Origin of the sequence: Fibrivirga algicola (assembly GCF_011742925.1) — a bacterium.
Lineage (GTDB): Bacteria > Bacteroidota > Bacteroidia > Cytophagales > Spirosomataceae > Fibrella > Fibrella algicola.
In genome coordinates, this window is the sequence record NZ_WAEL01000003.1 from 634,386 (window position 1) to 692,056 (window position 57,671).

Annotated in this window: 42 protein-coding genes; 20 read left to right on the plus strand and 22 right to left on the minus strand. The window is 54.2% G+C overall.

Annotated features, from left to right (window positions below; all coding sequences use genetic code 11):
• Positions 1 to 333 precede the first annotated feature (333 nt).
• Positions 334 to 2,568, minus strand: coding sequence for a PAS domain-containing sensor histidine kinase (locus F7231_RS11070; RefSeq protein ID WP_310589307.1), 2,235 nt, complete (start codon positions 2,566 to 2,568; stop codon positions 334 to 336).
• 575 nt (positions 2,569 to 3,143) lie between these two features.
• On the opposite strand from F7231_RS11070, the gene F7231_RS11075 reads away from it, so the two are divergent.
• Positions 3,144 to 4,064: a pirin family protein gene (locus tag F7231_RS11075; RefSeq protein ID WP_085411101.1), complete on the plus strand. Its 921-nt coding sequence runs from the start codon at positions 3,144 to 3,146 to the stop codon at positions 4,062 to 4,064.
• 347 nt (positions 4,065 to 4,411) lie between these two features.
• Here the strand turns inward: F7231_RS11075 and F7231_RS11080 are convergent, their stop codons facing one another.
• Positions 4,412 to 4,930, minus strand: coding sequence for a heme-degrading domain-containing protein (locus F7231_RS11080; RefSeq protein ID WP_166691929.1), 519 nt, complete (start codon positions 4,928 to 4,930; stop codon positions 4,412 to 4,414).
• Positions 4,931 to 5,056: 126 nt separating this feature from the next.
• The gene (locus tag F7231_RS11085) at positions 5,057 to 6,535 is read right to left on the minus strand and encodes a flavin-containing monooxygenase (RefSeq protein WP_166691930.1); all 1,479 of its coding nucleotides are present in this window, start codon (positions 6,533 to 6,535) and stop codon (positions 5,057 to 5,059) included.
• Positions 6,536 to 6,674: 139 nt separating this feature from the next.
• Here F7231_RS11085 and F7231_RS11090 point away from each other — a divergent pair, with 139 nt between their 5' ends.
• Both F7231_RS11090 and F7231_RS11095 read left to right on the plus strand, forming a co-directional pair.
• Positions 6,675 to 7,376, plus strand: coding sequence for a hypothetical protein (locus F7231_RS11090; RefSeq protein ID WP_166691931.1), 702 nt, complete (start codon positions 6,675 to 6,677; stop codon positions 7,374 to 7,376).
• Positions 7,377 to 7,439: 63 nt separating this feature from the next.
• Positions 7,440 to 7,961, plus strand: coding sequence for a leucine-rich repeat domain-containing protein (locus F7231_RS11095; protein WP_166691932.1), 522 nt, complete (start codon positions 7,440 to 7,442; stop codon positions 7,959 to 7,961).
• A 37-nt stretch (positions 7,962 to 7,998) separates the two neighbouring features.
• Here F7231_RS11095 and F7231_RS11100 read toward each other — a convergent pair whose 3' ends face one another.
• The 9 genes from F7231_RS11100 to F7231_RS11140 all read right to left on the minus strand — a co-directional run bounded on the left by F7231_RS11100 (position 7,999) and on the right by F7231_RS11140 (position 25,095).
• Entirely contained in the window at positions 7,999 to 9,111 is a 1,113-nt protein-coding gene (locus F7231_RS11100; RefSeq protein WP_166691933.1) for a glycoside hydrolase family 88/105 protein, read from the minus strand.
• Positions 9,112 to 9,269: 158 nt separating this feature from the next.
• Positions 9,270 to 10,262: a glycoside hydrolase family 43 protein gene (locus F7231_RS11105; protein ID WP_166691934.1), complete on the minus strand. Its 993-nt coding sequence runs from the start codon at positions 10,260 to 10,262 to the stop codon at positions 9,270 to 9,272.
• 66 nt (positions 10,263 to 10,328) lie between these two features.
• Positions 10,329 to 11,147, minus strand: a complete 819-nt coding sequence (locus F7231_RS11110; protein WP_166691935.1) for a glycoside hydrolase family 16 protein — start codon at positions 11,145 to 11,147, stop codon at positions 10,329 to 10,331.
• A 173-nt stretch (positions 11,148 to 11,320) separates the two neighbouring features.
• Positions 11,321 to 13,039: a RagB/SusD family nutrient uptake outer membrane protein gene (locus tag F7231_RS11115; protein ID WP_166691936.1), complete on the minus strand. Its 1,719-nt coding sequence runs from the start codon at positions 13,037 to 13,039 to the stop codon at positions 11,321 to 11,323.
• A gap of 14 nt (positions 13,040 to 13,053) precedes the next feature.
• Positions 13,054 to 16,170: a SusC/RagA family TonB-linked outer membrane protein gene (locus tag F7231_RS11120; RefSeq protein ID WP_166691937.1), complete on the minus strand. Its 3,117-nt coding sequence runs from the start codon at positions 16,168 to 16,170 to the stop codon at positions 13,054 to 13,056.
• A gap of 48 nt (positions 16,171 to 16,218) precedes the next feature.
• Positions 16,219 to 17,913, minus strand: coding sequence for a RagB/SusD family nutrient uptake outer membrane protein (locus tag F7231_RS11125; RefSeq protein ID WP_085411111.1), 1,695 nt, complete (start codon positions 17,911 to 17,913; stop codon positions 16,219 to 16,221).
• A 39-nt stretch (positions 17,914 to 17,952) separates the two neighbouring features.
• Positions 17,953 to 20,988, minus strand: a complete 3,036-nt coding sequence (locus F7231_RS11130; protein ID WP_085411112.1) for a SusC/RagA family TonB-linked outer membrane protein — start codon at positions 20,986 to 20,988, stop codon at positions 17,953 to 17,955.
• 445 nt (positions 20,989 to 21,433) lie between these two features.
• Positions 21,434 to 22,234, minus strand: a complete 801-nt coding sequence (locus tag F7231_RS11135; RefSeq protein ID WP_229369799.1) for a 3-keto-disaccharide hydrolase — start codon at positions 22,232 to 22,234, stop codon at positions 21,434 to 21,436.
• Between the two features lie 167 nt (positions 22,235 to 22,401).
• Positions 22,402 to 25,095 (minus strand): PQQ-dependent sugar dehydrogenase, encoded by a 2,694-nt coding sequence (locus tag F7231_RS11140; RefSeq protein WP_310589312.1) that lies wholly within the window; start codon positions 25,093 to 25,095, stop codon positions 22,402 to 22,404.
• Between the two features lie 329 nt (positions 25,096 to 25,424).
• On the opposite strand from F7231_RS11140, the gene F7231_RS11145 reads away from it, so the two are divergent.
• Positions 25,425 to 29,645 carry a two-component regulator propeller domain-containing protein gene (locus F7231_RS11145; RefSeq protein WP_229369831.1) on the plus strand — a complete coding sequence of 1,407 codons (4,221 nt, stop codon included), beginning with the start codon at positions 25,425 to 25,427 and terminating at the stop codon, positions 29,643 to 29,645.
• A gap of 9 nt (positions 29,646 to 29,654) precedes the next feature.
• Here the strand turns inward: F7231_RS11145 and F7231_RS11150 are convergent, their stop codons facing one another.
• Positions 29,655 to 29,990, minus strand: coding sequence for a thioredoxin domain-containing protein (locus F7231_RS11150; RefSeq protein ID WP_085411116.1), 336 nt, complete (start codon positions 29,988 to 29,990; stop codon positions 29,655 to 29,657).
• A 183-nt stretch (positions 29,991 to 30,173) separates the two neighbouring features.
• On the opposite strand from F7231_RS11150, the gene F7231_RS11155 reads away from it, so the two are divergent.
• The 3 genes from F7231_RS11155 (at position 30,174) to F7231_RS11165 (ending at position 33,427) form a co-directional block, all read left to right on the plus strand.
• Complete coding sequence (locus F7231_RS11155) at positions 30,174 to 31,790, plus strand: sensor histidine kinase (protein WP_166691941.1); 1,617 nt, start codon at positions 30,174 to 30,176, stop codon at positions 31,788 to 31,790.
• A complete protein-coding gene (locus tag F7231_RS11160; protein ID WP_166691942.1) occupies positions 31,768 to 32,847 on the plus strand; it encodes a response regulator in 1,080 nt (359 codons plus the stop codon). The genes F7231_RS11155 and F7231_RS11160 overlap by 23 nt, the downstream gene beginning before the upstream one ends.
• Positions 32,848 to 33,010: 163 nt before the next feature.
• Positions 33,011 to 33,427 carry a hypothetical protein gene (locus F7231_RS11165; protein WP_166691943.1) on the plus strand — a complete coding sequence of 139 codons (417 nt, stop codon included), beginning with the start codon at positions 33,011 to 33,013 and terminating at the stop codon, positions 33,425 to 33,427.
• A gap of 43 nt (positions 33,428 to 33,470) precedes the next feature.
• Here the strand turns inward: F7231_RS11165 and F7231_RS11170 are convergent, their stop codons facing one another.
• Entirely contained in the window at positions 33,471 to 35,909 is a 2,439-nt protein-coding gene (locus F7231_RS11170) for a TonB-dependent receptor (protein ID WP_166691944.1), read from the minus strand.
• Between the two features lie 17 nt (positions 35,910 to 35,926).
• Here F7231_RS11170 and F7231_RS27615 point away from each other — a divergent pair, with 17 nt between their 5' ends.
• From F7231_RS27615 to F7231_RS11190, 5 genes are all read left to right on the plus strand, one after another.
• The gene (locus F7231_RS27615; RefSeq protein WP_257788959.1) at positions 35,927 to 36,061 is read left to right on the plus strand and encodes a hypothetical protein; all 135 of its coding nucleotides are present in this window, start codon (positions 35,927 to 35,929) and stop codon (positions 36,059 to 36,061) included.
• A gap of 48 nt (positions 36,062 to 36,109) precedes the next feature.
• Positions 36,110 to 37,186 carry a sensor histidine kinase gene (locus F7231_RS11175; RefSeq protein WP_166691945.1) on the plus strand — a complete coding sequence of 359 codons (1,077 nt, stop codon included), beginning with the start codon at positions 36,110 to 36,112 and terminating at the stop codon, positions 37,184 to 37,186.
• Positions 37,187 to 37,273: 87 nt separating this feature from the next.
• Positions 37,274 to 38,005, plus strand: a complete 732-nt coding sequence (locus F7231_RS11180) for a LytR/AlgR family response regulator transcription factor (protein ID WP_085411122.1) — start codon at positions 37,274 to 37,276, stop codon at positions 38,003 to 38,005.
• Positions 38,006 to 38,148: 143 nt separating this feature from the next.
• Positions 38,149 to 39,141 carry a 2-hydroxyacid dehydrogenase gene (locus F7231_RS11185; RefSeq protein WP_166691946.1) on the plus strand — a complete coding sequence of 331 codons (993 nt, stop codon included), beginning with the start codon at positions 38,149 to 38,151 and terminating at the stop codon, positions 39,139 to 39,141.
• Positions 39,142 to 39,202: 61 nt separating this feature from the next.
• On the plus strand, positions 39,203 to 39,571 hold the full coding sequence (locus F7231_RS11190) for a hypothetical protein (RefSeq protein WP_166691947.1): 369 nt from the start codon (positions 39,203 to 39,205) through the stop codon (positions 39,569 to 39,571).
• A 106-nt stretch (positions 39,572 to 39,677) separates the two neighbouring features.
• Here the strand turns inward: F7231_RS11190 and F7231_RS11195 are convergent, their stop codons facing one another.
• On the minus strand, positions 39,678 to 40,505 hold the full coding sequence (locus tag F7231_RS11195; RefSeq protein WP_166691948.1) for a universal stress protein: 828 nt from the start codon (positions 40,503 to 40,505) through the stop codon (positions 39,678 to 39,680).
• A 186-nt stretch (positions 40,506 to 40,691) separates the two neighbouring features.
• On the opposite strand from F7231_RS11195, the gene F7231_RS11200 reads away from it, so the two are divergent.
• The 4 genes from F7231_RS11200 (at position 40,692) to F7231_RS11210 (ending at position 42,823) form a co-directional block, all read left to right on the plus strand.
• Entirely contained in the window at positions 40,692 to 41,120 is a 429-nt protein-coding gene (locus F7231_RS11200; RefSeq protein ID WP_166691949.1) for a pyridoxamine 5'-phosphate oxidase family protein, read from the plus strand.
• 13 nt (positions 41,121 to 41,133) lie between these two features.
• Complete coding sequence (locus F7231_RS11205; RefSeq protein ID WP_166691950.1) at positions 41,134 to 41,646, plus strand: hypothetical protein; 513 nt, start codon at positions 41,134 to 41,136, stop codon at positions 41,644 to 41,646.
• A 289-nt stretch (positions 41,647 to 41,935) separates the two neighbouring features.
• Positions 41,936 to 42,070 (plus strand): hypothetical protein, encoded by a 135-nt coding sequence (locus F7231_RS27620; protein ID WP_262889655.1) that lies wholly within the window; start codon positions 41,936 to 41,938, stop codon positions 42,068 to 42,070.
• A 369-nt stretch (positions 42,071 to 42,439) separates the two neighbouring features.
• A complete protein-coding gene (locus F7231_RS11210; protein ID WP_166691951.1) occupies positions 42,440 to 42,823 on the plus strand; it encodes a DoxX family protein in 384 nt (127 codons plus the stop codon).
• A gap of 4 nt (positions 42,824 to 42,827) precedes the next feature.
• Here F7231_RS11210 and F7231_RS11215 read toward each other — a convergent pair whose 3' ends face one another.
• The gene (locus tag F7231_RS11215) at positions 42,828 to 43,946 is read right to left on the minus strand and encodes a L,D-transpeptidase family protein (protein ID WP_166691952.1); all 1,119 of its coding nucleotides are present in this window, start codon (positions 43,944 to 43,946) and stop codon (positions 42,828 to 42,830) included.
• A gap of 184 nt (positions 43,947 to 44,130) precedes the next feature.
• On the opposite strand from F7231_RS11215, the gene F7231_RS11220 reads away from it, so the two are divergent.
• From F7231_RS11220 to F7231_RS11235, 4 genes are read left to right on the plus strand one after another with little or no spacing between them, the layout of a single operon-like run.
• Positions 44,131 to 44,373 carry a hypothetical protein gene (locus F7231_RS11220; protein ID WP_085411129.1) on the plus strand — a complete coding sequence of 81 codons (243 nt, stop codon included), beginning with the start codon at positions 44,131 to 44,133 and terminating at the stop codon, positions 44,371 to 44,373.
• Between the two features lie 4 nt (positions 44,374 to 44,377).
• Positions 44,378 to 45,247 (plus strand): universal stress protein, encoded by an 870-nt coding sequence (locus tag F7231_RS11225; RefSeq protein ID WP_166691953.1) that lies wholly within the window; start codon positions 44,378 to 44,380, stop codon positions 45,245 to 45,247.
• Positions 45,248 to 45,287: 40 nt separating this feature from the next.
• A complete protein-coding gene (locus F7231_RS11230) occupies positions 45,288 to 46,160 on the plus strand; it encodes a universal stress protein (RefSeq protein ID WP_166691954.1) in 873 nt (290 codons plus the stop codon).
• A gap of 12 nt (positions 46,161 to 46,172) precedes the next feature.
• Positions 46,173 to 46,667: a hypothetical protein gene (locus F7231_RS11235; protein ID WP_208295576.1), complete on the plus strand. Its 495-nt coding sequence runs from the start codon at positions 46,173 to 46,175 to the stop codon at positions 46,665 to 46,667.
• Here the strand turns inward: F7231_RS11235 and F7231_RS11240 are convergent.
• The 6 genes from F7231_RS11240 to F7231_RS11265 form a co-directional block, all read right to left on the minus strand.
• The gene (locus F7231_RS11240) at positions 46,642 to 47,508 is read right to left on the minus strand and encodes a universal stress protein (RefSeq protein WP_166691955.1); all 867 of its coding nucleotides are present in this window, start codon (positions 47,506 to 47,508) and stop codon (positions 46,642 to 46,644) included. The genes F7231_RS11235 and F7231_RS11240 overlap by 26 nt on opposite strands.
• Positions 47,509 to 47,529: 21 nt before the next feature.
• Positions 47,530 to 48,477 carry a 1-phosphofructokinase family hexose kinase gene (locus tag F7231_RS11245; protein ID WP_166691956.1) on the minus strand — a complete coding sequence of 316 codons (948 nt, stop codon included), beginning with the start codon at positions 48,475 to 48,477 and terminating at the stop codon, positions 47,530 to 47,532.
• A 100-nt stretch (positions 48,478 to 48,577) separates the two neighbouring features.
• Positions 48,578 to 49,843 (minus strand): hypothetical protein, encoded by a 1,266-nt coding sequence (locus tag F7231_RS11250; RefSeq protein WP_166691957.1) that lies wholly within the window; start codon positions 49,841 to 49,843, stop codon positions 48,578 to 48,580.
• A 3-nt stretch (positions 49,844 to 49,846) separates the two neighbouring features.
• A complete protein-coding gene (locus F7231_RS11255) occupies positions 49,847 to 50,881 on the minus strand; it encodes a zinc-binding dehydrogenase (RefSeq protein WP_166691958.1) in 1,035 nt (344 codons plus the stop codon).
• Between the two features lie 93 nt (positions 50,882 to 50,974).
• Entirely contained in the window at positions 50,975 to 51,772 is a 798-nt protein-coding gene (murQ, locus tag F7231_RS11260) for an N-acetylmuramic acid 6-phosphate etherase (RefSeq protein ID WP_166691959.1), read from the minus strand.
• 58 nt (positions 51,773 to 51,830) lie between these two features.
• Positions 51,831 to 57,521 (minus strand): fibronectin type III domain-containing protein, encoded by a 5,691-nt coding sequence (locus F7231_RS11265; RefSeq protein WP_166691960.1) that lies wholly within the window; start codon positions 57,519 to 57,521, stop codon positions 51,831 to 51,833.
• Positions 57,522 to 57,671: the final 150 nt, after the last annotated feature.

Sequence of the window (57,671 nt, forward strand, 5' to 3'; positions counted from 1 at the left end):
CTAGGATAGATAGCTATTCGCGATGGTGAGTTTCCGGATCGAAACTACCTGGCCGCTGTCGCCCAGAATCAGGCCCGATATGTTCACCGCCGACCGTTGACAACCGCGCCACGGTAAGCTTCTAGTTCGATGTGGGTTCATTTGATCTCCGCCTAACGCGAGAGGCCATTCTGAAACGGCCGAAACTGATAGCCGGCCGCTTCGGCTGGATTCTGTTTGAAGGCAAAGTCGTGGAAATCGATTACGATAAATGACGTGCAGCACCGTATTCCATTTGCGACGTACCCAATCGATGCTGTCGGGCGTGGTGCCGGGCATGGCGTCAGGAACGAATCAGTAGTCCATGGGCAGATACACGGTAAATGCAGCACCCGCCCCCGGCTGGCTCTGCACCGTAATCTGACCATGATGGTTCTCAACTACTTTCTTCACTACCGCCAGCCCAATGCCCGTACCCATGTACTGACTGCGGCCATGTAACCGGTGGAAGAGCTCGAAAATACGCTCCTGGTAGACCTCGTCGAACCCAATACCCTGGTCGGCAATGCGCAGGCTTATCCAGCGGCGCATGAGTTTGTTCTGAACCGGCTGCGGCAGCCGATCGGCCGTCAGCAGTTCGGCGGTGATACGTACCTGCGGCAACTGGTTAGGCGCGGTAAACTTGATGGCGTTGGCTACCAGATTTTGCACCAGCTGCCTGAGTTGGGTCTTATCGCCGGGAACAGTCGGCAAGGAATGGCAGTCCACCGCAACAGTCGCCTGTTTATCCCGAATCGTTGTCTCCAGATCGGCCAGTACATCCTGAATAACACCTTGCATCGATACCGACTGAAAAGGAGACTGCTGGGTGGTCAGGCGGGAGTAGTCGAGCAGGTCCTTCACCAGCGTCTGCATGCGCAGGGCAGCGTTCTGCATACGCTGTAGCAAGTCCTGCCCGGTAGTGTCGAGGGAGTTGGCGTGGTGTTTCAATAACAGGTCACCAAACGAATAAATCTTGCGTAACGGCTCCTGCAAATCATGCGAGGCTACGTACGCGAACTGCTGCAAATACTCGTTTGACCGGCTCAGCGCGGCATTATTCGCTTCCAGTTTTTGCTGATACGCACGCAAGGGTGTGATGTCCGTGGTAATCATCAGCACCCCCGTCTGAAACGGCGTAAGGGCATAATCATAGGCCACAGCCAACGTCGAGTAGTCAACCGAATGGTAGATGGGCTTTTTGGTGGTAATAACTGCTTTCAGGGCCGTAAACACATCCCGGTTCCGGCTGGCTGGAAAAAGCGTGAGCAACGTTTGATTCTGAATCAGCTCATGATCGAACGTATGCCCAACAAAAGGAGTGAATAACGTTTGCGTAGCCGGGTTAGCCAGGCTAATTCGAAAGTCATGGATTTCGGCGGCATCATTGTACATGGGCTCAAGCACCACAATACTACTCGCCGAACTGTTGAGGACTCCGGTCAGCAAAGCAGCCTGGCGCTCCTGCGCCAATTGGGCCTGTTTCGTCGGAGTAATATCCAGTACAGTAATCACAAAGCCCTTTCCATGGGGTACCGCCGTACAGTCGAACCAGGTAAACTGTGTTTCCAGTTGGTAAAACATCTCAAAATGAGCGCTCTCCCCCGTTTCCACTACGGTCACATAGCGATCAAAGGTACCGTCACCTTTCAGATGCGGGTATATATCCAGTAGAGTCCGGCCCACAGCCGATGGATGTGGCCGGTACGACTCGTATATCGACAGTTCATTGCCCGTACTGGTCATGAAGTCAACGATCTGGCCTGTTGAATCACGAATGGTTTCATAATACCGAACCGCCGCCGGTGAACTTCGCATGACGCTGGCCAGCATGGAAGCTGTTTGCTGGCCAGCGGTAACATCCTGGAACGAGACCAGCAACCCATCCCCGTAGGTCGATACCGACACGTCGAGCCAACTATCACGCGTGGGCAAATGCATCAACTGGTGTAGCCCTACGCCGGACACAGCAACAGCTATATACTGATGAAAAAACACATTATCGTGGACCTTTTCGTATCGCTCGCTGACAGGCTTACTCAAAATAAGCTCCCGCGACTGCCCCAAAATATGGGCAGCCAACTCATTACAAAGTGTAGCTTGAAAATCGATGATTGCCCCACTTCCATCACATATCGGCTGGAGTATGATCAGACCGGTGGCCATCTTTTCCAATACATCGTCGAGCAACACGGCCTTTTCCTGCTCAAGACGTTCCAGCGAAAGCACCAGCACTGCTTCGTCGATTCGCATAGCCTGACAGGTGTAGGTATCATCCGAGATAGGGTACGCAAGCCGGAACGAAGCAGGTTCACCGTGCGCAAGCACCTGATGGAGCTGCCCGGCTAATTCGGCCGAACTGAAGGGTAGCGGTAGTTGATCCAGCACAGCGCCCGTCAGTGAATGCGGTATCCCCTCAACCAGTTCCGAGCCGGTCACATTCGCCTGCCTGACTCGAAAATGAGCCGCGGGCGCCTGCTTAAATTCCAGCACCAGCATGGCTTTACCAGGGCTCAGCTGGAGGGTATCAGTCGAGGAAAGGTTATTCACAATAGTTGAGGCTGGTCGGAGAAGGTCGACCAAAACGAATTAACGAAGTTAAATATAAGGGTAAATTCAACTACTGCCTAGTCAGGAAATGCTCACAGCGCGTAAGCTAGTTTCCGTCTTTTTATATTCAAGTAGTTATTACCGCTGGAATAAGTCGGCTACTAATCGGCCAACAGACCGCTAATTCAGACAAACAAGCCTTAACCAAGGTCACCAAAATCGAACGACAAAGTTACAAGGCTTTGAAAAACACATTATTAACTTCCAATTAAGTTACCACGTGCCTAGCAATCAGCCTTGTTCTGACCGTGGGTGGTATCAACCTTAAATCAGCTATGCAGAGCGAAATGGCAGCCTACATCGGCTCACACTAACGTTTGCGCATCTGGATTATTCCGGCTCGTAGTTGCCCGTTCATTCATTCCTGAGCGGCGACGGAAAGCTTTCGAACCGAGGCAATCGGTAACCAGCAACAGTGGTGAACGTACCCAGCTGCCAGACTGTTCCGGCCATGAGGCCGTACGCTTCGCTGACGTGCTTCAGGTAATTCGACACGACCAACTACTTGTCTCCTTATGCTCGATCTTGTTATCACGGCCCGGTCTGCGTCTATCGGTAATGGTTTCAATGTGAACCGGATTCTACCGTACCGACTTCGGCGGATGCTGGGGCCCTTTATTTTCATGGATCACGCCGGCCCCGTCAGCAAAACACCCGCCGAACTGGTGCAGATGGATGTGTTGCCGCACCCGCACATTGGCCTCTCTACGGTGAGCTATCTCTTCGACGGCCAGGTAACACACCGCGATAGCCTGGGCGTGCAGCAGATCATTCGACCGGGCGAGGTGAACTGGATGACGGCAGGGCGCGGGATTGCCCACTCCGAACGGTTCGAAGACCCGACCCTGCTGGCGGCGACGGCCTTCGAAATGGTACAAACCTGGGTAGCCCTGCCCGAATCGGCCGAAGAAAACGCACCGACATTTACCAACTACCAACCCGACGCGCTGCCCATTTTCACGGACACGGGTGTCTGGATGCGGCTGATTGCGGGTGATGCTTACGGTCTGACCAACAGCGTGGCTACCCATTCACCGCTATTCTACGCCCATGTGGTACTGGAAGCCGGCGCCCGCTTTGGCCCGCCAACGGGTTTCCCCGAGCGGGGGGCGTACATTGCCAAAGGCAGCGTGGAGGTGAACGGGCACACCTATGGCGCGGGCCAGTTGCTGGTGTTCAGCAACGGCATCGACCCGGTGCTGATCGCCAAAGAGCCCAGCACGCTCATGTTGCTGGGCGGTGAACCGCTGGGCGAACGCTTCATCTGGTGGAACTTCGTATCGTCGAGCCGCGAGCGCATCGAGCAGGCTAAAGCCGACTGGCAGGCGGGTCGTATTCCCTTGCCGCCCAACGACAACGCCGAATTTGTCCCCCTCCCGCCCGACGACAATTCCCGCCCCGCCAGCTCGAATCCCCAGCCACAGGCGTTGTCGTAGGTAATTACCTATCATCCATATCGTATCGTGGATGAACGGACACGTTGTGTCTTATCCGCAGTGAGTGGCAATGCGGTTAAGACACAACGCATCCCAATTGAATTGCCATCCTGACAACATCAGGCAACTTGATGCAGGAACGTTGCTCTGATCTTTCGTAGAAAGCAATCTGGCCCGGGTGTAGCCAATACTTAATAGAAGGTATGATTTAGGCCAGAGCAGTGCGCCGGTGCGGCCCTATCAACAGGTATCACTCGCCATGAGCGAGCGACCGACAGACTGGTCATTATGCAGTGCAGTCACTACTTGACGAGCTAAAAACGACGCAGAGCCTGCTAATCACAAGCTTAATCATCCATGTCCTCGGCGGGGGGCAGTGCCAGTTCGTGTAGCGGCTGGTTGAGCCAACTGGCCAGCACCTCCACAATGATGCCGTGGTCTTCGCGCATGGGTACGCCCGAAATGGTGATGGCACCGATACAGGCTGAGCCGCGAAGCCGGATTGGAAAACCACCGCCAGCGGCTGCATGGTCGCGCAAGGCTAGTCCCGCCTGGTCGGTCAATGTCGTCTGCTTTTTCTTCAGTCGCAGTCGAACGGCATATGAGCTTTGCTGGAACCGCTCCACCACATTTCGTTTCCGTCGAATCCAGTCGATGTTGTCGGGTGTGGTGCCGGGCATGGCGTAGAAAAACAGCGGATGGCCAAACAGCTGAATCTCAATGGCCACGGCTTTATCCCGTGCCTCTACGGCTTCTTTCAGCAACGTACCCAGCTGCCAGGCGGTATCGGCGTTGAAGGAATCAAACTGAAGCTGTTCTTCCTGAAGCGCCAGCAGCGCCAGATCGGTATCGATTGTTTCGTTCATAGAGCAACCCTATATAAGAGCGGGAGTTAACGTTCCCGGATGGCAAAGCCGACAAAAGTTCCTTTTTACCATGTTGTATGAGAAGGGGCATAGCGATTGCTTTCGCTTGATGCTTCGCTTACCTCATCAGGAAACTTTGCGCTGGAACGTCAGTACGCCATCGGCGATGCGGCCGAAGCGGGTAGCCAGCATGTCGGCGAGGTAGTTCTGGTATACGCGCCAGGGTCGTTTAGCCCCTTGCTTGGGTAGCACGCTGGCGGCCCGTTGTATGTAGCTGGAGTTCAGGTTCAGAAACGGCTCTTCCGACACCATAGCCTGTTTGGCCGGTTTCACCACGTCATACTGATGACGATCCATGTAATTCAGCAGCTTGCAGATGTAATTGGCAGTCAGGTCTACTTTCAAGGTCCACGACGCGTTGGTATAGCCGAAGGCATAGGCCAGGTTAGGTACGTCGCTGACCATCATGCCTTTGTAGATCATGGCATCCTGCGGCTGCATGAGTTGTTCGTTCACCTTGATTTGGGTTCCGCCCATGAGCCGGATCGTCAGGCCGGTCGCCAGCACGATGATGTCTGCTTCCAGCACCTCTCCCGATGCAAGGACAATGCCTGTTTCGGTAAACTGCCTGATCTCATCGGTCACCACCGATGCTTTTCCATTGCTGATACTCGTGAACAGGTCGCCGTCGGGCACCACACAGAGCCGTTGATCCCAGGGGTTATAAGTCGGGTTGAAGTGTTTGTCGACCGGGAAGCCGGGGGGTAGCTGTCGGGCAGCGGCTTTCATGATGAGCGACTTGGCCTGGCGGGGAAACTGCTTCGCCAGCGCAAACGAGGCCATGCTCATGGTCAGATTCATCCAGCGCGTGAAGCGGTAGGCCCATTGGTTAGGTAGTATTTTCTTCAGGGCCGCGAACACGCCGTTGCGGTTAGGCAGATTCATCACGTAGGTGGGCGACCGTTGCAGCATGGTCACGTGGGCAGCGCCACGGTCGGCCATAGCTGGCACCAGCGTAACAGCCGTGGCTCCACTGCCAACCACAACTACTTTTTTACCCCGATAATCGAGGTCGTCGGGCCAAAACTGCGGAATAACCAGCGGACCATTGAAGCGTTCTTCGCCGGGAAAATGCGGCCGATGAGCCTGCTCATAACTGTAGTAGCCGCTACAAACGCTCAGAAACCGGCATTGAATTTCAGCGTTTTCGCCTTTATGCTGCACTAATACTGTCCAGAGCCGGTCCTTGTCCGACCAATTGGCTTCAAGCACGTGATGACCGAACCGGATATGCTTGTCGATCCCGTTTTCAGTCACGGTTTCGGTCAGGTACGTTAGAATGGTCGCTCCATCCGACAGCGACTGTGGATTCTGCCAGGGTTTGAACCGGTATCCAAATGTAAACATGTCGGAGTCGGAGCGGATACCGGGGTAGCGAAACAGCGACCAGGTACCCCCTATCGTTTCCCGGCCTTCAAGAATGGCAAACTGCTTAGTCGGACATTTCTTCTGCAACCAGTAAGCTACGCCAATACCAGAAATGCCCGCCCCAATAATGAGCACATCGAGCGGAGAGTGATCGGGGAGTGATGATACAGCGGCCATGAAACGGAGGGTTTATCAATGGGCACAAAGCTAGGCCATGTACCACTCTGATGCGTCACCAAACCGCCGTTGATTTAGCAAAAGCGCATAAGGCGATTTGTCTAGTTAAGGCGTATATTCAGCCTTGCAAAACAGACCGATGAGCAGCCGCGTAGCTTACAATACAGACTTTGTAGAATTCACAAAGAGCGTAGCCTGGTTTACCAAATCTTCTGACAAACCAGAGTTTCTACGTGCTGAAGTCGAATTTCCGCTAACCGAGCGGTTTAAACATACGTTTCCGGTACTTTCTTCACTCATCAAGAAAGCCAGATTAGTAAACCTGACCATAAATAGCCAACCATACAGATTATTTTCCTGGACAAACAAGTACGAAGTGAGTTGTGGCTGGCTAACTAAAATTGAGGCATTATCTGACCACCCCTACGACCTTATCGATGAACACAAACTTCTGTTAAGCGAAATTGGCGGAATTCAGGAATCATACAATCAACCAGAGCCTAGCCTATGTAACAATCAGAATTTCCTGTTTATCGAATCTCAATGTACTAAAGGCCTTAGTGGATGGGAAGCCTATTATAGAGAGATGTGTGCAGAATCTGGCTATCCAGAAATTAATTATAGCGAACTCATATGTTTTGTTCAGGAAGTTAATGGCAACCTTACACTATACGATCCTGACACAAAGAAGGTGACGCTATTTGCCCCCGACCATTGTTTCGACAATGTTGAATTTATGAAAAATCAACCGGAGTACACGTTTCATACAATAAACGGCATAACCACTTTCACAGACTACGTAGAGGCGTTAGCCGAAGAGTGGATAAACGAGATAAACTAATCTATTTAAAATCCACATACGCATTAGGTCGTCTATAACCCGTATCAAATACTCACAGCTCAAATGAAATCAATCGCTTTTCTGGTATTATTTTTCACTGCCACAGCAGCTTTAGGTCAGCACTCAATGGTCGATACATTAATCAACCTTCAGGCATTGAAACTTAAGACAATTCCAGATTCCGTATTCAGTAAGTTAGAAACGCGTAGTTTGAATCTCGGCCCTGGAAACGTAGTTATCTACCCACCATTAAGTGCAGTTGCCGACAGCGCAAATGAGTTAAAAGAGCTTCCAGAAAAGATAGCTAAGCTAACAAAATTAAGAAGCCTTTATCTTTCGTTTAACCAGCTAAAATCGTTACCTGTTTCCATTACCCGACTTAACGATCTAGCCATCTTAGATATATCATTCAATGAAGAACTGGATATAGCAAAAGAAATAGACAAATTAAAGCGACTACCAAGTCTTAGAGCCCTTTATATGATTGGCACTAAAAACGTATTGACTAATATCGATTTTATAAAGAAGTCGCTCAGACCTGAAGTAGAGGTGATTGCGTCACTCGATGAGTTAATGCAAAAGTGATGGTTAGCACTGAGTCCAACACCCACCAACAGCAGGTCTACTTCAAAAATCGGTGCAACTCGCTACCAGCCAGCAGGAACGCGCCGACGCCGAAATTGGTGGTAGAGTTGGCATTCACGACCTGACCGGGAATGGCTTTTTCGCCGATGGGCTGCACGTAGCCGATTTTTCCACTGGGTTGTAAGGCTACTGTCGACAGGTACGTCCAGCCTTTCAGGGCGGCGGGCAGGTACGTTCGCTTCTTCAGATAACCGTTGTTAATGCCCCACAGCAGGCCGTAGGTGAAGAACGCGGTGCCGCTGGTTTCGGGGCCGGGCGCAAATGCCGGGTCAAGGAGGCTGCGGGTCCAGTAGCCATCGGGTTGTTGCGCGATGATGATGGCGTCGGCCATGCGTTTGTATTTTTCGATGTACTCAGCCCGGTGCGGGTCGTTTTTCGGCAGATCGTTCAGCACTTTCGCCAGTCCGGCGAATACCCAGCCATCGCCGCGTGACCAGAAATCTTTACCCCCGTTGCCGCTTTTGTGCTTCGGGTAAACATATTTGGCGTCGCGATAATACAGCCCGGTTTCCTGGTCGTACATGATGCTGTTGGCGTAGGTAAAGTACTCGTGCAACTTGTCGAGGTACTGTTTGTTGCCGGTCAGTTTGTAGAGCTTGGTCATCACCGGCATCACCATGTACAGCCCGTCGGCCCACCACCAATAGTCGTTTTTTGGCGTGCTCATCTGATATTCCATCACCTCGCGGGCGCGGGCAATTTTTATCGGGTCAGGACTGAGATTATACAGGTCGATGTAAGTCTGGAAGCAGATCTGATAATCGCCGAAGAGAACGTACTCATTGGTTTCGCCGTAGCTGTATTTCCATTTCGTTTTATCGGTCTCTTTGGCCCCCATCCACTGGTTATGCTCGGCCCAGGCTTCGGAATAGCGGCGGTAGGCGTCGTTTTTGGTCAGGAAATATAACTCCATGTTGCCGGTATGGTAAGCGGCATTGTCCCAAAACGCGCGGCCGTGGGTTGGGTACGTTGCCTGCCAGTAGTCGTTGGCTTTCTGAACGGCGCTGAGCACGTCGGCTGCCGCCGGTTTCTTCTGTGCAACAAGCGCGGTGCTGATCAGGAGGAAGAGAAGGGTAGTATGTAGTTTCATGGGTTAGAGGCGGGTTACTGCGTTGTAGGTGGCTTTTTTGCTCTAGGCCCTTCGACTAGGCGTCCCCGACAGGCTCAGGGTGAGATTGTCGGGGACGCCTAGTCGAAGGGCACGTAGCGCGAAGCAATACAGTATTGCGCGAAAGCAACGCATAACTTCTACTTTTTCCAGAAGGCCAGATTCCACTCGTCCACCCAGTCAACAACGGGCTGGTTGTTTTCGAATTTGATCGGGAGCCATAAGTAGCGGCTGTCTTTCAGGTCTTTCGGATTCCAGCGGTCGGCCATGAAAATGAAAGCGTCTTTCTTGCCCGGCACCGGTAAAATATAGGTCGACTGCCCGTCGAAGGTTTTGTCGGCCATCGGCCCGCGCATGGGGTCACCCACCAGTTTCCAGGGTCCGAATAGCGACGTGGCTACGTGCAGACTGGCCTGATTGGGCGCCCAGCCCGTGCAGCCGCTTGTGATGAGGTAGTATTGCTTGTCTTTCTTAAATATGGCCGGTGCCTCGCGGTGATTGCTGAACAGGAGCGTATCCTCCGTGGTAGCGCCGAGGTAATCGTCGGTTAGTTTAGTGATGCGCAGGTCGTAGTTTTCACGGGCCGAGTAAATGTGGTAGGCAGAACCGTCGTCATCGACGTACAAGGTCATGTCGCGCGACATGTGGCCGTTGGGCCGGAAACTGTTCAGGTACGTGTATGGACCGGTCACCTTGTCGCTGACGGCCACGCCGGCACGAGCCGCCTTATAGCCCTGACGGGGTAGTTCGAGGTGAAACCACATGACGTACTTTTTCGTCTTCGGATTGTAGATCACCTTGGGCCGCTCCATCAGACCACCCACGGCAATCTCGCTCTGCGGATCGGTCGATTTGGCGAGCGCCATGCCCTCGGCTTTCCAGTTGTGTAGGTCTTTCGATGAATACACCGAAATGCCCTGCGAGGCCGACTGGCCCCGGTTTTCGCCAAACCAGTAATACGTGCCTTTGTCGAACAGTAGCCCGCCACCGTGGGCGTTGATGAGTTCGCCTTTATCATCGTACCAGCGTTCGCCGGGTCTGAATGAAGTCGTCGGTTTCATTTCCGGCGCTTGTGCCACACAGACATTCGCCCAGATGACCAGTGCCGCCAGGATGCATTGAATACGTTTCATAAACGTGGATGTTTGATGGTTTTCAGGTTGATGACGCGTGGCAAGCAATAACGCAACGTACCCAGCTTACTTCTGATACACGCGGACGTAGTCTACTTCGAAGCGATTGGGGAATTTAGTGGTTGATACGTCGCCACCATTCTGCCCCCCCATAGCCAGATTCAGCAGTATATAATGCGGTTGCCGGAATGGGTTTTTCCCCGATCCGTCTCCGTTTATAGTTTCGGTGAGCAGTACTTCATTTAGCAACTGATCGTCTACGTATAAACGGATGGCCGTTTGGTCCCAATCCATGCGCCAAACGTGAAATTTGGTCGACCAGGCCGGGTCGTTGAACGACGCCATTGGCTTTTTAGTAGTGCTCCACTTCGCCGTGTACTTTTTCGACGTACCCCAGGCGACGTTTGCCAGCAGCATGCTCCTGTAATATTCCATGATATCGATCTCGCCGTTGGAAGGCCACTCACCCGCTACGCCGAGCGTCCAGAAGGCGGGCCACAGGCCGGGTCTGGTATCAATGCGGGCCCGCATCTCGAAGCGGCCATACTGCCAACTGTGCAGCCCATTCGTTTGCAGGCTCGACGCTGAATACTCGATGGTCGGGCGGTTGGTTTTCCAGTTTCGGCTATCGGGCTGGTAGTTCGGATTGGGGCGATTCTCTTTTCGGCCTTCAATGATCAACAAGCCGTTTTCGCAGCGAGCGTTGTCGGGCTGATACCATTGCAGTTCATTGTTCCGGACAAACCCCCGCTCGAACGTCCAGTTCTTCGGATCGGGCGGCCCGTCCGTATTGAACTCATCGGACCAGACCAGTTTCCAGTCGGTTGCCTGACTGTAGCCGATCTGGCTCAACAGCAAGAAAGTGAATAAGAATAGCCGTTTCACGAGGATTCAGTAATGGGGTTTCAGGGATGTAAGCTGTTTGTTGCTTGGGTTTACCCCCAACCCGCAACGGCGGACCGCCCTGAAGGGGGCTAAAGCTCCGCGACTTAGCAAGCAGCGCAGTAGCCCCCTTCAGGGCGGTCCGCCGTTGCGGGTTGGGGGCAAGGGGGCAACAACTACCAGCCTGGATTCTGGCGCATAGCTGGTGCCTTGCGTACTTCTGAATCGGGGATCGGCAACAGATACATTTCAGGGCGGAAATTGTGCTGACGAATCGAGTTGACTACTTCGTAGGTGTAGGTCGTACCTGATCTTACAATCCGGATCCGCTTGTTGAAGCCGTTGTTGACCACCATCGCCGTTTTCCAGCGACGAATATCGTTCCAGCGGTGATCTTCAAACGCCAGTTCAATACGGCGCTCCGTACGAACCACCTCACGCATTTCCTCTTTGGTCATGTTGGCTTTCAGACCGTAGAGGTTGTCAGCACCCGGCAGAATACCCGCCCGGCTCCGCAATTCGATCAGCTTGGGGTAGGCCAATGCTGTTTGGCCAGCTTCGTTGATCGCCTCGGCGTAGTTCAGCAAGATTTCTGCGTAGCGAAGCAGCGGCCAGCCCCGGTTGGTGTTGAAGCTGCTGTTGGCCGAAATATTCACGTCACACATTTTCCGGCTGTAATACCCCGTTGTCTGACCAGCCGACGTAAACCCGTCGGTCGGGGCATTTTCGTAGGTAAACACGGGCGACAGCGCGTTGGCCGAAGGCAGGTAGTACGGCGACTCATTGTAAATGATGCTGTAGCCAAACCGTGGGTCACGGTTCAGGTACGGATTCTTCGGGTCGTAGCCCGAAGTGGGGTCGGTAATGGGTTTACCGTTGCGCATCGGGAAGGCCTCGGCCAGGTTATGCGTCGGCATGGCGTTGTTGGCTCCCCCACGCGACGCCGGATTGTAAAACCCTTCCATGTCACGGTTAGCACCCCTGTTCTGGAAAATGATATACTCGGAGTTGACCCGCTTCAGAAATACTTGCGAAAAGCCATAACCCGGTGCCGTAGTGTTATCCACGTTTAGCGAATACGTACCTGTGTTGATCACCGCTTGCGCGGCATCAGCTGCCTTTTGCCAGAGCGAGGCATCATAGGTCGGCGTGCTTACGATCTTGGCCAGTTCAGCATCGGTCGTTTCAGCGCCCCCGTTGAAGAGCGGGCTGGCCGCCTGTAACAGAATCCGCGATTTCAGGGCCAGACAGGCACCTTTCGTAACGCGGCCGTAGTTTTGCTCCGAATAGTCGGTCGCGGCTGGCAGTTGCGCGGCTGCGGCGTCGAGTTCAGTGGTCAGGTACGTTACACACTCCGCATACGAGTTGCGGGGCTGGTTGATAAAGTCTTCGATATCAAATACTTTATCGCCAATCAGCGGCACACCGCCGAAACTGATCAGCAGCCAGTCGTAGTACCAGGCCCGCAGGAAACGGGCCTCAGCCGCCATGCGTGCCTTAAGCGGAGCCGACAGTGGCGTAGAAGGCAGCTTTTCGAGCAGCAGATTCACGCGCCGGATGTTGTTGTAGGGCGTCGACCAGAACTCGAAAAACGGAAAGTTGGTCGGGCTAACGGTGCCGCTATACAGCACTACTGCTTTCTGGCCGGTACCCGAGAATTTGTATTCGGCATCGTCGGTCGCCTCCTCGGTGTTACCGTGCGAATCCCAGCGGCCTTTGACAAAGCTAAAGCCGATATCGCTATAGATCCGCGACAGGAACGCCATAGTACGGGTGCTGTCGGTGAAGACGAGTTCTTCGGTCAGCGCGCTCGTTTTGGGCTCCAGAAAGTCGTCAGACTGCTGGCAGGCCACCGAGGCGGTGAGGAGGAAAAGTATGATTAGTATCTTTTTCATAGTCAGGAAATGCCTTAAAACGTGGCGCTAACGCCGAAGTTGAGCAGCCGTTGGGGCGGGTAGCTGGCCCGGTCAGTAGCGGTCGTAATCTCGGGGTCAAGCTGGTAGAGCTTGCTGAGCTTAGTAATCGTAAACAGGTTTGAGCCGTTGACATACACGCGGGCATCTTTGATACCCAGACGTTTGGTGAAACCGGTCGGAATATCGAAGTTGACTTGGGCCGTCCGCAACCGCAGGTAATCGCCGGGAATCAGCCAGAACGTAGATGGAAACGCCGACGGATCGCTGATACCGCCCAGCAGCGTAAGGCGGGGATACTTGGCGTTGTCGCCCAGCTCAGGCGTCCAGGCTTGCTCGTGCACGGCGGTCAGGTTCGATGAGAATGCGCGGATCGATTCGGCCACCCCACGCACGCTGAAGTTACGGGCACCCTGAAACAGCGCACTGAAGCTGAGGCGCTTGTAACGCAGCCCCAGGTTGATGCCGTACACGGTGTTGGGCGTATTGGGGAAACCGTTCACCGACGCGTCGAAACCATCGATTTTGCCATCGTTGTTCAGATCGGCATATTTCAGGTCACCGGGCTGAACGGGAACGGCCGTCTTGGGGCTGGCGGCAATGTCGGCGGCATCTTTATAGTAGCCGATGAACGTGTAGACCCGCTGCTGCCCGATGCTGTTACCGGTGTAGGCCTGATACGGATACAACGCTGACGGTTCATCCTGGAACACGATCTTGTTTTTGGCGAACGAATAGTTGCCTTTGATCGAGAACGAAAGCGGCTTGTTGGTCGGGCTCTGATAACCCAGTTCCAGCTCGAAACCCCGGTTGTTTACTTTTCCCAGGTTCACCGGCGGCAGGCCCTGCCCGAAAATGGCCGATACAGTACCGCGGGTAGTCAGAATGTCGTAGCGGTTGTTGTCGAAGTAATCGATGCTACCGGTGATGCGGCTGTTCAGTACGCCGAATTCGAGGGCTACGTCGAGCTTGTTTTCTTTCTCCCAAGTTACGTCGTTGTTGGCGAGCGTACCTTCGACAATGCCGCCGTAGTTGTTGCTTGAGTAGCCAAAGTCGGCATTGGTGACGCCGTTACCGTTGGCGTAGTTCTGCTGGTAATAATAGCTGAACGACGAGCCCAGCGCATCATTACCCACCAGTCCGTATGAACCGCGCACTTTCAGGAAATCGACCGCTCTTACGTTGTTCTTGAAGAATGGCTCTTCCGAGATGTTCCAGCCGGCCGAGACCGCCGGGAAGAAACCGAACCGTTTGTCGCTCACGAACCGGTCAGACCCGTTGTAAGCGGCGTTGAACTGGAACAGGTACTTGTCTTTGTAGTCGTAACCAACGCGACCCGAATACCCCTGGAAGTTGCTCGGAATGAAGTTGTAGATCGCGTTACCGTTCTGTGCCGTATTTGAGTTGCGGTTGAACAGACCCAGACCATAGACGTGATGTTGCCCAAACGTGCGGTCGTAGTTGATGATAGCCTGAATGTTCAGCACCCGCGATGTAAACCGGGGGTCATAGCCGATGAAGAACCGACGTACCCGGTACACGTTCGGATCGCGGGGTTCATAGGTATCGGCGGCTGAGTTGTAGATGAACGACGGAAACTGATCGCGGGTCATGCTACGGGTGTAGGCGTAGTTGCTCGTGTACGAAGCCCGCCCCTGAATGTCGAGGCCCTTGGTGATGAAACCCAGTTTCTGCTTGGCCGACGCAATGAAGTTGATATTGCTTTCATTGCTGCGGTTGTAGCCATAATATGACAGGCGACCGATCACGTTGTTGACGTTATAGTTCGGGTTCTCATTCCGAATCCAGGTGCTGTAGCCCAGCGACCCGTCGGGGTTGTAGAGCGGGTAGGCAAATGGAGCCAGTGTCAGGAAGCTGCTGTAGTCGTAGAACAGGTCGTTATACCCGAACGGACTGCCTACCTGTGGCGTGTTTACCTGGCCGAAGTTCCCGTACAGATCGAGGCGCAGGTCGAGGGTTTTGGTCACGTTCATGTCCAGGTTCGACCGGTAGTTGTAGCGTTCGTAGGAGTAGTTGCTATTGACACCCTGGCCTTCCCCGTAGTTTTTCAGCATACCACCCTGATTCAGGTAGCCCACCGACACGAAGTATTTTACCCGTTGCGTACCACCCGACAAATCCAGGTTAGCGCGGTACTGCTGAGCGAATTTCTTGAACAGCACGTCTTTCCAGTTGATGTTGGGGTGACCGTACGGGTCGTTTCCATTGCGGAACAGCTCCAAATCTTCGGCCGTAAAACGCGGCTTGAACGTCGAGCTTGGGTTGGCCGTGTTGTCGTTGATCTGCGCCTGATTGTAGAGGCTGGCGCTTTTATAGGCGTCCAGGTACGTTGGTATGATCGTTGGCTGCGACAGCGCCGATTCCAGACGGAGGGCGATCTGCGGCGGGCCTTCTTTGCCCCGGCGGGTAGTCACCACAATCACACCGTTGGCACCACGTACCCCGTAGATCGCCGTGGTTGAGGCATCTTTCAGGATCGACAGGCTTTCGATTTCGTTCGGATCGAGGCGGGCAAACTGATCGTAGGAGAACTGAATATCATCCACAATAATTAGCGGCTGGTTGTTGCCATTATACGAGCTGAGGCCCCGAATGTAGAAGTTGGCTCCATCGGCACCGGGCCGCCCTGATGGCTGCTGCGAGAAGAAACCCGGCAGGCGACCGGCCAACGTGTTCTGCAAACTGGCGGCGGGGTTCTGGCGAATATCGGTGCCGCTCACCGAACTGATAGCGCCGGTCAGAGTCAGCTTTTTCTGCTGGCCGTAGCCAACCACAACGACTTCGTTCAGGCTGTTCTCATCGGCGTCGAGCGTCACGTTCACGTTGCTGCGGCCACCCAGTACTACTTCCTGCAATTTAAAACCGATCGAACTGAACACCAGCGTGTTGCTCTGGCCGCGCAGGGTCAGTTTGAACTGCCCGTTGGCATCGGTCGTGGTGCCGTTGGTTGGTGCACCTTTTTCGACTACCGTTACGCCGGGCAGCGCCTCTTTAGCATCGGAGACCACCCCGCTGACCACCCGCCCCTGGGCGTACACGGCCTGGCTGGTGAGCAGCGTCAGGAGTGAGAAAATAAATAGTAATTGTTTCATAGCTTCAGAAGGAAACAAAGTGAAAGGGAGTGAAACGGAGGGCTGTGCTTACCAGCCCTCGTTTTGTACCAGGTTGAGGTTCTTCGTCGTTTCGTCGTACGGTAACGGCATGTAATACAGTCGCTTCGAGAAGATCGACGTACCAATCTGCACTTTGCTGAAGGTCAGCGTACCGTCGGCGTTACGCACGATCTTCTGGCCATACAGCGGGGTATTCAGGACAGCCTCGGCAATTTTCCAGCGGCGCACATCCCAGAAGCGGTGCTCTTCAAAGGCCAGTTCAACCCGGCGCTCGTTCTGAATCAGCGTACGCAGATCAGCCTGGTTGATGCTCGCCGGAATACCATAGCGCGCCGTAGTACCAGCTTTTATGCCCGCCCGTTTCCGGATCTCGATCACCTGCTTCACGGCATCTTCCGTGCGGCCCACTTCATTCAGGGCTTCGGCGTAGTTCAGCAGCGTTTCGGCGTAACGGAACAACGGGAAGTTGTGGCTCTGGTTGGTGTAGGTCGTGTTGTTCGAGAAATCGGCCATGAACTTGCGCAGGTAATAGCCTGTGCGGGTCTGCACAATGTTGCCACCTGGCCGGTCACGGCCACCGTCAAACGTTTCCACATTCCGCTGGAGCCACCGCTGTCCGTTTACAAAGACCGTAACGGCCAAACGCGGGTCGCGGGCGGCATACGGATTTTGCGGGTTATAACCCGAAGCGGGGTCGGTAATGGGCAGGCCGGTATCAGTCGTGAAGGCCTCCACAAAGTTCTGCGTGGGGCTGGTTAATCCTTGGCTGGCGGCGGGCGTTCCGTAGCCAACCGGTGCGTTCAGGGCCTCGATCGTGGTGCTGTTGCCCGACTGCTTGGCCAGAATGATCTCGGTGTTTTTCTTCACTACAAACACGTTGTTGTATACCGGTTGCAGCGCGTAGTAGTTCAGGGCGATCAACTCAGCGGCGGCGTCAACCGCTTTCTGCCAGCGGGTGGCATCGTAGGTTGGGTAGCCGGTCAACGCCTTTTTCGTGGCGTCGGTGCTTACCCCTCCCCCGTTGAAGAGCGGACTGGCGGCATATAGCATCGTCCGGCCTTTCAGGGCAATGGCCGCGCCACGTGGCACCCGGCCCCATTCGTTGTCCGAAACGGGTTCTTTCCGCAGGTCCGCCTTCACGGCGTCGCACTCGGCCACGATGTAGTTCACGGTTTCTTCGAAGGTGTTGCGGGGCAGCGACAGGTCATCGTTGAGCGTGAAAATCTTATCGCCGATGAGGGGCACACCGCCATAGCGTTTCAGCAGCTCGAAGTACAGATACGCGCGGATAAACCGGGCCTCTGCTTTCCAGGTGACGATACTGGCGGCCGTAGCCGGCACGCGGTCAATGTTGGCCAGGAAGATGTTGACCCGACGAATACCGGCATAGCTGTTACCCCAATACGGGTCAGGGTTGTTCACCGCGCTGATAAACCCGTTGGTGTAGTACTCCACCGTCCGGGCGGTACGCGATGGAACGGCATCACCTGCGCCCGCATCCAGAAAATCACCGTTACCGGTACCGATCCGGTTAAAGCCGCCGGGAATGTAGTTGTAGATATCATTCAGAAAAAAGACCGCCAGCGTGGCGTTCCGGTCTTTTTCGTCCCAAACCAAGTCTTCCTTAATCCAGTCGCGCGGTTCGGTTTCTACACGCTCGCAGGCAGTGCCGATCATGGACAGCGCCACGATCAATAGGCTGAAATATAGTTTCTTACACATGGTATACGACAAGTTTGTTCGGTTCGCCGGAGCGTCAACCTAGAGTTTCAGGTTAAGACCGACGTTGAATAATCGCTGCACGGGATACACGCTCAGGTAGCTCTCCGGATCGATCCGCTGATCTTTGTTGGCGGTCAGCAGGTTGGTTCCGTTGGCAAATACCCGCACAGACTGTACCCGAATGCGGCTCAGCAGGCGGGCCGGAATGGTGTAGCCTACCTCCACGTTTTTCAGCCGGATGTAATCGCCCGAGCGCATCCAGTATGACGATGTGGCCTGGTTGTTTACGTTCGTACCGATCCAGAGCCGTGGGTACGTTGCACCGGTATTGGTTGGTGTCCAGCGGTCGAGGTGCTGCTCGTAAGCCTGCCCGAATCCGTTGTTCTGGAAGGCCCAGACCGATGGCCCCTGCATGTAGATCATACGGTTGACTACGCCCTGTGCCAGCACCGATACGTCGAAGCCTTTCCAGCGGAACCCAAGGCTGGCGCCAAAGGGAATCGCTGGTTTGGTGTTGCCAATCGGGGCCTGGTCGAGTTGGTCGATCACCCCATCGTTATTCAGGTCTTTGTACTTGATATCGCCCGGCTGCGGCGTGTAACCCACCACCGTAGCGCTGTTCCTGATCTCTTCGGCCGTCTGGAACAGGCCATCAGCGATGTAGCCAAACGTCTGCCCAACGCGCTGACCGGTGCGCTGCATCCAGTCGTAGGGCCGGAACACCTCATCCATAAACAGCACTTTCGAGTTTTGGAAGCCGGCGTTCACCGTGGCGTAGTAACTCAGGCCTTTTACTTCCTGCTGTAAGCTCAGTTGCAGGTCGACCCCCGAGTAGCGGTTCTGGCCGATGTTCTCGTCCGGGTACGTATTGCCCAGCAATGAGGTGCTCCGGCCGCGCTGCATCAGCAGGTCGTAGAACTTCATGTTGTAATACTCGACCGTAAAGCCCAGGTGATTGTTGAATACCGCGCCTTGCAGACCCAGATTCAGCTTGTTGGCTTTCTCCCAGGTGATGTTGTAGTTGGCAATTGGCTGTTCGGTGATCGAGGTGTTGGCCCCCGCCCCGGTGCCGAATACCGCACTTGGGCTGTCGAAATACCGCTGGATGTAGGTAAAGTAACCGGGATTATCCAGACCGGTTTTGCCATACGAACCATATAGCTTCAAGAACGACAGCCAGTTGTATGATTTCAGGAAATCCTCCTGGTTGATGTTCCAGGCCGCGCCCACCGCCGGGAAGAAGCCTACTTTGGTACGGCCACCATCAGGGTAACGATTTGAGCCGTTCAAGCCAAACGACGCTTCAAGCACGTATTTCTGTTTGTAGTTATACGACGCCCGGCCCGACGTACCGGTGATGGTATACGGCAGGTCTGAGCCCGTTACCGAGTTCTGCCGGTTGGCCAGCAGCAGGGCATTGAAACCGTGTACACCCACCGTGCGGTCGTAGCCCAGCGTGAACTCTAAATAATCGGAACGGCCCTGGTATTCGATGCCATTCGAGTTGGCCTGGTCACCATTGTTGCCAAACTGCTGGTAGGTCTCTACGCCCGTCGGCGAAATATTGCGCTGGAAAACAGCAAAGGCCTTACCCCGGTTGATGTTCTCCGACAGCGTGGCGTAGTACGACCCCATGGCACGTACCCAGAGGCCCGGCGTCAGTTCGTCAAGCGTGCGTTTCAGGTAGAAATCGGCAAGCATGTCGCGCTTGAAGTTCTGCTGATAGCCCGAGCCGATCGTCTGCGCCCAGATGTTGGTCTGGTACTGCTGGCTACCGCCATATGAGCCATTCGGGTTGTAGACCGGATAGGCGTTGTTGGGGGTCAGCAGTACGTTATTTAGAATAGAGACTGTTCCGAAACCGGCATCGTTGCCGTTCAGAATGCGACCCAGCAGGTAAATCCCCGCCGACAATTTTGAATTCAACTGCAAATCGACGTTCGACCGGACGGTGAATGCCTTGAAGTTATTGTTGGTGTTATACTTATTGGCATCACTTTCGCGTAGCAACCCCGTCTGGTTGATGTGATCGAGCGAGACAAAGTATTTCGAGAAGTTATTGCCCCCGCTTGCGCTGAAGGTGTAGCGGTCGAACCGCGACGAGGGCTTAGTCACCTGGTCGCGCCAGTTCACGTTGGGGTAGCGGAATGGGTCGGAGCCGGTATCGTAAGCCTGAATAGCCGCATCGGAATAGACCGGAGCCAGGCCATCATTTTGCAGGGCTTCGTTGTATAACCGCGCGTACTGACCGGCCTGCAATGGATTGGGGAAACGAAGCGGCTGCTGAACCGCCGTTTGTGCTGTAAATGAGATGCGCTGACGCAACGGCGAGCCTTTCCGGGTGGTGATCACCAAGGCTCCGTTCGAGCCGCGTACGCCCAGCATTGCCGTAGACACCGCGTCTTTCAGGACCGTGATCGACTCAATTTCTTCCAGATCGAATACGGTAAGCTGACGGGGAATACCATCAATAATTACCAGCGGGTTCTGGTTACGGAGCGACACGGCCGTACCATCACTACCCGGCTGCCCAAGGGTCTGGTTGGTCGACAAGCCTGCAATACGGCCCGACAATGCGCTGAGTACTGAAGTGACCGGCATTTTTTGCAGGTCACTATTGTACACGGCCTGCGTCGATGCAGAGGTCAGATCGCCACGGGTAGCCGTGTTGAAGAGCAACCGCACGGGCTTCAGGCGGGCTACGGCGGGGTTCTTTGTGCTAAGTACAATAACCGGCGCCATTTCGGTACCCACCAGGTACGTGCTAACGATAGAACCAAACGCCGACAGTTCGATGATATCGCCCTTCGTAGCAGCCAGATCAATTGGCGTTAGCCCATCCGACGTGACTGACTGTCCACTTGTCCGGTTTGCTAAGGTAACGCCCGCCAGTGGCTCTTCGTTTTCGTCGATCAGGACTGGCCTGAAGGTAGCTGGCACCACCGTGGCTGTCTGATCCCCCTTCTGCTGCGCCTTTGCCGGGTGCGGCCCGGCGTACAGCAGCACGGTGCCAACGACAGCCAGCAGCCAGTGAGGGAGGTACGAAATTCTGTGCTTGAGTAATGGATCGCCCATATAGTCTGAGGAATTGTAAAAGGTGCTTGTAATCCGATTTATGGTACAGAAACAGGGTTGTTATCCAGCCCGATTGTCGCGATTATAGCGGTGACTCATGTACTAATTATCGCATTTTGGTTAAATGAATTAACCGAATAATGCAAATCTAGGCACCTAACGCCTAATCATTGGGGGGCTATTTGGCCAAAAAAAGGGGGGTATTTCGGCTTAAAAAGAATTATACAAACCGATTGATATTTACCGAGCCTATTTTAACCTGCTGGCTGTAAGTGGTTTACTGACACACCCAATTTATGCCCGGTTGTGACGCTGCTTGACGAACACGCCCTACACGTCCGAAAGGGGGTATAAACGCAAACAGCCAGCACCCCGACGGAGTACTGGCTGTTAATTGTAGGGGTGGAGCTTGCTTTCGCGTTATGCTGCTTCGCGGAACAACGTACTACTTGCGGACTTTCAATTGCTTCAGCACGGATGCCAGTTGCTTCGGCTTATTCATGTATGGCGCCAGATTATAGAGCGACACTTTACGGAATTCGACCGGGTGGCTTTCGCTTTGCAAGGCGATGTAGCCTTCTTTCAGGGGCTTGCCATCAATCTTCACGGCGGGGTCGGCATGGCTAACGTTGCCACCACCAATCTGCGGTTTAGTATAGCTCAGCACCGTGTCGCCATCCATGATATGCTGTACCAGCGAATCGCCCAGCACCAGCATTTCGGCACGTACCCACTGCTCGCCCGCGTAGGTTTTTGACTTCGAATCGATGCAGTGCGGAGTGAATAGTTTTCCATCGAGTACCACGTTGGTACCGGGTGTGCACAGATTGGCCGTATGCCGCTCATGCTGCCCGTCGCCCCCCAAGAACTGCGTTTCCAGCGAGATTGGGAAGTCTTGTTTTACGCTCATGGTTTTGGGATCCTGTGAGTGCAGCATCGCCCCACTGTTGCGAATGGCCCAACCAGGACCACCCGCCACCTGCTTGCCCACAAACCGGTATTCGACTACAAGCAGATAGGCCGAAAACGGCTTGTTGTAGAAGATATGGCCATACTGCTCGTCGAACTTCTGGTACTGATCGTAGTTCACCGCCATGTTGCCGTTCACAACGCGGAAGGTATTACCGTAGTTGTCGTTGAGCGGATGGCCAGTGATTTTCACACTCCAGTTGCTGAGATCTTTTCCGTTGAACAACTGTACCCAGTCTTTTTCCCTGACCTTCTGCCCCAGGCATAAGCTGGTCATGAAAAGAAAACTACAGGTTAACGTTAATTGAAATTGGCGCATAGTGGTTGGGAGAAATTGAGGGAGGTAACAGTTTGTGATTTGAGGTTTGTAGTTGCTTCGCGCTAAATGCCTTTCAACAGGCTCAGGATGACAACCACAAACCTCAACCTACAAACCTCAAATCCCTACCGCCCCGACGTAGCCGTTTTGGCGGGCTGAACGGCGGTCACGGCTGGGTTAAATAGCAACCATTCCAGGCTGAACAGGTCGCGGTTGGGGGTGTCCTTTTTCACAAAGACGAAATACAGATCATGCAGACCGCCGGGGTTCGAAATCGGTACGCTCTGCTCTTTGTACGTATTCCAGCCACCGGTTGGCTCGTAGGCAAAGGTGCTGACCACCGGCCCCGTTGGCGAACCGGTATGCACCTCTACCGTGGCCGCCCGGTCTTTCGACGAATAGCGGTACGTGAGTTGGTCGATACCCGTCAGGTCGATGTTTTTCAACACGAAATACGACTGGTGATGGATGTTGCCGAGGCGTTTACCCTGCCGGGTCATGTTGTTCAGTTCATCAGCTTCGCTACCCAGCACTTTGGTCGGCCGCAGCACCAGCACGTCGGTTTTGGTGAGCGCCAGCGGTGACTTGCCTTTCGCCGTAGCAGCGGCAACGGGGCCTTTGTCGGTATATGACGCCGTGAGCACGTACCTACCCAACTGCTCTTTGCCCACGTGTTCGGTCAGGGTCAGCTTACCCTGCTGCGGCAGGCGGTTTTCGGTCGGCTCATTACCCACCGACAGGATGTACTTCACGATTTCGGTTGCCTCTTCGCGCGACAGTTGCGGGTGGGCACTCATCGAATGCTCGCCCCAAACGCCACCACCACCGATGATGATCTTGTTGGCCAGCTTGGCCGTGGCCGTTTTGTCGTCGCGGTAACGCTTAGACACCTCCGTGAAGGATGGCCCTACTGATTTGGCGTTTAACTGGTGACAGGCTTTGCAATCGGAACCGGCAATGAGCGACTTGCCCAGGTTGAATGTCGATGACAGTTGCTGGTGGCCCATCAGCGGCTCACTGCTCACTTTCGGAATGTAGTTCAGCACGACTTTCACGTTCTTCTTGTCGATCACCTTGTCTTCCTTGTCGCGGATGTTCACGGCATAGGCCAGTGGTGCGGCGGTGGCTGGGAAGAACGTGCGGTTTTGCGGCACGGCAATGGCTACCTGCGGCGTGGTGTTCCCCACCTTAATCGTCATCGTATCCGAGTTCGATTTGCCCGCCTGGTCGGTAACGGTCAGAATAGCCTTGTAAACACCATTTTTGCGGAAGGTGTAGGTCGGGTTCACCTCTGTTGAGGCTACCTTATTCCCCTCGAACCGCCAGGCATAACGTACCTGATCGCCCGCATCATAATCGCGGCTCTTGTCGCCTTTGAAGGCCACGGTCATCGGCGCCAGGCCAATCGTATCAGCGGCCATCGCCAGGGCGACAGGCGGACGGTTACCGGCGTTGAAGTCGATTCTGACCAGGCGGGCATCGTCGTTGTCGATGCCATACACCGAGCCGTATTCCAACATGTACATGCTGCCATCGGGCCCAATCTCCAGGTCGACGGGGCGACGGAAATCACCGGATGTGGGCATAAACGCATCCAGCGACTGATAATTCTGGTTGTTGTCAAGGCGCACGGCATACACCCAGTTACGCATCCAGTCGTACATAAACAGGGCTTTGTCGTAGTAGGCAGGCAGTTTAGTGTTCGATTTCAGCGCGGCATCGTAGTGATACACCGGCCCACCCATGGCGCAACGGCCACCAAGACCTAGCTGGGCAAATTCGTCGGACTTATTATATGGGTACCAAACCATTGCTTTTTGCGTGGGTGGCAGCACTTGCAGTCCTGTATTGTTTGGCGAATTGTTGACGGGCGCGTTCGGGTCGAACAGCGGACCGACTTCTTTGGTCGCGAAATTATACTGGAAGTACGGCTTACTGTCGCCGACAAAGTAGGGCCAGCCGTAGTTACCGGCTTTTTTCGCCTGGTTGAACTCATCGTAGCCGCGGGGTCCCTGCTTGCCGTCGGTGCCGGCATCCGGACCAATTTCACCCCAGTACAGAATCGACGTGACCGGATCGACCGAAATTCGGTACGGGTTGCGGCAGCCCATCACGTAAATTTCGGGGCGTGTTTTGGGCATACCCACCGGAAACAGGTTGCCTGCCGGAATGGTGTAGGCAGGGGCACCGGCGGCAATGGTTGACTCAACGTGAATACGCAGAATTTTACCCCGCAGATCGTTCGTGTTACCAGCCGACCGCTGGGCGTCGAACGTTAACCGACCCTCGCGGGCATCGATGGGCGCATGACCACCCGATTCAAATGGCACGGTGTTATCGCCGGTCGAGATGAACAGGTTGCGGTTTGTATCCCAGCACATCGACCCACCCGTATGGGCGCTTACTTCCAGGTCGATCGGAAATTCGATGATTACTTTTTCCGACGCTACGTCCAGGCTGCTGTCGTCATTGATCGTGAACCGGGCAATGCGCTGTTTGGTCTGCTGCTGTTCCTGTACCGTGTAGAAGAAATACAGAAAGTGGTTTTTGGCAAAATCAGGGTCGATGGTCATGCCCAGCAGGCCGTTCAGGTACTTATCCACGGCTTTGGCCGGGAAGTCGTAGAGCAGGCGCGTTTTTCGCTGGGCAGGATCGTAGAGATAGAATTTACCCGCCCGTTCCACAAAAAATACGCGGCCATCGGGGGCCACGGCCAGCTCCATCGGCTCATTAAGGTCGTTGGAGAGCACCGTTTTGGTAAACCGGTTTTCTTCAGGACGATTGGCGGTGTCGGCCTGGGTACGTGCCAAATCAGCCACCCTTTTTTCAGGGCCTGATTCCTGGTTTGACAAAGCCGTTAAGCCAAGTAAAAGGCTAAGCGATACACTGTATCTAATCAGCGGAAGGAACATGTATACTAAAGAGAAAGAAGAATATGATGAGTAAGAAGCTGCCCGTCCCCTTTTACTCAGGCAAAGATAAACGTCAAGGGATCTTATAAATAATGCAAAAATAACCACCCTAAAATCGCCGAAAGGGTATATTTTCGTCAAAAGAAGGGGGTAAATTAGTCCCCCGCTTTAGCGTGGGGTTTCGCGTTATGAATCATCTTTTCAGGTCTTGCTTTTTTCTCCTCCTGGTTGGCTTGATGCCTACTGCTAGCCTGGCGCAACGCGAACTGGACCATCCCCGGTTTGAACACATCACCGTTAATGAGGGCTTATCGCATAGCGATGCGATGTGCGTTACCCAGGACAAAGCGGGCTTTATCTGGATAGGAACAAACAACGGCATCAACCGCTACGATGGGCATGCGCTAAAACAATATACATTACCTGTTAACACCCGCAACGGGCTATCAGGCAATCGCATCGCGTCAATACATACCGACTCGCAGGGCCGCTTGTGGGCCGGGTCTGAAAATGCGGGACTCAGCCTCTTCGACGCCCGTCGGGATCGGTTCGTCAACATCAGCCAATTAACGGGCGGGTTGGTGCCAAAACACCTCAGCGATCAGCTAAATCTGGCCGCCGTTAATACCATTACCTCCGACAAACAGGGCCGTATCTGGGCGGGCACCAGCAAAGTAGGTGTCTTTATCCTCACGTTCAACGCGGATAATCAGCTGATCGACCTACAGCAGCTTGCATTGGAGGGCCGCACGGCCTATCGGGCCACCGAGCTGGCAGCTAGCCGCGACGGAACGGTCTGGATCGGTACGTCTCAACTCGGTCTATGGTATGCCGCATCTCCACCGACGGGTTCCAGACCACTTGTAGCCCAGCCCGCTTCATTACCTGCCAGGGTCATCCGTGCCCTTCACCTCGACTACCGGGGCGACCTCTGGATTGGTACCGACGAGCATATTTTCTGGGTCAGTCAGAAAAACCACCAGCTTCGTCGTGAGTTGGCGGCAGCCCGGCTCCCCCAGCCGCTCCAGGATATCGAGTGTATCTTTCTCGATTCGTTCGGGAAACTATGGGTCGGTACTAATTACGGGCTACACGTCTGGGCCAGGCAGACAATGCCCGGCAGCGGTTCTCCCATCCCCATCAGCCAGGACCAGCCAGCGACCTTCCTGCCGCTGGACGATGATCCGTTCAGCATTAATTCGGGACGAATTCACCAGATTTTTGAAGATCGCACCCAGATTCTCTGGCTGGCAGCATCGGCGGGCGGACTCAACAAGGTAGACCTGCACCATAAACCGTTTGAGAATCTCCAGCGGCAATTCTCCCAGCGCCCTACCCTGCCCAACAATTACGTCAATGCCATCTACAAAGACGAAGCCCGGAACTGGCTCTGGATCGGCACCCGAAATGGCTTTTCCCGCTACGATGTAGCTACCCGCACGTACCGTAACTACGTCAGTCGCCAGTTGCCGGGCGATGCCACCGGTATCGATATCGCCTCGTTCTGTCTGGCGTCGGATGGAACACTATGGGTAGGTACACGCTATCAGGGCATCATCCGCTTGCAAGGCGACAAACTCACTGCCTTTACTGAGTTCCCCGATCAGCCCTCGTTATACTCGACCAGCGTCGAAAGCATCGTTGAAGACCGGTTTGGCACCATCTGGGCGGGCAGCTTTGAGATGGGGTTGCTCCGGTTCGATCGGCAGGGCAAGCTGTTAAAGCGATTCTCGACCAGCAACAGCCGACTGCCCACCAATCAGTTTACCTTTCTGCTCTACGACAAGGCCAGCGACATACTCTGGGCCAGCACGAAAGGCATGGGCGTGTTGAAGCTACGCGTTACCGCCGATTCGCTGCTGCTGCTGAACCAATACGGCTACAACCCCAACGACACCAACAGCCTGAGTGTCAACTACGCCTGGCCGCTGCTAAAAGACCGGCGGGGTACGTTATGGATCGGCACCCTCGGCGGTGGACTTCACCAGCTGACAACCGACAAGCAAGGCCACGACGTGATTCGGCGGATGGGGCACTTGGTCGACGAGCCGAATGTGGAGAGTATTCTGGAAGATGAACAGGGGCAGCTCTGGCTGGGGGGCGAAGGACTGGTGCGGTTCAACCCCGCCACCGGGCAATGGCTGCGCTACAACGTGGCCGATGGTTTGCAGAGTAATTCATTCAAAGTGGGGGCTGCCTACCGGTCGACCGACGGAACGCTTTATTTCGGCGGCATCAAAGGCCTCACGTACTTCAAGCCCAGCCAGATTCGGCCAAACCCCTACCCCCCCGTTGTTCGGCTCACAAACCTTCGCATCTACAACAAGCCGGTACCCGTTGGCGAAACAGTGAATGACCGGGTGGTACTGGAACAACCGCTGGACAAACTTGACCGGCTAACGATCGACGCCGACGAGAATGACTTCTCGGTCGAGTTTGTTGGCCTCAACTATGCCAACCCGCAAAAGCACACCTACGCCTATCAGCTACAAGGCTATAATGACAACTGGGTAGCCCCAACACCGGGTCAACGCACGGCCAGCTTCGCCAACTTACCCGCTGGTGATTACACCTTGTTGGTAAAAGCCAGCAATGGCGAAGGTCGATGGTCGGCCCGGCCTGCCGCCCTGCACATTACAGTGTTGCCACCCTGGTGGCATACCTGGTGGGCCTACCTGATTTACCTGACCCTGATTGGCGGGGCTCTGGTGTTGTACCGGCGTGTGGCACTGGCGCAGCAGGCCCTGAAAAATAAGCTGGCGCTCGAACAGTTTAAAGTCGAGAAAGAGAAGGAAGTGACCGATAGCAAGTTACGTTTCTTCACGAACGTATCGCACGAGCTGCGTACGCCTTTGACATTGATCCTGGGACCAATGGAAGAACTGGCATCGGGCGGGGTCCATCATCAGAATGCGCACGACAAGCTGATGCTGATGCACCAGCAAACGCGCAAACTGCTAATGCTGGTGAACCAACTGATGGATTTTCGGAAGGTGGAGTCGGGTCATGTATCACTCCGGGCCAGCTATGTCAACATCATGGCGTTTGTCACCGAAATTTTCTTGATTTTCAAGCTAAAAGCTGAAGAGCTCAACCTCGACTACGCCATTGAAGCGCCCGACGAAGCCGTCATGATGTACGTTGACCGTAGCAAGGTGGAGATCATTCTAACCAATCTGCTCTCAAACGCCATTAAATACGCCCCGCGCCCCGGAGGCCTTCGGGGCGAGTCTCACAAAGCCGGTAAAATCAGAGTGCTCGTTTCAGTGGTCGGTTCACCCAGTAAGCCAGCCGTTTTTAAAGAAAACTCCTTGTACGATAATTACTTTCAGCTCACCGTGCGCGACTGGGGCGTGGGTCTGAACATGAACGAGGTCGACAAGATTTTTGACCCCTACTATCAGGCATCGCACACCGAAACCATGCGCATGATGGGCACAGGTATCGGGTTGTCGCTGGTAAAACAGTTTATAGAGGCCCACTCAGGCGATATCACGGTGCAAAGTGCCGTGGGAGCAGGTACTACCTTCACGATTCGTCTGCCATTCGGAAAAGCCCACTTGTCACCAGCTACAATTCGTGCCGATACCCCTACTGCTGATGCGGTACCCTCCCTCATGACGGCCCCGGTGGCAACTGGCGCCGCTGACCAGGCAGAGCCAACAGGTACGTCGATCAGAACCGCCCGTATTTTACTGGTCGAAGACAACGACGAGCTCCGGCAGTATGTACAGCAGCTTTTTGAGCCTGCCTTTACGGTATTTACGGCCGTGGATGGACTGGAAGGGTGGGAAAAAACCTTCGACCTGCTACCCGACCTGGTGGTGAGCGACGTGATGATGCCGCGCAGTAGTGGGCTTGACCTGTGCCGAAAAATTAAGCAGCACCCCAAAACGAGCCACATTCCCGTTGTGCTGTTGACAGCGCGGGTGGCGGCCGCTCACGAACTGGAAGGGCTTGAAACCGGGGCCGACGAGTACATGGCCAAACCATTTAACCCGAAGCTGCTGCACACCAAAATTGTGTCGATGCTTCAGAGTCGCTTTCGGCTAAAAGAATATTACCAGCGCCAGATTTTGCTGGAACCAACCGACATACTTATCCCGGACGACGAGAGGCAGCTATTAGCCAAAGCCATGGCGATTGTAGAGGCAAACCTGACTGAGCCCGATTTTACGGTGCCGGTACTGGTGCGCGAAATGGGGATGAGCCAGTCGGCCTTCTACCGACAAATCAAGGCCATTACGGGTCAGTCGGCAGTGGAGTTTATCCGCGACGTGCGCATGAAGCGGGCCGCGCAATTATTAACCACCAGCCAGCTACGCATCACCGAGATTGCCCACCAGGTTGGTTTTGAAGACCTTAAACACTTCCGGAAAACGTTTCAAAATCTTTACGCCATGTCACCGTCCGATTATGCGAAACAACATCGGGAACCGGCCGCGCGACTAGAGTGACAGGCACCATTAATCAGCGTTAATCGTTTCGAATAACCCAGGCAACGAGGTCAGGCCATCATAACGCCGCACACCTTCCTGCCGCCACCGTTCGATACCCTGTTGCACCAACACGAAGGCCGGTAGCTGGGTCAGGTGAAAGCTCTTAACAACTTCGGGGTGAGCCGATTCCTCTACTTTCAGCAACCGTACCGAAACAGGAAGCCGTTGCTGCACACTCAGGGCCAGATCAGCCACAAATGCTCGCTCCCGAAGGGCATCCTGGGTAGTAGACGAGGGCAGAAAGCACAGCAATACAGATGAACTGGCTGGTATACTGACCGGGGTACTACTAGTTGTACTCATGATAAAAAGTGCTGTCTATTTGGGAATAACTGAATCATCAGTAAAATTGGCAGTACGCCTTCACCCCAAGCATGACATTCGTTAGTCAGGAACCTGATTTTCGACCAATTTTCCCAATTGAGGCCCAAAACAAGGTATACTTGCCTCGTCTTGCACAATGTCTTGTCTCTTACTGCTTAATTCATGATAATCGAAAAAGGAGAAGCCACGTTGACCGAACTGCTTTTCGAGCAGAGCGACGACTTTATCGGTATCTATGATACTGACAGTGAACGGTTTGTCCGGGTAAACAGAGCTGGCATCGCCTTGCTTGGCTTTGCTTCGGAAGCCGCCTTTCTGAACGATCCAAGCTGGTCTCGGTCCTTTCGCGTCATTGCGTTGAGCGATGAGCAGCGCGCCAATCTGATCCGTCAGGTTATACAGCACGGCCATCATGAAGAAGTGACGGAATTGAAGCGACTAACCGGTGAATCGTTCTCCGGACAGCTCAAAATAAACTCGTTCAACGACAAAGGCCATTTGTTCGTGCTGGTTCGCCTGATGGATGAAGAGCGCCTGAACCGGGCTGAACTAGAGCTGAAGCAGAGTGTACAGCGCTACGAAGCCGTATTTACCAACGCCACTATTGGCATTATTGTCTCTAATCAGAAAGGCAAAATCGTGTCGGTCAATCAACTGGCGCGGCAACTATTCGGCTACCCAGACGATACCCTCCTTGGGAAATCGATCGACCTGCTTGTGCCCCGCGACGTTGAGCAGGGCCATGCCAAACTCCGTGAGTCGTTTGTCGCCAATCCGCAGGTACGTTCCATGGGCCACAACCGCGACCTCAAAGCCCGGCGGTCTGATGGGTCAGTGTTTCCCGTTGAGGTTAGTTTGAGTTATTTCCGGCTCCACGATGAGCTGTACGTTGTAGCCTACATTATCGACATCACCTTCAAGAAAGAAGCGGAGCGACAACTGCTGGCCCATCGCGATCATATCGAGCGACTCAACGCTGACCTGGAGCAGAAAGTAGCCGACCGCACGCATGCGCTGATGAACACGCTCGACCAGTTGGAACAGTCGAAAGATGAACTGGCGCGGGCGCTGGCGGCGGAGCGGGAATTAGGCGAATTAAAATCCCGCTTCGTTTCAATGGCCTCCCACGAGTTCCGTACGCCGCTGACGGCCGTGCTGACCTCAGCTACGCTGATTGAAAAGTACCCCGACGGCGACCAGCAGGACAAACGCCAAAAGCACCTCGCCCGGATTCGGTCGTCAGTAAACCACCTCAACGATATTCTCGAAGAGTTTTTGTCGGTTGGTCGGCTGGAGGAGGGTAAGATAGAAGCACACCCCACCAGCATAGACCTGAAGCTGCTGGTTAGCGAAACCGTTGGCGATTTACAGGGATTACTCAAACCTGAACAACGCATTCTTACCGACATAGCCTGCCCGGTCGCCGTTTGGCTCGACCCGTCGCTGCTTCGAAAAATACTGGTCAATCTGCTCTCCAACGCGGTAAAATATTCGGGACCTGACTCGGTGGTTACCGTTCGGGGAGTTTGTAGGCATGGGCAGTTACGGCTAAACGTAGAAGACCAGGGAGTGGGCATTGCCCCCGATGATCAGGAACACCTGTTTGAGCGGTTTTTCCGGGCTAAAAATGTGGCTAATATTGCCGGAACCGGTCTAGGCCTCCACATCGTGGGTCGGTACGTCGAGCTGATGGGCGGTCAGGTATCGCTGCAGAGTGAGTTGAACAGAGGAACAATTGTTACCTTAACCCTTCCATATGAAAACAATACTGCTGATTGAGGATAACGACGCTATCCGTGAAAACACCGCTGAGATCCTTGAACTGACTGGTTACACGGTTCATACGGCTGAGAATGGTAAAGTGGGTATTGAAAAAGCCCTCGCCAGCAAGCCCGATCTGGTCATCTGCGACATCATGATGCCCGTGCTGGACGGCTACGGTGTGCTTCATATCTTCAATAAAAACCCACAGCTGGCGGGAGTTCCTTTTATCTTTCTGACCGCCAAAACCGAACGCACCGACTTCCGGAGAGGTATGGAGCTGGGCGCCGACGATTACCTGACCAAACCATTCGATGAATCGGAGTTACTCAGTGCTATCGAAGGTCGACTGAACCGGTTTCAGCACCTGGGTATGGTGCAGCCAGGCGATCAGGCCACCAGTCCGGTTGCCACTGAACAACTCAACCAATTTTTGAACGATGCCCGGCAAAAGCCCGATTTACACAGCCTGTCGAACGACCGGAAAGTGCACGCCATTCGGAAAAAACAGTACCTCTACACCGAAGGCGATGAACCCACGCGCCTGTATTTTATTCAGTCGGGCAAAGTAAAAACGGTTCGTACTAACAACGACGGCAAGGAACTGATTACGGGTTTATACGGCGCAGGGGAATTTTTCGGCTACCTGCCACTGCTCGAACAGGGCGAATACACCGACTCGGCCATTACCCTCGACGATTCAGAATTGATCTATATTCCGAAAGATGATTTTACCCAGTTGCTGCTTGTAAACCCCGAGGTGAGTCACCATTTTGTTCAGTTGCTGGCCGGGCGTGTCAGCGAACGCGAGACGCAACTGCTGGGGATGGCCTATAATTCGCTACGCCGCCGCGTAGCCGACACGCTGCTGCGGCTGCACGATCAGCATCCCGGCGGGCTGATCCAGCTTTCGCGCGATGATCTGGCCTCAGTTGTGGGTACCGCTACAGAATCACTGATCCGCACCCTCAGTGAGTTCAAGCAGGATGGTCTTATCGAACAGACGGGCACTGCCGCCACAGGCACCGGTATTCGGATACTGCAACCCGATAAACTTCGCCGGGCCAACTGGTAAGCTATGCTAATTGCTCCATCTCATCTACGTTCTGTCAACGTAAATGGCATGGTGGGGCTGCTGTCGAAACTGAGTAATGTCAGCTTTCACCTTGACCAGGCTCATCTACCCTGGTGACCAGAGAGGCTAGTTTTATAACCCAGAACGACATCCTACCTGGCTTATGCAAACTGCCCTCTACATTACCGATTGCTCTATTGACTCGGCCCTAGCCCTACGAGATCGATTGGCCATTTCGCCCAATGTGCCATTCCGACTGACCATTGTGCATCCCTACGATCTCGCACCCGACCAGCCGCTAAACAAGGTCATTTTGAGGGAAGCCCGACAGGCTGCAGCCACCCGCCTCACCAACTGGAAAACGGCGCTGGGCGATACGCGCGCAAACAGCCTGAAAACCGAGTTGCTCTTCGCCAGCCCGGAGCTCGCCCTGCGTATTCACCTGCTCATCCGGCAATACGACGCTGTCTTCATCGACGGACAATGGATACTGTCTCCGCAGGAATTGGCCGATTTACTGGCTCAAACCGGCACCCAACTCCATTACCTGACTACCGACGCACCTGAACTGACGGCGTAAGGGGAGTTGGCATTAATTCAAATTGGCGCAGTGGGCCAGCCCATTAACGTACCCGGTCAGCTTCGGCTTCGGCACCCGTTTGGCGGCTTCGGGCCGATTTTACGGTTCGGCTACCCAGGTTCCAGCTGAGGTTCAGCCGTAGCTGCCTGCTTTCCCAACCACCGCTGGCATCCATGTAAAGCCCGCCAAACTGGCTGATGCCCCGCCACTGCATTGACTGAAACACGTCGCTAATGGTAAGTTTCAGCGTGGCCCGGTCGGCAAGTACCTTACGCTGTACCCCCGCATCGACACCCCAGAACCGGCGGTTGATGAATGTGCCGCCCCAGATCGACGGCGAATTGTAGAAGCCCGATAGTTCGGCCGTGAATTTTCCCGGCAGCGTAAACGTCTGCTGCGCGTAGATACTCACCACGTTAGCCACTAAATTAATGTCACGGCCCGGCCCCAGATTGGCGCGGGTGGCAGACCGATAGGCGCTCACGTTGGCGTACACATTCCACCATTTTGCTACTTGAAATGGATAGCTCACGGCCAGAGTCAGCGCTGTGCGCTCGCCCAGGTTACGGGTGGTGATGTAATTCCGGTTTGTTTCAGTAGTATCGGTGATTTCCGTAAAATAGTCGATGGTGCGGCTGTAGCCCAGCGAGACATTAAGCGTGTAATTGCGGGTATAGGCCAGCTGCATGTTGTCGGTGTATTGCGGTTTCAGAAACGCGTTGCCCTTCTGGTAGGTCAGCTCATCGGTTTTCGATTCGAATGGGTTCAGGTTCGCATACGTTGGTCGGTCGATACGACGGCTGTAGGTTAGACCAAGCGAGTTGGTGGCGTTGAAGGCATAAGTCAGGCCCGCGCTCGGAAATGCGTTGAGGTACTGGCGGCTCACCTGCGCGTCGGCCTGCTGCACAGCGCTCGTCAACGTACCCAGCGAGCGGGTCTCTTCGAGCCGAACACCCGCCTGGTACTGCCATTTGCCCTGCCGGCGGTCGTAGCTGACGTACCCGGCGCTGATGCGTTCTGTATAGGCAAATTGGTTGGTTCGGGCGGCGTCGGGTTGGTCAACGCCATCATTCACGTTGAAAAACCGGAACGCATTGTCGGTCTGTACGTCCGAGTATTTCATGCCGGCACTCAGCTTGCCGCCCCCTACGCGTTGTTCATAATCAGCCTTGAACGTACCCAGCCGGATGTTCGTCCCCGTCTGCATGCGGTAATTTCGCTCACTCAACAATGTGCCCGGAGTGGCTGCTCCGGCGGGCAGGCTGGTATACCGGTTCGGCTGGTACTGATCGCTGCTGGTTTGGTAACGGCCATAATCGGCGTCGATGTTCAGCAGGTGCCCGGTGGTGTCGGCAAAGCGGTAGTTCAGGTTCGTGTTCAGGTTTTGCCGACCAGATAGGCTGCTGTTATCGGCTGTCAGCAACCGAACGGCCGGTTGCCCCGCCGGGCCAATCGGGGTACGTCCCAACGTAGCCGATTGCCGGTCGGTCAAATTTGCATCGAGCAGAATGCCCAGGGTGCTGAAGCTGGTTAAAAACAGGTCGGCTCCGGTGTGCACGTTATGCGAGGACGTTCGCGATCGGCTTTCCGACCGCTGATCGTAGACCGTACCCAACTGTTCGCGGTAGAGGTTGATAAACGACCAGTCGCGAGCCAGCCGGTTACTGTAAGTACCAAAGGCGTTCAGCTTTCCCTGGCGGTGGTTTACCGTCAGCGAACCGGTGCCTTTCGGATAATACCGCCCCATGGCCAGGCCAAGCGTCAGGCTGGCATTGGTACCGAACCGGCTGTCTTTTTTCAGACGAATGTTCAGGATGCCCGCCCCCCCGGCCGCATCGTACCGCGCCGACGGCTGGGTGATAACTTCAATTGCCTCAATGTCGGTAGCTGGCAACGACCGCAGATACGCCGCCAGTTCGGCAGCCCCTAGCGGCGACGGTTTGCCATTGATGTACACCCGCACGCCGGTGCTGCCTTGTAACAGAATATTATCGGACCGGTCGACCACTACCCCCGGCGACTTTTGCAGAAGCTCGAAGGCTGTGCTCCCCACCGCGTTCAGACTGCTGCCTACGTTGAAAACCAATTTATCGGGCAGCACTTCCACGAGTGGCTTGCGGGCGGTTACCGTCACCGCTGCCAGCTTCTTCATCGACTCGCGCAGCGTAACGGGCTCAAGCACAATTGGCTGCGCGTCCGGCAGCGAGACTTTCGCGCCCGCCTGTGCCTCAAAGCCCACCGCCGATACCCCCACGCGATAGCTGCCATACGACAGATTAGTTACTACAAACGCGCCGGTCTGGTCGGTGGCGGTGGCTTTTACCAGCGATGAGTCACGGGCATTCAGCAGGGCAATGGTGGCAAACAAAACGGGTTGTCCACTGGCATCACGTACCTGCCCCCGGATGGTGCCATCCGACTGCCCAACCGACGGAAACGAAAAAGAGACCAAGAGCAGCACAGCAAGTATTGTAGTTTTCATGGGGCCTATCTGTTTAAATGATAGGCCAAACCTACTGCGCGCCCACCGCCCCCGCCACGCTCATCCGACGAACCGCCCAATTAACCGACGAACGTACCCCACCCCGCCATTCACCGACAAATTCGACGCTTCGTCGGAAATACGGATACTGATGCAGAACTTACGCCGACATTTGGCTGATCGTCACATCCTTACCCGGCATGCCTACCTTCTGGAATCGAACCTTACTTTGGGGAATAACCTACCGTCAGGCTGGCGCCATTCTGCTGTTCTACGGTATGGCTCTGTTGTTCTACGACATCGCTCTGACTATCAGCCAGCGGGAATGGTCGAAACAATCGATGTTGGCTGACTTCATTCAGGAATTCCCGCGAATTGTACTCGACTACGGACTGAAGCTGCTTGTTACAATCCCGATCTGGTATTTGTTGTTTCAACGGTTACGTACCTGGTCGCTACACCAGCGCCTGCTTCTCCACCTGTTGCTGCTACCCTCTTTCTTAACAGCCTGGCAATTGGTCTACTACCTCATCTCCGATGTGGTAGGCATTGGCCGCCTGCGGGGCGACGGTCAGGTTTGGGATACGTACATCGGTGGGTTGTTCTACGCCGTTCAGTTCGGTCTGCTGCACGCCTACGCCTATCACCGCGACCTGCGGCATCAGCAGCAACGCGAGGCCGACCTCCGCGAACTGGCTCTTAACAGCGAACTGGCCGCCCTGAAAGCCCAGATCAACCCGCATTTTCTGTACAATACCTTCAACACCATCAGCGCGTCGGTGCCGCCCGAACAGGAACACACCCGCGAAATGCTGGCCCAGCTGGCCGACTTGTTCCGTTACCAGCTCCGCGCTTCGCGCACCGACCAGGTAACGGTGGCCGACGAACTCGAATTTATTCAGAAGTACCTGGACCTCGAAAAAGCCCGCTTTGGCGATCGGCTGCGGGTTCACTATGACATTGGCACCGATGTACTCGATGCCACTATTCCACCCATGCTGCTGCAACCGCTGGTCGAAAACGCGGTGAAGCACGGCATTGCCCCCCTCATTGAAGGCGGTGACATTACCGTACAGATCACGCGCGAAGCCGGACTGCTGGCTTTCCGGATTACCGACACCGGCAAAGGACTCAACGGTCATCGAAACCGGCTGTTTGAGGGCGTAGGCCTCAACAACACCCGACTACGCATCGAAAAATCGGTGGGGCGCGAACTACGCATTACCGACAACCTGCCGCAGGGCACCATCGTAGCCTTTGAATTACCTGTGAGTTGAGCAACCGTGTACGGCCGAAGCTCCAGCTTTGGTCGTACACGGTTGCTCTGCTGATAATCGGAGCTGGAACTTCGACTTTACTGAACTATGCAAAAAGTTATACTCATCGACGACGAGGCCGCCGGGCGAACCCTCATCCGGCAATATCTGGAAGCGTATCCTTCGCTGATTATCGTGGGCGAGGCCAACAACGGCGTCGACGCGGTCAGGCTCATCAACGAATTTAAGCCCGACCTGGTGTTTATGGACGTGCAGATGCCGGGCCTCACTGGTTTTGACGTACTGGCGCACCTCGACGAGATTCCGCGCATCATTTTTTCGACTGCCTACGATCAGTATGCTTTGCAGGCCTTTGACGTTCACGCGGTCGATTACCTCCTGAAACCCTACACCCGTGAGCGATTTGCGCAGGCTGTGCAACGCGTCCTCAACACCGAAGGCACGGGCTTTCAGGCAATACAGCCACTGGCCGAAAGCCTGATTAACCCGGCCACGTACCCGGAAAAGATTCTGGTGCAGACCGGCAACCGGCTGGTTACAGTCGCCGTTGCCGACATTTACTGGATCGATGCCGAAGGCGATTACGCCAAGCTGATTACCGCCAAAGCTCGCCACCTGAGCAACTACGGCATTGGCGCGCTCGAAACCCGGCTCAACCCGAAGCAATTCATCCGGGTACACCGCTCAGCCATGATTAATCTGCACTTTGTTCAGGAAATTCAGAAGCACATCGGTAGCTACGACGTCATCATGCAAAATGGCGATGTAGTGCGGGTGAGCCGGTCGTACATGGACCGTATCCGTGAGTTGACCTTCTGAGGCCACTGGTATCTTAGCAGTCGAACTAGCGGCCAGACCAGGTAGTGTCGGTTTGACCGGGGCAAAATCAGTCAGGTCGTTGAGTAGCGTCATACGGAGTCGAAACTGTGGCCTGTACGTTTACGTACCTAATTTCTGAACGTATGAAAATTGCCTTTTTCAGTACTCTCCCCTTCGAAAAAGGCTGGTTCGAGCAGTTTCGCGGCCAGCACCAGATCACATACATCCCAGAGGTGCTGAGCCTCGACTCAGCATCCCTGGCAACAGGACATCAGGCAGTCTGCGCCTTTGTCAACGATGACCTTGGCCGTCCTGTCCTCCTAGCCCTGAAAGCGCTGGGCATCCGTGTCGTTGGCATGCGATGCGTGGGGCTCGACAACGTTGACCAGCCGGCAATGGCCGAATTAAACATGACCCTGCTGCACGTCCCCGGTTACTCGCCTTACGCCGTAGCTGAACAGGCCGTTACCCTGATGCTGGGCTTTGTTCGACACCTGACCGAAGCTCACGACCGGGTGCGGGAGGGCAACTTCGCCATCGACGGGCTCATGGGGCGCGACCTGCACGGCAAAACAGTAGGCGTGGTGGGTACAGGTCATATCGGAAAGGTGTTTATCCGCATTATGCAAGGTTTCGGCTGCCACATGCTAGCCTATGATATTTGCCCTGATCATCAGTTGCTGGCAACAGACGTGAACTACGTGCCCTTAGATGACCTCTTTTCGCGCTCAGATATCGTGGCACTACACTGTCCTTTATCACCTCAAACCCGGCACTTAATTAACGCACAAACCCTGGCGTTGATGGAACCCGGCACCCTTCTGATCAACACCTCCCGGGGCGGACTGGTAGACACCGAAGCGGTGCTCGATGCACTGGATTCAGGTCAATTGGCGGGGTATGCAGCCGATGTGTATGAAGACGAACGTGCCTATTTTCACTACGATTTTTCAGCCCACCCCATCACTGACAACCGGTTGAACCGCCTGCGCCAACACCCCCATGTACTTTTGACTGCCCATCAGGGTTTTCTGACTGAAGAAGCGCTCAAGCAACTTGCTAAAAGTCTGATCAGGCAATTCAGTTACTACGATAACCAGCAGACAGCACTCATCACCAAAGCATCCATGTGTTAGGCAACCGCTTGCTTCTACCATTCGCCTGCTTCAATGACCTATTTCTAACTGCCGGACAGGTATGAATGACCTTCAGGTATACCCATCCATGACGCGGGCACGTCTGTATCAACACTTCACCGAGCACTTTCCTTACCTGCGACTTCACCTCATAAGGCCCGAAGAAACACTGGAGGCGAACGATGACGAACTAGGTAGCGCACTCCCCCTGCCGACCGATGCTCAACAGGCCAGATTCTGTATAACAGGTTCTATGACAGTGAGTGAGTTGGAAACGAATTTTCGCCGCTATTTCGGCATCAGTGTCATGGTGTACCGCCGCATGGGTTTCGCCTGGCATGATACCGACGACACTCGCCATTGGACACTGACCCACCAAAACCGGAAAGGGGCTCAAGTGTGCGACAATAGCCCGGTCGGGCGCAACTAGCGTGTAGCCATCTGGGGAGGTTGCCTTGCTTTCGCTCATCCTGCTTAACGGGGAATGCCCTTTGACAGGCAGGGGAAACACGTTCGTGGGCCCGTAGCACGTCTAGTCAAGCCTGCATGATAAGCACCGGTACGCTGGCGTGGTTGAGAACGTCTTCGGCCACGCTGCCCACAAAGAGATGATACAGTCCTTTACGCCCGTGGGTGTAAAGGACGATCAAATCAGCCTTGACATTATCGGCGTAAGTTGTTATCCCCTCAGGTACGTTCCTGGCCCCATGAATAGCCAATTCGAAGTTGGTGATACCCTGCTGTGCAGCAAAGTCATTGACCCACTCGCGAACCCCATCAGGATCTCGATTGTCGGAGGGAGTCATCACATACAGAAACTGATGCAGGCCACGGCTCCCCAGTTTAAACGGGTACACATGCGGCGATTTTAACCGATCATCAACGTCGATAGCACACACGACCGTTTCGGGTTTGAAGTTAGCAACAGGCTCTTTTACAACCAGTACCGGGCAGTGGGCATGTCGCACAATGATTTCGGCAGTAGAGCCGATTAGCCATTCGGTAAGGCCCGAAGCTCCCTTCGAGGCCATTACAATCAGATCGGCGGGCCGATCAGTAACAGCGGTAATTAGTCCCTCCCCGTTGGTTAGAGTAACCGGCGTAATGGTCACGCCAGCGTAGGCCGGGTTTGTAACAAATCGCTGTAGCGCGTCGTGGGCCTCCTGTTCCATGTCGGCAAAAACAGCCAGATCAGCAGCCGACGTAATGGGTAATGCTTCACCGTAGGCCATCATCGGCATGGGCTGAATGGCGGAGTGCAGCAAAACAATTTCGCTTTTGTTGCTACGGGCCAGACTTACAGCCACCGACAAGGCATTATTGGTCATTGGGCTAAGATCGGTTGGAACGAGAATGGTTTTCATGGTCATGTTGCCTTATGATGATGACGTAAAACAACGGCTCCCGAATCAGTACACGCATGACAACCAGCACATAACTACCTGATTTAAATTAGGTTGACTAAAATCACACTACTGCCTGACGTAGCTCCGGGGCGAAACCGAAGTTGCTTGGTAGCTTTGATCGTACACCGAAACCCAACGTTGGTTATGCTAAGCGATCTATCTCCCGAAGTAACGAACCACCTGCTGACCACCCAATTTTTCGGTCGCATTGGCTGTGCAGCAAACGGGCAGGTACTGGTCGTGCCCGTTTCGTATTTCTACGATGGACAAGCTATATACGGCCACACCCGCGAAGGAACCAAAACCCAGTTTTTACGGCAAAATCCGGCGGTCTGCTTTGAAGTCGACGAAATATGCAGCCCAACCAGTTGGCGCAGCGTTGTGGTGCAGGGCATGTATGAAGAACTGGAAGGTGATGAACGTACCTACATTGAACAGCAACTGGGCCCCGGGCGGATAGCGCCCCAGAAGTTGGCGCAGAGCGATACCTCCGAATTGTCACCCCTCGATAAATCAGTTGTCTATCGGATTCGCATCATTAAGAAAACGGGGCGAAGCGAGACCAAGGAATAAGTCAAATCAACCCATGCCGCTATCCATGAACATGCTCGATACCCTGGTTGCTATTGCGTACGTGGCAACTAACGCCTTTGCAGTGGTGCAGGTAATTGGCACCTATCGCTGGCCCACAGTTACGCGGGTCCTGTTCGCTATCTTTTTTGGCGTTGCAGCCGTAGTCAACATTCGTACGGTGCTGACAACACCCTGGGTATACCAGAGTTATGCCGATTATTCGGTACCGGTTTACAGCCGGTTCATCCTGGGGCCTTTTGAGGCCATCATCCAACCCATGGTGTTGTGTATTGCGGTTGGTCAAGCCCTGATTGCGGGAACAATGTTTATGAAAGGAGCCTGGTTTCGACTAGGTTGCGTGAGTGGTATCCTGTTTGGAATCTTGATAGCCCCACTTGGGCTGGGGGCCGCTTTCCCAGCTACGCTGCTGCTGTCAGTTGCGTTTTACCGGCTGTACAGGAACAACAACCGGACGACTATTGCCGACGTGATTACAAATCAAAATTTCTACTTACCTATAGATTAAGCTGGCATAAATATTGCTTCATATGAAAGTATGATAAATATCAGTCTTAAAAATGAGATACCGCATAATGTAGAAACTAACAGGACACTAAGTTTACGACATAGTACAAAGTAGCTTTTAATACTCATTATTAGTTAACAAAACCGTAGCAAGAAAGACCAAAGAATTGCCAATAGTGTAGTTGAGATACATAGACAGTGATACTAAAAATTAGGAAGAACAGGGTGATTTTTTAACCCGTAGTGATTTAATCGCTACGGGTTTTTTTTACGCCAAACCTCCATCCGTCATGACCTCTACCTCTTGCCGACATCCCCAGCCGCCTATCCAAGCGCTATTCAACAATACACTGGCCCAAGCGCCGGGCCGAAAGACCGCCGGTCAGAACTTCCCTTCATTTGCCAACTTGGCTGGCAGTTTTTGAAGGGACTACGCACGCTGCATTTTGTAGGGCCCTGCGTACGGTTTTCGGGGCTGCCCACTTTAAAGAGGGGCATCACTACGACGAATTGACCCGCTAAATGGGTCGGGACATTCATGCGCTAGGTTTTACGGTGATGACCGGGGGCGGCCCTGGACGAATGGAAGCCGCCAAGCGGGGGCATTTGAAGCTATCGGCCTTCGGTGGGCTGTAATGTATACATCGTTCACGCCGACATCCTGCATCACTAACCGCGCAAACGATCAGGAAAATAACAAAACGGAGCTATTTCGCTTTATTCGACAAAGCAGGCCGACGCTACCGGACTTTCTCCATCCACTCGGTCACACCCGTTTTAAACCGAATGATGTTATGACTGAGAAAACTGTAAAAATAGCGGCACGTCTGCTGCTGGGCGGCGCCCTGATCGGAGCCGGCGTAAGCCACTTAACTGTAGCCCGAAAAGCTTTCAGAGCACAGGTGCCCGATTGGGTTCCGCTGGAGAAAGATGATACGGTATTGTATTCGGGTGTGGCCGAAATTGCGCTGGGCAGTGCCCTGGTAGCAACCAGTCAAACGCACCAGAAAACAGTAGGTAACGTGGCAGCGGCTTTTTTCACGGCCGTCTTTCCCGGTAACCTGTCGCAGTACGTGAACAGACGCAGCGCGTTTGGCCTCGATACCGATCAGAAACGGTTTGCCCGCCTGTTTTTTCAACCAGTGCTTATTTTCTGGGCGTTGAAGAGTACCCGGTGATTGCCTATATGGCAACACGCCACCTCTGGTAAACGTCTTTATACACCCGAATGGTCCCTTCCTCGTCGATGTCCAGGATATTATAGAGCACAATAACCGGCACAGCCTTAGCGAGCTTTATTGTTTTAGGCACGGCATTGACGGGGCAGTTCGTCAGATACGTAGGGTTGAACTGCTTTTTACCCAGCAGCAGATTAGCTAGTTCAGTTGGTTTTTCCACGCGAATACAGCCGTGGCTCAGCGCACGATTCTCCCGCGTAAACAGCTGGCGCGCGTTAGTATCATGCAGGTAAATGTCGTACGGATCGTCGACATTGAATTTCAGCAACCCCAGTGCATTATCGCAGCCGGTCGATTGGCGAAGTCGATAGGGAAAAGCGCCTACAGACCGTTTCCAGTCCACTGTTTCGGGATCTACCACATGGTCCTGGGCATTGATTATCTGTAGCTTCATGGTTTCTAACAGGGCCGGGTTTTTTCTGATTTTAGGCGCCAGTTCATTTATGGTAATAGACCGGGGTACGTTCCAGTAAGGGTACAGAACCAAACTGGTCATAGATGCCGTAAAACTAGGTGTTGGGGTTTCGGACTTACCTACAATGACGCGGCTATCAAGCAGCGTATTTCCCTGCCGGTCTACCAACCGTAGCGTGGCCGAGGGCACGTTCACGATCACACATTTATCAACCCCAAATCGGTTCAGCCAGCGATACGCGTTCAGTGTTTCCCGCACCTGCTCAATTGTGAGCGAATCGGCCATGTAATCATCCGTGAGGCATTTCATGCAGTATTCTTTCAGTTGCCGATAACGGCGATCGTGCGATTCGAGCGAATCGAGTAAGGGGCACCAGTCGGCACCGGACAGAAACTGCTGCGTCAGGCGGTTGATACGTACCGTATCCAGCTGCTGTTGTACGGTCTGGGCGGCCATTCGGCGGGGAGTTCGGCCATAGACTAGTTCGGTAAAATACCTGGTAAGGCAGGGTGCCTCGGGCTGGTTGCATAGGCTATCGACACCAATCAGAGAGGCGTATAGTTGTAGTCGCGGCCAATCGTCGGATGTTTGGGCAACAGCCGATAAAACAGGTAAACAGCCAAGTAGAAGAAGCCAGAGACGACGCATAAAAATCGGGATAGAAGATGAGTTAGTTGTTGGGCGAAAGTACCGTTCCCATCCGCGTCGGCGCGTGACAGACTTCAGCTAAACGGTTGAACTCTATCAGTATCAGGCCTGATGGCAGTCATGCTGAACAACCTACAAACCAGCCACTTTTGGGGTATCAATTCACTCGTTACCCACAAGAGCCATGACCTTTGAACCGAACGCCCACTTACTCGCCTTTGTGCTGCCTATGTCGTTCAGAAAAGGCGATGTAACGTTCAGTCCCACCGAGTCAGGTGAGGACGTACAGGTACCTATTCCACCCACCAACCGGCCCCGCCACGTGGTCTCAACAGCTCAATTGACGCGCGGTTGGTGGAAAGCGATCGTGAACTGGTCTGACGGGTACCAGCAGTATCTGGAGGAGAAAGTAATTTTTGTCGCTTAACGACATGAAAAAGATCCTTCTGCTGACCGACTTCTCGGAAGCTTCGCACCACGCTCTACAGTATGCCCGGTCTTTTTTCAGCGATACTGCCGTCGACTTTCACCTGCTATGTATTTACCCTGTTGAACCCGACAGTTTTTACAGCCAGAAACACGTAGCTACCACCGCCCGCACGGCCTTCAATGATCAGCTTCATGAGTTAGCAACCAATTTACGCCATGAAGCCATCAATGATTGGCATACGTTCCGCTCCTCGGCATTGGCGGGCAACCTGACCGATGTTGTAGCGCAGGTAACCGGCGCAGAATTATATGATTACGTGGTATTGGGCGCTAAAAAAGGCGGCACCAATGAGTTGTTCGGCAACAGTGCTACGGCCCTTGTTCGGCAATTGAAGACCAACGTGCTGGTTGTGCCGATTGACGCCGTTGCGAATCGGATACGCCAGGTCGTGCTGGCTGCCGATTTTGGACAGTTGAAAAACTGTGCCCAACTAGTACCTGTCAAAGAATTGGTGCTGCTCAAACGAGCGACTCTCACGCTACTGACGATCGATACACCTGGTAAAAAGGAAACCAATTATGAGCGGGAGGTTCGCGTTCAGCAGTTTTTGGCCCCGCTCAACACCCCCATTGCCCGGTTACAGGCCCCCAGTGTGCGGCAAGGAATCAGCCTCTATCTGGATGGCCACTCCGTTGATCTGCTGGCCGTTATTCCTAAACACAAAGGCTGGACGGAGACCTTGGCAGGCCAAAGTATTACCCGATCACTGGTGTATACGCCACCTGTGCCGCTGCTCACCCTGTACGACAACGGCAGCAGCGACGAGCACTACCTCATTGATGATCTATCGAACCTGGATTGTGCTCTTTAACCTGCTACAGCTAGTAGTATAAACCCCACACTAGTCTACCATGAATAAGGTTCTATTGCTAACCGATTTCTCAGTTGCCGCGCGGCATGCTATCTCGTTTGCGCAGGCTCTGTTCGACGACACAGCTACCAGCTTTTGTGTGTTGAATGCCTTTGAACTACAACCCGAACTAAGTTATGGCGGAGCTATTTTGCTGGCCGAAGAGCGGGAAACGGCAGAGCTGGCTATGCACAATTTCCTTCGCCTGATTACCAAGCCGCCAGTGCCTGCCCACCATACCTACCGCACCCTAACGGCGTTGGGTAGCCCGGAAACTGCCGTTGAATCACTACTTACTCAGGAGTTGTTCGACCTCATAGTGGTGGGTGCTTCAGGATCCGGTTTCAGCGAGTTTTTCGGCAGCGTGGCTACGGGTCTGATCCGGTCGGCCAAAGCGAATGTGCTGGTAGTGCCTGCCTCGGCACCGATCAGGCCGCTCGAACGGGTAGTATTGGCCACCGATTTTCGATCGGTCAACGACATCGTGAGTTTAGCATTGCTGAAAACGCTGGTGGCACGCAAAGCCGCTCAGCTAACGGTGCTGACAATTGAAAATCCGCGACAGGAGAACAGCAAACCATCTGAAATCAGTAAAGAATACATCGAGCAGGCATTCGATGAGGTGCAGACCGATTTGTACACAATTCACGACGAAGATGTGCTGAATGGCATCAATACGTACCTGGATATGCACAACGTTGACATGTTGGTGGTGCTGCCGCATCATAAGCGCTTTTTTGACCTCCTGCTTAACAAAAGTGTGAGCCGATCTATTGCTTACAACCCACGCGTGCCCCTGCTGGCGTTATACGACGCAGAAACGCCTGCACCTAAACTGGCCGGGCAAACGGTTGACGTCATTCCCTTCATTTAACAAGGCTGATTCATGAGAACGTCAACCTACCACAAGCTAACAGATGTGCATCTGCTACATCGTATCTGGCATAATGAGTTGGAACTGGCCCAACACGAAGTCATATTTTGGAAAGACCTGCTGGGTACGTTAAGCGAGGTGACCCATCCGAAAGAAGCCAATGCTCAAACCTGGCAGCTGGAGATTGACCAGTTACATCACTTTAAACGCCTGACGACCCGGCTACTCGATGAGATTGCAACGGTTGACCAGCAACTGGCGATGGGCGTTCGTTCCAACCAGGTGCTGGACAAGGAAACGCGAATTGATCACCGCTATCTACGCGAGGAAATGGATAGCTTCCACGCCGATTTTCGGACGTTTAAAGCCACTATTCGCCAATACGTGGTCACAAAGACCAGGTTAGTCCTCCCAGGTAACTTACCTAAGAGGACTAACGGATACGCTCCCGATTCTACTGGCAGAATCGGGAGCGTATCCGTTAGTTTAATAGGCCCTGCACAGTAGCAAGCACGGTCTCCTGGTGCAGCGGCAGGGCCAGGACCGAAATTGTTGCGTGGTTAGCCACATCTTCGGCAATACTACCTTGAAGTAAATGACGAAGCCCCCGCCGACCGTGGGTACCCAGTACGATCAGATCGGCCTGTTTTTCGTGCGCAAAGGCCAACAGCCCTGTTTCCACATCATACTCATCCTGTTGATTGAACGAGCACCCACTCAGCTGGTAACGTCTGGCAAAGGCCTCCATACGGGGTAGTAATTCGTGCGTCGGCACAAAGTGGTTGAGCGTATTAATGTAAAGCAAATGCACGGCTGGATAATCGAAGGCATCGAACAGCATTTGCAGAAAATCGATTGAGGCGTCGTACTGACCGGCAAAATCAGAGGCGAAAACGATCGTTTTCAAATCGAGATAGCCAGGGGGATTTTTTAGCACCAGCAGTGGCATAGTCGCCCGTCGGATGAGGTGTTCGGCCGTTGAGCCCAACAACAGTTCTTTCAGGCCACTGGCCCCGGTAGAGGCCATCACCAGCAGGTCGGCGGCAGCAAATCGCGGGTCGTCCAACAAGTCGGCCGGGTCAGCAGCGGTTAACGCATGCGTATGAACGCGCAAGGCATTAAGGGCGGGCGTTGCTTTTAATGCATCAAAGGCAGCCTCAATCACGATCAGGGCATCGAGGTGCTGCGCATCAGCATCGTGGATACGGGGCGCATAACCGGGCATTAGTCGTTGCAGCACGTGAATCAGATGCAGGTCGGCATTGAACAGGCGGGCCAGTTGGGCCACCACGGGCAACGCTTTAGCCGCCTCGTTGGAAAAATCGGTTGGAAACAAAATGGTTTTCATAGTCTCAGTTGAGGCGAATTGTTAAACGTGTTGGAGATGACTCTGTTGCTGGTTGATCCAGAGCAGTAGCCGGTCAGCATCGGCCTTCTGAAATAGTTCAGTGCCTGGATTCAGGGTGGCGGCAGTACCGCAGGCCACGCCCAGCCGAATCATGTCGGCATAAGGTTGTCCCTGCGAAAGAGCATACACTATACCACCAACCAGACTATCGCCTGCTCCGACTGTCCCTTTCTTTTTAACCGGGGGAGCCTGTATAAACTCATGACCCTCGCCCGTAACCAGCACGGCTCCACGTGGCCCCAGTGACACGACCACCACCTCACATTTTCCCGCACGGATGAGGGTTGTGGCGGCTTCGTTGATCTGTTCAGGCTCAAGTTGATCGACGCCTAGCAGGCGGGCCAACTCACCCAGATTTGGCTTAATCATGAACACCCCCTCTTCCAAGGCCAGCCGTAAGGGTTCGCCGGCAGTATCGAGTACCAGGCGGTATTGTCGGTCTTTGGCCAGTCGGGCAAGCTGGGCGTAAAAATTGGCGGGTAAACCGGGGGGCAGGCTTCCACTAGCGACCAAATAATCGACCGATTCGGGTAGCGTCTCTACATGCGCCAGACAGGCCATGGCTTCACCCGCCGTGATCGTAGGGCCGGGTATTCCCAACCTGAACTGCTGGTTGGTCGTGGTTTCGGTCACCACAAATGCCTCGCGGGTGCCGTCTTCGATACCGATAATCTGATAGTTGATCTGCTCTTTTTCGACCAATCCCTGCAAGGTAAGGCCGGTTGGGCCGCCCGATGTAAACAGCGCAAGCACCTGACCACCCAACCGCCGAATGGCCTTGGCCACGTTAATTCCACCTCCACCAGCGTCGTAATGGGGTTTCGAGCAATGCAGTTTGTGCTCAGGAAGTAGCCGATCAACCGTCATGCTAACGTCTACGGCCGGATTGAGTGTCAGGGTAACCAGCATATCGAATGAGTTTAGTCTTCCCTAAAGATGGGGTACCCGATGCTGACACACCCTGATGGCAATTGGCTCGGTGACTGATCGCTGTCAGGTACGTGCTCTGCTACCGCTGCCGGGCTTCGTTGAGCCAGACAGGAAATTCGATCAGCAGGCTGTTGAGCAGGGCGGCCACTTGCCTGGGCGAGCTGCCTGTTGGCAGAAAACGGCCCAGCAGCGTTTGGTGAATGGGGTTGTCGTGCGCCAGCAGCACATCCTCGGCGTAGTGAGCCAGCTTGTCGGGCGGTAACAGGTTTACAAAACCAGCCGCCAGACTCGTTGGCAGCAGCATACCCGATCCGTGCACACCTACCACCACATGGCTGCGGGCATACTGCGCACACCAGGTACGTTCCTGTACAGGCGAGAGAGGCGAAGGCAGGCGCAGATCGTTTACTGACGCTCCAAATCCGGTTGCCGGGTCAGCGGCGGTTAACCCAGTCACGCTGAGTTGAATGACTGGGTTTAGTTGCTGAAGGTGACTGGCCAACTGCCGGTACCGACGGACCTGCCAGCGTATCCAGAACGAGCGCGTTTTTGAGACCAAACCAACCCGCTGACTAACCCGGTACGCCAGGCGCTCCCAGCCAAAACGCAGCCAGAGCCGATCTTCGCGCAGCACAAACGTGATCTGCCGAACCGCATCCTGATCGAAGTGATTCAGGTCGAATTTCGGGGTACGGGTAAAATCGGCGAAGCGAATAGTGCGGTGGTCGAAGTGATTGTACCCGTGACTGAGCCAGACCGTCTTGAAACGGGCAAGTTGCTGGTTGATAAACGCATCGAGACCGGGTATGGGCCGGTTCAAGGCCGCCAGTGGCGTATCGACCACCCAAATTTCGGCTACGTAGTCGGGAACCAGCCAAACCAGCGAACGGGGTACAATGGCAATAGTGGGCCGGTCTGGATGCTGGTCGTGATGGCGTTGTGCGTTGAACAACAGCATCAGCGCATGGCCATAACAGGCATCAAGGCAAACGAGCAGGATGATCGCCGAAGGCTGGTCAGTAACACTAATGCTGCCACGGCCCGGCACCACGGAGACAAGGCAGACCTCGGTACGGGGCGCTGGTTGGGCGCAACACGTGACCAAATCAAGCAGCCAGCGACCGCGTCCGGCCACACGGACGTGCTGCCCGGTATAGCTAACAGCCACCGGAAATCGGTTGAATTGCCCGATGGGCAGGGTTTGGTGGTATAATGTGGCACAAACCGGGCAAGTCGACTCGGCCAGTGTTACGGCTCCCGCGAAACGTACCTGACCAGCCGGATTGGCCGCGTTACAGGCCGGACACTGGGTCGGGTACGTTAGGTCGGGAGACAGCTGAATCATGCGTCAGGCAATCGACAGCACTAGTTTACCCAGTTGTTGCCCGGCGTGCAGGCGGTCGTATGCCGCCTGGGCCTCGGCCAGGGGCCGAACCGAGTCGATCACGGGCCGAAGCTGGTGCTTTTCTACAAACCGCAGCATATCGGCAAATTCAGCGTCGTTGCCCATGGTAGTGCCAAAAATCGATAGCTGCTTAAAGAAGATAACCGACGGTTGTACATCGGTTATTTTGCCGGACGTACCCCCAAAAAAGGCGATTCGCCCAGCCGGAGCCGCTACCTGGGTCAGCTTCGCAAAATCGGGTCCGGCGGCACTGTCGATGATCACGTCGAAATAGCCCGCTTTACTTTGGGCGGCATCGCCGTTGGTCGCCAGTTTTAGCAGGGTTTTGTGCCAGTCGGCTTCTTTGTAATTCACACCGCCTTTGGCACCCAGTTCGCGGGCTTTCGCCAGCTTTTCATCTGAGCCTGACGTTACCCACACGTCGGCCCCGGCCGCCACGGCAAATTGCAGGGCAAACAGGGCCGCGCCACCGCCAACGCCCGTAATCAGCACCCGCTCGGGATTTGACTGGCTCAGGGCAGCCCGCGACATCAGCGCACGCCAGGCCGTGAGGCCCGCCAGCGGTAAGGCAGCGGCTTCGTCGAACGATAAGTGCGAGGGTTTATGGTAGACGTTGGCCTTCGAGATTACGATTTTTTCGGCGAACGTGCCGGCCGTGGGCATTCCCAGAATGGTGAAGGCCGGGCTGTTCACCGCATGGTTTGCTCCCCAGTTCAGCGCAGGGTTGATGATTACCTCACAGTTCAGCCACGACCGGTCGACGCCCTCGCCCACGGCCGAGACAATGCCCGCCCCGTCGGAGCCGGGGAATACCGGCAGCACAATGCCCGGATACAGGCCCTGTTGCACAAACACATCGCGGTGATTGAGCCCAGCGGCTTTCACATCGACCACCATCTCGCCTGGCTGAGGCACAGGATCGGGTACGTCGACCAGCGCAAGCGGCTGGTGCAGGGCAAGGAGTTGAATGGCTTTCATGGAATAACATTTTGCTGTTTGTCGTTTGTGGTTGTGCTGCTAATCGACCATCTCTGTGGCCTGGCAGCACAACCACAAACAGCAAACCACAAACTATTTATAATTATCAATTGCTCCGCGCACGTTGCCGAAGCGGTTCAGTAGGTCTTTAGCTTCCGCTTCTGATACACCCAGCTCGTCCATAACCATGTAGGCGGCGCGTTGTTGGAGCTTGATGTTCGACAATTGCATATCCACCATCTTGTTGCCCTTCACCCGCCCCAGTTGAATCATGACGGTAGTCGATAACATATTGAGGGCTAGCTTCTGTGCCGTGCCGGCCTTCATGCGGGTGCTACCTGTCACAAATTCAGGGCCCGTGACCACTTCCACCGGAAACTCGGCTGCCTGCGCTACGGCCGAACCGGGGTTACAGACGATACAGCCTGTGAGACAACCGGCTTCGCGGGCGGCGTTCAGCCCACCAATTACATACGGAGTACGCCCCGACGCGGCAATGCCGACTACGGTATCGATGGCCTCGATTTTATAGGCGCTCAGGTCTTTCCAGGCTTGCTCGGGATCATCTTCGGCAAATTCGACGGCTTTCCGGATGGCACCGTCGCCCCCGGCAATCAGGCCCACTACCAGGTCGTGCGGCACGCCGTAGGTAGGCGGGCACTCCGACGCATCGACCACCCCCAGCCGACCGCTGGTACCCGCGCCAATGTAGAACAGCCGACCGCCTTCCCGCATGCGGGTCGTCACTTGCGTAGCCAGCGCTTCGAGTTGCGGAATGGCTTTTTCCACGGCCAGCGGCACGGTCTGGTCTTCGCGGTTAATATTCACCAGCAGGTCGCGCACCGACATCTGCTCTAAATTATCGTAATGAGACGTTGTTTCGGTAATCATAATCAGGTACGTTGCAGCAGGCAAAGCTACCGATTTGAACCGAAACGCCTGACTTCATCTATTGTGTTGGTTTTACAAGGGAGGTGGCACCCATTTTCAACTGCCCACCCCCTTCGTAGAAAATCCGTTTAGTATAGCCTGTATAGCTAGTCGGTACCGTAACGGCATGACGCAGCAATACGGCGTCGGTTGCGGTTGGAACGCAGTTGCACGACCAGACGGCAGCGTCGTTCCAGGCACCCGTTTTTACCGTGTATATGCTCGTTTGCCGCTCACTGATCAATCTAAACGCCGTTGTGGTCAGGTAAGGTGACCCCCCTGCGCACTCACCACGAACCTGCCACTCATATTGAGTCCCATTGGTCAATCCACTGAGGGTGTACGTCGTGCCGTTGATGCCCGACACGGTATTCCAGGTATCAGCACCTGCTTCGCGCCATTGCAATGTATAGGGTGTGCCGCCAAAGATATCGTTCCATAGTAGCTGTGCCGTCGAACTGGTTTGCTGGCCCACCCGCTGATGTATCACCAGGGCGCAAGTTGTTTGAAACGTCAGTGGCGTATCAAATTGTGTGCGGCAATCGGGACGTACCTGCCATTCATACGTTGTATTATCTGCCAGACCAGTTAACCTATAAGGAGCCACCACACCCGACTGTGTAGTCCAATTGGTGGTTCCTTTCACGCGCCAGCCAACCGTATATAAATTCAGATCGTCGGTACCATAACTCGTTGTCCAGGTCAACGATACGGCATTGGCGCTGACTGGCCTGGCGACCTGGCTATAGATAAAGCTTCCCCCGCACTGCGTAGAAAATGTATTCCAATACAAACCCGACGATTCGGGTGTACACGCACTGCGCACCTGCCAGTCGTAAGAGGTATTGGGTTCCAGGCCTGACAGCATAAACGATTTAGCCGTTGTCGTCGCCTGGTTCCACTGGCTGGCCCCTGAACGCCGCCACCTCACTACGTAGTCAGGTCCGCCCTCACTCCAGGTTAATCGCGCCTGGGTAGACACGGCCTGCGTTGATGCGTAGTAGGCTGGCAAACACTGCGTGGTAAACCGATGCGGACTACTGAACAACAGGGCTGTGTTTCCGCCACATTGGTCGGCTACCGCCCAATCATATGTTGTGTTGGCGCTGAGCCCCGTCAGCGTAAACGGACTGCTGCTGATCCCTGTTCGTACAATCCAGTTTGTTGTTCCTACTACCCGGTATCGAACCGTAAATTGGGCGGGATTCGAATAAGCGCTCCAGTATAACGTAGCTGACGATAAATTAACCTCAGTGGTACCGCCATCGAAAGGAGCCTGGCACGAGGCAGGCGTACGGAATGTACCCACCGACGTAAATGCACTACACGTTGGCGCAGCCCGCCATTCGTAGCTGGTGGCCGGCGACAGCCCGGTCAATGAACCAATTGCCCCACCAGATGGGAACGACACCGTATTCCATGACACACTACCGCCAATCCGCCATTGCACCACTACCGGCATTGCTTTCGTTAACGACCAGTATACCGAAGCCGCCTGGGCTGATGAAGCCGTAACGGTTACAGTTGTGAACGTCGGGCAATTCATGGCAAACTGTGTAATGTTGCTGTAAACAGCTGTGCTATTGCCAGAGGTCTGAGCCAGTCGGGCTTCGTAGGTAGTACCGGGCGTCAGATTTTGTAACAGATAGGTTGTACTGGTCAATGAACCTGTGCTAAACCAGCTACTTGCCCCTACTACCCGCCACTGAAGTCGATATGCTGTCTGGTCGGCCTTGTTGATCAACAGACGGGCAAAATCGACGCCCGTACTATCGGCCCAGAGCGAGATCGTGGGCAAACTTGTAGTTTTCGTGGTAAACGTGCCGGTTCCGGTGTAAATGGGTAAACTACCGGGTGAGCAGGTTGTCTGAAACCGGTACTCATAGGCAGTACCGGGGGTCAACCCGGTAAGCTCCACCAGACTACCAGTTGCTGCTGCTTCGATCCAACTAGTGCCCCCTGCCTGTCGCCACTGAATGATAGTTGGCGATCCAGACGTTGACCAACTGATGCGAGCCGACCGCTCCTGCGTATCGTATACATAAAATGACGACACCGCCCGGCAAACGGTCTGAAACGGACTAACACTACTAACAGCCCAGGTGTCACCTCCTTCACAAACACTCCGAATACGTACCTCATAGGCGGCATTGGTCGCAAGGCCCGTGAGCGAATAGCTCGTACTCGTCTGCGGACTGATGTCGGTCCAGGTGACTGCGTTCGCAAGCCGATATTGTAAAATTGACTTCGCCAGCGTGGCCGGATAGTAGCTCCAGGTTATGTAGGCCGACGTTGCCGCTGCGGTAGCATACACACTCGACGCGGCCGTTACGACGCAACCCGTCACAAACGACTGGATCGCTGTATAGTCTGACAGTACGCCATCGCCGCAATTGGTCGCCACCCGCCATTCGTAACTGCTGTTGTTGGCCAGACCGGTTAGTGAGTAAGCCACGGTTGCCCCATAGGCCATGCCGGGTACAGCAACGGTTGTCCATGTGGCGCTACCAGCCTGCCGCCACTGGAGCTGGAATGGGATATCTGTCGACGTAGCGTACCACGATAAATTGGCAGAGGTCGTACCAACCGCCGTTTGAACCGAACCGACCACTGAACAGGATACGGCATAGTAAGCCGTGTACGTATAGTCAGACCCCGGTTGACCAACAGCCCCGGCACGTACCTGAAATTCGTAGGCAGCGCCAACGGTTAAGCCCAACACCGGAACAGAGAGCGATGGATACTGGCCAACAGCGGTAGCAGCGGGTACACTCACGGTGGTCCAACTGGTTGTTCCGGCTAGCCGATATTGGATCGTAAACGCGGTTCCTGTTAGTTCAGCGGATGAAGCAGCCGGATATTTCCAGGTGACATTCACTGAATTACCGGATCGAAATCTGACACTCAGGTCTGTAGGGACTTGGTAACGAATTGACACACTATTGCCCACAACAGCACTCTTCAGGCCAGGGGCGCACACCCGTTGTACGGTATACTCGTAGGTAAAGCCTGGTTGTAGATTGGTCAGCGTGTACGCAGAGCCCGTTGTCGTTTGCTCTGACAGCCACGTAGACGCTCCCTGCTGCCGCCACTGCAGGTCGTAGGTATCCGTAGAACCGAGCGCAGACCACACGATAGTGGCCCGCGTATTATCTACCTGATACGCATAGCTACTACCACCCGTACTCGGGCAATTTATGGTCATTACAGGCCCATCAGCGAAGGGCGAACTGATACCGGCTTCGCAGATAGACCGGACCCGCCACTCGTAGTTCTTGCCAGTTGGTAAGCCATAAAACGTGTACTGCTTTGTAATTATGGTCTGGTTCTGCGACTGGTCAACTTCGTTGGCAGGTACTGTTTTAACAAGCCAGTTAGTTGTGCCTGCTTCCCGATACTGAATCTCGTAGAAAGCAACGCCTGCTGCCCCACTCCAGCGCACAGTAACGGCTCCGGCAATCACCGAGATAATTGAAAAACCAGTGGGTGTTCCGCCACAGTAGGTCGAAAACGACTGTATAGCCCCAAATGCCGGAGCTGTACCTGTTGTTGAGCAGGCCGAACGTACCTGCCACTCATAGACGGTGTTGGGCGTAAGGCCCGTCAGCGAAAACATACTGGCGACAATATTGGGTACCGAAAGCCAGTTGGCTTGTCCAGCGGGTCTGTAATTCAGGTCATAGGGCGGATACGAATCATTTCCGTACCACTGGACCGAGGCAGTTGTCGTCGCAACTGACGTGCTGTAAAAAGAAGTGGGTTGATTACAGGGAATAGTAAACGACTCGATCGTGGTGCTGTAGTCCGACCCAATTGTAGGCGTACACATCCGACGCACTCGCCATTGATACGTTACACCCGTTGTAAGCCCCGTTAAGGTGTAGGGTGAGGTGGTCAGGCCTGTTACTGTTGTCCAGGCTGTAGTACTGGCTGGTCGCCATTGTAATTCATACGTATCAGTTGATTTACTCGAATACGTATTCCAGTTCAGACTAACTGAATTCGACGTTAGTTTATAGGCGTATGGCGAGAGATAAGCGGCCTGACAGGTTACCGTGATACTATTCGTTGGCGTAAAATCAGAGAAGTCTGTGGGTGAACAGACCCGTCGCACCCGCCATTCATACGTTGTGTTCAGCGTTGGCGAATTAAGCGAATACCCAGTTTGGGTAATTCCGCTCACACTTGTCCAATCCGTTGTTCCCGCCACTCGCCACTGCAGTTCATAAACGCCGTCTGAGGGGCCACCCCACGAGAAATTAATTCCATTGTTTATATTGACGCTGGCTGAAGAATACTGAGGACTATCACATCTGGTTATAAAAAGTTGCGTGGCACTATAGTCAGACGGTGTTCCCTGGGCGCAGGCCGTCGCAACGCGCCATTCGTACACTGTATTGTTAGACAGTCCTGTTACTGAATAGGGTGAACTGACCGAACTGATCGTTGTCCAGTTGCTGGCATTCGCCAGGCGATATTGCAGAGTTGCCACTGTCTTCGCTGTCCAGCTCAGATCAGCCCGGCTACTGCCAATATTTGATGACGTTACATTAGTCGGCAGATCGCAGCGGGTGATAAACTGTACCGACTGCGACCAGGCCGATTTGTCCGTTCCCGAACAAGCCGAACGTACCTGCCATTCGTAACTTGTATTGGGTGTCAACCCCGTCAACCCATAATCAGTACTGGTCAGATTGGCTACGTCGATCCAGTTTACCGCGCCAATAGCACGCCAGCGCAGGTCTGTCGCAAAAACACCAAGCGGATTTGTCCAGCGCAGTTCGGCTACGTCCGTATTCGGAACCGATGTGTACAGTGAATTGGGCGATAGACATTGGGTCTGAAAGGTAACCGGCGAGGTAAAGGCTGACGTAGCATTTGCCGAACAGACAGTCCGTACTTTCCATTCATACGTTGTGTTGTTAGCCAGTCCATTCAGGGTCATCGACGTACTGGTATTCGCGTTGACGCTGGTCCAGTCGGTAGCGCCAGCTACTCGCCAGTATACGTCGTAAGAAGCGCCTGATGCGCCACTATACCAGTACAACCTGGCTGATCGGAAGGTAACATCTGTTGTATAGCTCCCTCCTGGCAAATAGCATACAGTCCGAAACGAGAGGGGAGTCGAAAAAGCAGAGGTATCGCCTGGCGAACAAATGCTACGTACCCGCCATTGATAATCAGTATTATTAACCAGGTTAGTTAATGTACCGTAGGCCGATGATTGCACGGGTCTGTTGATCCAAGCTGCTGCCCCCGCCACTCTATATTGCATCTGGTAGGCTGGGGACTCATTACCGTAAAACGACCAGCTAACCTGAGCCGATTCAGCCGAGATCGTGCTGGTATATAGGCCTTGTGGTGTTTTACATTCCGTACTGAATGACAGCGAATTGGTAAACGCCGATGTATCACCAACCGCACAGATACTACGCACACGCCATTCATAACTAGTGCGGGGCACCAGATTTGACAGTGTTACCGACGATGATGTACTCACTCCATTGGATGTCCAGCCTACCTGTCCATTAAATCGGTACTGAACCTGATAGGTAAGTGAACCTCCCCCAGAATTATACCAGCTTATTTGCGCCGATTGGCTACCGACTGAACCCGTATAGGGTGACTGAGGTGCCTGGCAGGTAGTTTGGGCAAAGGCGAACCGGGAAATAAGGCCCAGAACGACAATAAGCAGGTCGCGAACAAGCATAAAACAGGTGTGGGCACGTAGGGAATGGCATGTCTTGAGAACACCCTCCGTTGACGATAAGGTACTCTCGCAAACTGCTTATACTCAACAAAACATGTGCCGAACTATAGCCGATAAGCAAATTACGTATACACAATTCAGCTACGACTT

Coding starts and splice junctions, on each gene's coding strand:
- F7231_RS11150 (WP_085411116.1), bottom strand. CDS start 29,990: ATGAGTACAACTAGTAGTACCCCGGTCAGTATACCAGCCAGTTCATCT.
- F7231_RS11265 (WP_166691960.1), bottom strand. CDS start 57,521: ATGCTTGTTCGCGACCTGCTTATTGTCGTTCTGGGCCTTATTTCCCGG.
- F7231_RS11165 (WP_166691943.1), top strand. CDS start 33,011: ATGCAAACTGCCCTCTACATTACCGATTGCTCTATTGACTCGGCCCTA.
- F7231_RS11105 (WP_166691934.1), bottom strand. CDS start 10,262: ATGAAACGTATTCAATGCATCCTGGCGGCACTGGTCATCTGGGCGAAT.
- F7231_RS11205 (WP_166691950.1), top strand. CDS start 41,134: ATGCCGCTATCCATGAACATGCTCGATACCCTGGTTGCTATTGCGTAC.
- F7231_RS11245 (WP_166691956.1), bottom strand. CDS start 48,477: ATGCTGGTTACCCTGACACTCAATCCGGCCGTAGACGTTAGCATGACG.
- F7231_RS11210 (WP_166691951.1), top strand. CDS start 42,440: ATGACTGAGAAAACTGTAAAAATAGCGGCACGTCTGCTGCTGGGCGGC.
- F7231_RS11120 (WP_166691937.1), bottom strand. CDS start 16,170: ATGAAACAATTACTATTTATTTTCTCACTCCTGACGCTGCTCACCAGC.
- F7231_RS11130 (WP_085411112.1), bottom strand. CDS start 20,988: ATGGGCGATCCATTACTCAAGCACAGAATTTCGTACCTCCCTCACTGG.
- F7231_RS11115 (WP_166691936.1), bottom strand. CDS start 13,039: ATGAAAAAGATACTAATCATACTTTTCCTCCTCACCGCCTCGGTGGCC.
- F7231_RS11095 (WP_166691932.1), top strand. CDS start 7,440: ATGAAATCAATCGCTTTTCTGGTATTATTTTTCACTGCCACAGCAGCT.
- murQ (WP_166691959.1), bottom strand. CDS start 51,772: ATGATTACCGAAACAACGTCTCATTACGATAATTTAGAGCAGATGTCG.
- F7231_RS11215 (WP_166691952.1), bottom strand. CDS start 43,946: ATGCGTCGTCTCTGGCTTCTTCTACTTGGCTGTTTACCTGTTTTATCG.
- F7231_RS11135 (WP_229369799.1), bottom strand. CDS start 22,234: ATGACCAGCTTATGCCTGGGGCAGAAGGTCAGGGAAAAAGACTGGGTA.
- F7231_RS11085 (WP_166691930.1), bottom strand. CDS start 6,535: ATGGCCGCTGTATCATCACTCCCCGATCACTCTCCGCTCGATGTGCTC.
- F7231_RS11145 (WP_229369831.1), top strand. CDS start 25,425: ATGCCTACTGCTAGCCTGGCGCAACGCGAACTGGACCATCCCCGGTTT.
- F7231_RS11160 (WP_166691942.1), top strand. CDS start 31,768: ATGAAAACAATACTGCTGATTGAGGATAACGACGCTATCCGTGAAAAC.
- F7231_RS11080 (WP_166691929.1), bottom strand. CDS start 4,930: ATGAACGAAACAATCGATACCGATCTGGCGCTGCTGGCGCTTCAGGAA.
- F7231_RS11235 (WP_208295576.1), top strand. CDS start 46,173: ATGAGAACGTCAACCTACCACAAGCTAACAGATGTGCATCTGCTACAT.
- F7231_RS11200 (WP_166691949.1), top strand. CDS start 40,692: ATGCTAAGCGATCTATCTCCCGAAGTAACGAACCACCTGCTGACCACC.
- F7231_RS11090 (WP_166691931.1), top strand. CDS start 6,675: ATGAGCAGCCGCGTAGCTTACAATACAGACTTTGTAGAATTCACAAAG.
- F7231_RS11230 (WP_166691954.1), top strand. CDS start 45,288: ATGAATAAGGTTCTATTGCTAACCGATTTCTCAGTTGCCGCGCGGCAT.
- F7231_RS11190 (WP_166691947.1), top strand. CDS start 39,203: ATGAATGACCTTCAGGTATACCCATCCATGACGCGGGCACGTCTGTAT.
- F7231_RS11170 (WP_166691944.1), bottom strand. CDS start 35,909: ATGAAAACTACAATACTTGCTGTGCTGCTCTTGGTCTCTTTTTCGTTT.
- F7231_RS27620 (WP_262889655.1), top strand. CDS start 41,936: ATGACCTCTACCTCTTGCCGACATCCCCAGCCGCCTATCCAAGCGCTA.
- F7231_RS11155 (WP_166691941.1), top strand. CDS start 30,174: ATGATAATCGAAAAAGGAGAAGCCACGTTGACCGAACTGCTTTTCGAG.
- F7231_RS11125 (WP_085411111.1), bottom strand. CDS start 17,913: ATGTGTAAGAAACTATATTTCAGCCTATTGATCGTGGCGCTGTCCATG.
- F7231_RS11175 (WP_166691945.1), top strand. CDS start 36,110: ATGCCTACCTTCTGGAATCGAACCTTACTTTGGGGAATAACCTACCGT.
- F7231_RS11255 (WP_166691958.1), bottom strand. CDS start 50,881: ATGAAAGCCATTCAACTCCTTGCCCTGCACCAGCCGCTTGCGCTGGTC.
- F7231_RS11185 (WP_166691946.1), top strand. CDS start 38,149: ATGAAAATTGCCTTTTTCAGTACTCTCCCCTTCGAAAAAGGCTGGTTC.
- F7231_RS11075 (WP_085411101.1), top strand. CDS start 3,144: ATGCTCGATCTTGTTATCACGGCCCGGTCTGCGTCTATCGGTAATGGT.
- F7231_RS11220 (WP_085411129.1), top strand. CDS start 44,131: ATGACCTTTGAACCGAACGCCCACTTACTCGCCTTTGTGCTGCCTATG.
- F7231_RS11195 (WP_166691948.1), bottom strand. CDS start 40,505: ATGAAAACCATTCTCGTTCCAACCGATCTTAGCCCAATGACCAATAAT.
- F7231_RS11225 (WP_166691953.1), top strand. CDS start 44,378: ATGAAAAAGATCCTTCTGCTGACCGACTTCTCGGAAGCTTCGCACCAC.
- F7231_RS11250 (WP_166691957.1), bottom strand. CDS start 49,843: ATGATTCAGCTGTCTCCCGACCTAACGTACCCGACCCAGTGTCCGGCC.
- F7231_RS11100 (WP_166691933.1), bottom strand. CDS start 9,111: ATGAAACTACATACTACCCTTCTCTTCCTCCTGATCAGCACCGCGCTT.
- F7231_RS11240 (WP_166691955.1), bottom strand. CDS start 47,508: ATGAAAACCATTTTGTTTCCAACCGATTTTTCCAACGAGGCGGCTAAA.
- F7231_RS27615 (WP_257788959.1), top strand. CDS start 35,927: ATGATAGGCCAAACCTACTGCGCGCCCACCGCCCCCGCCACGCTCATC.
- F7231_RS11180 (WP_085411122.1), top strand. CDS start 37,274: ATGCAAAAAGTTATACTCATCGACGACGAGGCCGCCGGGCGAACCCTC.